Below are 57671 nucleotides of genomic sequence, written 5' to 3'. Positions count from 1 at the left end.
GTCGAGCAGCGATTTCGTATCGCGTGAAATTCAAGGCGATCTTGTCTACGACGACATGGTTCGTCCGGAGAATTTCGACCAGTACCGCGCGTCGCACCTCGTCAAGCCGGTGCGCCGCGGCCTGCCCTTGCGCGCCGCGGATATCGACGCCCTGCGCGGCCGCGACTTTTCCGATGTGCTACCCGCCGGGCAGCGCGCTGTGACCGTGGAGATCGACACCGTCAACTCGACCGCGTTGCTGTTGCGCCCGGGCAATCGGGTCGACGTCTACTGGATCGGCAAGGCCTTCCATCAGGACCACACGTCGGACGACAGAAGAGTCGCGCAATTGATGATGGCGGACGCGCTCGTGCTCGCTACCGGCCAGGACCTGCGCCCGCGCGACGCAGGCGAGGCAGCCGAACACGATCAAGCCAATGCCAACAGTAGCGCAATGAGCCGGCAGGAAGGCATGGGCTACACGACCGTGACGCTGCAGGTTCCGGCAGAAGACGTGGGCCGCATCGCGCTCGCACAGAAGATCGGCGGTCTGCGCCTCATTCTGCGCAATGCTGACGACAAGGCCACTGGCGGTCCCGCGTTGGTCGAGGAAAAAGACGTCTTCATCGATCCGGCGAACGTCAGCGCCTCCGGGGGCAAAAGCCAGACCGCGCCGGTTGTCGAGGTGATTACCGGTGGCGGGGCGGCAAACGCCAACATTGTCCCGAGCACGCAAGCGGATTCCTCGCGTGAAACATCCACGTCTGCCAACGCGCCGCCTGCCGCTGTTCCGTCAGGAGGCGTTTTGCCGCCACGCCAGCCAAGCGTCTACGAGCAGGCCAACGCCATCGCCCAACAACTGCAGAAGGCCGTTGCACCCAGCGCGTCGCAGCAGAACTAAAGCACCGAGCACAGGTTTCATCGCAAATGAAAATTAAAAACAATGTGGCGCGCTTGCGCCGCCGGGTATTGCCGTCGGTTCTGATCGGCGTGTTGTTGTGCGAAGCCGCGCCGCTCGCGTTCGCCCAAAGCGCCTCCGCGTCGGCAGCGGACGACGCGTCGGCGACCACGCACGTGCTGGAAATGTTCCGCGGCGAAGTGCGCATTCTGCGCTTGCCCGGCACCATCAAACGCATCGCAATTGGGAACGGCAAACTGATTACCGCGAACGTCGTCGACGGCAACCTGATGCTGCTCGGCGAGCAGGACGGCATGACGTCGCTCGTGGTGTGGAACGAGAAAGGCATCGCGTTGCAAACCACCGTGCGCATCGCGAAGGCCGAAGTGAACGCGTCATTGCAGCAATTGCGCGCAGTGCTCAAGTCGGTATCCGGACTTCAGATCGACGCCATCGGCTCGAACATCGTGCTGTCGGGCGTCGTCCACCGCGACATGGTCGCGGTCATCAAATCGGCGACGCAGGACATGAAGAACGTGATCGACACCACCACCGTCGACGAAGGCGAGGCCCTCCGCAAAACCGTGCACTTCAAGGTGCAGATCATGGAAGTGACGCGCAATACGCAGAGAAAGCTCGGCATTGCCTGGGACAGCGCTTTCCGCGGCCCACAGATAGGCGGCGCAGCAAGCGTTGCGAGCGGCGCGGCGAAAGCAGTCACTGCAGGTACGAGCTACTTCCTTGCCGGCATTGCGTCGAACATCAGCTCGCAAATCAATTTTGCGGTGAATAACGGCGACGCGTTCATTCTTGCCGCGCCCGAGCTGAATACCAAGAGCGGCGGCACGGCCAGCTTCCTGGCCGGCGGACAAGTGCCGATTCCACAATCGGGCGCGCTCGGCACGACCAACGTCATGTACAAGGACTACGGCGTCAAACTGAGCATCAATCCGGTTGTCGACGCGAACGGCATCATCTCGGCGCATCTGACCACCGAGATCAGCCAGATCGATCCTACCGTGAGCTACGGCGGTCTGCCCGGCTTCCTCACGCGAAGCACGAGCTCGGATATTTCCATGCGCACCGGCGAAACGCTCGCTATTTCGGGCTTGATCAGTGCGGACTCCGTCAACGACAGCGACGGCATGCCGTTCCTCGGCCAGATTCCCGTCATTGGCCAGCTATTCCGCTCGGACAGTTTCCGCGCAAAGAAAAGCGACCTCGTCATTTTCGTGACACCGCTCATTTCCGATCCGGAGCTCGCGCCAAACGCGGACCTTCTGACACGCGCCAACGGCATCGACCGTGCCTATGTGAAGCAGTACGGCAACCCCGAGCCACTTATCGCCGACGAAGAAAAAGCGGCGCGCACGAGTGCGGCCCGTCAGCCAATTCAGCCCACGCCCGCCCTGCAGCCTGCGGCGATCCGCAGCACCTCGCCGATTGCGCCTGCGGATAGAGCTGCGCAATCACCCAATGGCGGTGACGTTCGCGCAGACGGTGCGGCACAAGCAGCGCAGTTGCCTTCGCCTGCCGTTGTTGTTGAGTCCCAAGCGGCACCGGCTGCGCCGGCACTGCGGACATCGCAATCTCAGCGACAACCTCAAGCGCAGTCTCGACCGCAGCCGCAGCCGCAACTGCAACCCCAGCCGGCAAGCACGCCGCCCGAAGGCGTCGCCGAAGCGCTGCGGATGTTAAACGCCGCCGAGGAGCCGCCGACCGCGCCGAGCGCTCCACGCGATGCATCGCCGTCCGCGGCAAACGGCAAAGTGCCGCCGCAACAAGTCGGCGTCCTTGGCAGCGCGCCCAACTAAGCGCGCTCGCGGAGAACTACCATGCTCAATCTTCAGATACATACCCGCAATGCGCCCGTGCGGGCGCTGCAAGTCCAACACGGATGCACGATCGGCAAGGACGCGAGTTGCGACATCTGCGTCAAAGGGCTTCTCATCGGGAAGCTGCAGGCGCGCATTGTTCGCGAGCACAACGCGTATTACATCGAGGACCAAGGCGGTATTGCGGCAACGCTCGTCAACGGCACGCCGATCACGCGCTACGGCCCGCTGACCGAAGCGGACCAGATCGAAATCGGTATGACGACGATGCGAATTGCTCGCGCCACCGCCAGCGCGCAACCGGCGGCGTCGCCGCTCTCCGCTGCGCAGGCACCGTCGACGCACACGGGGGCCTCCGCGCAATTCGCCGAGCCCGCGCCTGTCGCGTCGCCGTCAATTGCGCGCGACGCCGAACCCCAATGGCGGACCGACACGCCGCATCCTTCTGGAAGCAACGCGCACGCGCCTGCACGACATCCGCAGCCGCTTTCTCACGCCGCGCACGCCTCGCTCCCGCTGGCTGAACAGGAAGCCGCGGCGCGCAATCCGCAAGCCGTCGCGGCTGCATCGAGCATCCACGCCGCTTCCTTGTCGGCCGGCAAAACGGCGGCCGAACCTTCGGCGATTGCGCCGATCAACACGCCGCTCGGCATCGAATTGCGCAAGCAGGCCCACATGAAAGTGATTGCGGCGCTCGACTTGCGGCGCCTGAACGTCGCGCGCATGGAGGACGACGAGTTGCGCAAGACGGTCGGCGCCGCGCTCGACGACATCCTCAATCACGATCCCATGTTCCGCACGCCCGACATCCCGCTCGACGTGCTGAAAAAGAGCGTGTTCGACGAAATCATCGGGCTGGGACCGCTCGAGGAACTGATTGCGGATCCGAGCGTGTCGGAAATCATGGTCAACTGCCACAACGAAATTTTCGTCGAACAAGACGGGCAGTTGACGCGCTCGCCGGTCATCTTCACAGACGACCGTGCGGTGCTGGGCGCCATCGAACGAATCGTCGCGCCAATCGGCCGCCGCATCGACGAAAGCTCGCCCATGGTCGACGCCCGTCTCGCCGACGGCTCGCGTGTGAACGCGGTGATCCCGCCGCTTGCGCTGAAGGGGCCGAGCATTACGATCCGGAAGTTCTCGCGGCGCAAACTCGTCGGCGAAGATCTGATCAGGTACGGCACGCTCTCGCCGCACATGCTCGAGTTCCTGCACACCGCCGTGAAGCAGGGTGCCAACATCATCATTTCCGGCGGCACGGGCTCGGGCAAGACCACGCTGCTGAACGTGCTGTCGAGCTACATTCCCGACGACGAGCGCATCGTCACCGTGGAAGATGCTGCCGAGTTGCAACTCTCGCAGCCCAACCTGGTCTCGCTCGAAGCGCGCCCGGCCAATATGGAAGGCAAGGGCGCGGTCAATATCCGCGACCTCGTCAAAAACTGCCTGCGGATGCGCCCGGACCGCATTGTGATCGGCGAATGCCGCGGCGGGGAAGCGCTGGACATGCTGCAGGCCATGAACACCGGTCACGACGGCTCGCTCACCACCGCTCACGCGAACACGCCGCGCGACTGCATCGCGCGTCTCGAAGTGATGACCTTGATGGCCGGCCTGGACCTGCCCGTGCACGCCATTCGCGAACAAATCTGCTCGGCGGTCGACATCATCGTGCAGCAATCGCGCTTCTCATGCGGCTCGCGCCGCGTCACGCATATCACCGAAGTGAGCGGCATGGAGTCGGGCGTGATTACGCTGCAGGACGTGTTCGTCTTCAAGGAAGAAGGTTTCAGCGAACAGGGCAAGATTCAGGGCAAGTTTGTGCCCACTGCGTATGTTCCGGATTTCTATCAGGAACTGATTCGCCGGCGCATTCCCGTGAACACCGACATTTTCACCCGGCCGGAATAAGAGGTCGACCATGAGCCTTTCCATCATTCTCGCGTTGGCATTCGCCGGCAGCCTCTTTCTGATCTTCCTCGTCTCGCGCATGGGCACGTCCACGTTGCGCGCGAGTTCCCGGCAGATGGCCGGCGAGATCGAATCGTCGCTCGCCGACGCCTTCGTGTTCGTGAACCGGCAGAAGGCTGCAGCGTGGAGCATGCTGGTCATTGTCGGACTGCCGGTTGTCGTCCTCCTGCTGAGCGGCAGCCTTCTCATTGCGGCGGCTTCCATTCCGATCGCAATGATGTTGCCGCGCAAATACTTCAAGCGCATGCACAAGAAACGCGTTGAAGCCATCGAGAAGCAACTGCCCGACGCGCTCCTGATGATGTCCGGCGCATTGCGCGCGGGCGCGAGTTTCCCGACCGCGCTGGAAGCCGTGGTGCACGAAACGCCGCCGCCCATCTCGCAGGAATTCGATCTGTTGATGCGGGAAATCCGCCTCGGTATCGACCTCGACATTGCCATGCGCAACGTCGAGAAGCGCATTCCTATTCCCGACTTTCTGATGATGACCGCAGCGGTGACCATCGCGCGCGAGGTGGGCGGCAATCTCGCGGAAGCACTCGAATCGGTCGCCCGCACGTTGCGCGAAAAGTTGACGATGGAAGGCAAGATCAAAGCGCTGACATCGCAGGGACGCATGCAGGGAATTGTGATGACCTGTCTGCCGCTCTTTCTGATGCTGGTGTTGCGCTTCATGGAGCCGAAGGCCATGGCGCCGCTGTTCACGAAGCCAGTTGGTTGGGCCACGCTAGCAGTGATCGGCGTGATGGAGCTGCTCGGCTATTTCTCGATCTCGAAGATCACCCATATCGACGTCTGACCATGTTGCTAATCATCGCTCTCGCCGTCAGTATCGGGCTTATCGTGATTGCCGGCATCGGCTATATGTCGATCCGCGGTCTCGCGGGCGCCGTGCCGCCGGAAGACCGGACCTTTCTCGATCCTCTGCCGAAGTCGCTGCGTCCCTTATGGCCGCTCGTCAATTTCGTGGCTCACCATTTCGGCCCGCGCTTCAGCAAGAAGCTGGTCGCGAAAACCGAACTGCAATTGCGCCTGACGTCGTTGACGTTTTTGATGAACGCCCATCAGTTCATCGCGCTATCGATTATCGGGGCGGCCCTCGCTTCCCTGCTCGCGCTGCTGGCCATGCTGGCGCTCGGCGTCTTCTCAGTGCTGGTGCTGATCGGCGCCGCGCTGCTGGGCTACTTCTATCCGCGCATCTGGACGCGTGACGTCCGCCGCCGCCGCGTCGCGCAGATCCTCAAGCATCTGTCGATCTACCTGGACTTCCTGACGCTTGCAGTCGAAGCCGGCCTCAACATCAACGGTGCCATTCAGAAGGCGGTGGAAAAAGGGCCGGCCGGCCCGTTCCGGTGGGAACTGGAACATGTGCTGCGCGACCTGAAATCCGGTCTGAACCGCACCGAGGCGCTTCGCCGTCTGGACGACCGGCTGCGCATCAAGGAAGTGACGAACTTTGTCGGCGCCGTTGTGCAAGCCGAGCGGATGGGCGCCGGGCTCGCGAAGTCGCTGCGCTTTCAGTCCGAGCAGCGCCGTTCCGAGCGATTCCAGCGCGCGGAAAAGCAGGCCATGGAAGCGCCGGTGAAACTGGTGTTTCCTCTGCTCGTGTTCATTTTTCCGATCACCTTCATCGTGCTGGGATTCCCGATCGCCATGAAGTTCGTGCAAGAGGGTTTTCTATGAGATTCGCCTGCCTGAAGGTCGACGGGCGCGACGCGGGCATCAGCGTGTCGATCACGCAAACCGTGCGGGAGCGCATGCGGGGCCTGCTTGGCCGCGACTCGCTGCCGGCCGGCGAGGCGCTCCTGCTTGAACGCTGCGGCTCGGTGCACACGTTCGGCATGCGCTTTGAGATCGACGTGCTGTTTCTGGACCGGCGCGAACGCGTCGTCGCAATTCATCATGACGTGCGCAAGCACCGTGTGCTGTTCGATCTGCGCGCGGTCCACACGCTCGAAATGCCTGCCGGCGCAGCTCGCGCGCGTGGGCTTGCGGTTGGCGATTGTCTGGTGTTCGAGGCGGCGTCGTGAAATTTCCGTTATTCCGGCTACACAAATCGCCGTCGCGCTGCGCGGGCAAACACAAAGAGTCGGGGCAGTCGATGGTGGAATTCATCATCATCGCGCCGTTATTGCTGTTCGTCTGTTTCGGCACGCTGCAGTTGGTGCTGCTCTATCAGGCGAAGTCGACACTGGACGTGGCCGTGCTCGAAGCCGCGCGCGAAGGCGCGGTCAACCATGGCTCCATGCACGCGATGCGCTCCGGCCTCGCCCGCGGGCTGGCGCCCATTTATGCGCGGCAGGCGAGCGCCGAGGGTGCCGCCGCGGCACTCGCGAACGCCCAGGCCGACGCAAGCAATTTCAGCGTCATCACCGTTCTCAACCCTACGCCAGCTGCGATCAACGACTACGCGCAGCCGCGCTATTACCCCGACGAGGCGGCAACCTACACCGAGATTCCGAACGATTCGCTGATGTATCGCGATGCGTCGGTCCCGTCCACGGCGTCGTCGGGAATGAACATTCAGGACGCGAACATTCTGAAAATTCATGTGCATTACTGCTACAACATGTACGTGCCGCTCGTGAACAAGGTGATCTATTACGCGGCCAACGTCATCGGTCCTATCGGCACGGGCGGTATTCTGACGCACGAACCGGCGAGGCCCGACATCGACCCCTACGGTTTTCCCAAGAACGGCGACGCGCTCTGCAAGGTCAAGCTCGCGGACGGCATCAAGACGGGGCGCTGGCCGATCTCGCTGGATTCCGAAGCGGTCGTGCGCATGCAGTCGCCGGTGAGAGCATCGGCGCTCAACGACTCGCCGAATCCGACGGGCGATTGATGCGCCGTCTGCTACTGCTGGCCGCTGTGGCCGCGTCCAGCGCATGTCTGCCGCTGCGCGCCTGTGCGGCCGACGCCATCGGCGGCGTCGCGACACACGCACGCCCGCCGCGAGGCGTGGTGATGATGATCGGAGGAATGGCGAGCGCAGCAGAGCCGCGCGCACTGCCGGTTCGCGCGGCACAATACACCGCGGCCTCCGTATCGGACGACATGGACGGCCGACAGTCCGTCGTCATCCAGCCCGGCAGTGGATCATTGAGCGACGCGGCACGGCAATCGTCCGCGTCGGTCGCCACGCGCGTGATGGCGCTGTGGCCGACCATTAACGAAGCGGCGCACGTGGCCGATATAGACAGCGCGCTTTTAATGGCTGTGATCGACGTCGAGTCGGGCGGCAATCCGCAGGCGGTATCGCCCAAAGGCGCAACCGGCCTCATGCAGTTGATGCCCGGCACGGGCGCAAAGCACGGTGCGTCCGATCTCTTCGACGCGCATCAGAATGTGGCCGCGGGGGCGCGCTATCTGAAAGAACTGCTGCGCCAGTTCGGCGACCTGCCGCTCGCGCTGGCCGCCTATAACGCCGGCGAGGGCGCCGTCCAAAAATATGGCGGGCAGATTCCGCCGTATGCTGAAACCATGAGCTACGTGCCGAAGGTCATGGCCCGCTACAGGTGGTACCGCGATGCTGTGTCTTCTACGACGACGGCAACGGCTACGGCATCCGGGTCAGTATCCGTGCTGGAAGCAGAAACATCTGACGGCGCCAATGGACGCATCATCTCGGTCGGTTCGCGGGTCGGGAACTGAGAACGCTAGCCAGCAACCGCCGTCATTGCCCGGCGCCAGTGCTGTCCTTCAACGCTTCTTCTATCGATTTGCCGAGACAGGCAAGCGCCTCGGCAATCAGCGGCATGTGCGCCGTTGCACGCTCACGGTCCTGCGTGCGCGCTGCCGCTTCCAGGTCGGACAACACCGCAATCAACTCATCGTGGCCAAGCATGCGGGCCGAGCCTGCCATTCGATGTGCGGCGCTTGCCAGTTCGCCCCAGCGTCCCGCCTCGAAACTTTGGTGCAACGACACGAGCGTGCTGCGATTCGTTTCGGCGATCAGTTCGAGCAGGCGTCTGACGGCGCGCTCGTCGTCGCCGACAAGGTCCCGCGCCCGGGCGTTGACAAAGTATGAATCGGGACAGAACGTCGCTGCTTTCATGCCGTGCACCCCGCCGCCCGTCACGCCGACGCAATCCGGCAACGGCGCGCCAGATCGATCAATTCGACCAGTGATTTCACGCCCAGCTTGTGCATGATGCGCGTTTTATGGCTGCTGACCGTTTTGTTGCTGATGAATAGCGCGTCGCCGATCGCCTTGTTCGACATGCCCTTCGAAAGCATCTGCAAAATGACGAGTTCCTTGTCGGAGAGCAGCATGATGCGGCCTTCATCGCCGTTGGGCGTGACGCCCGGCGCGATGCTTGCACCGTTGGGTGCAACGGGAAACACCGTGTAGCCCGCGAGCACCGCCTCGACGCCGCGCATGATTTCCTTCATTTCCTGCGATTTGCCGACGAAACCGTGCACGCCGGAACGCATGGCGCGCGGCGCGAACGTAGCCGGGTCGTGCCCCGACAGCACCATCACGCGAATCGGCGGATGCACGAGCTTCAGACGCGGAATGACATCGAGCCCGCTAATCCGCGGAATGTCGAGGTCGAGTATCGCAAGGTCGGGCTTGTACTGGCGAGCCATCTCCACTGCGGTCTGGCCGTTGCCCGCCTCGACCACTTCTTCGACGCTAAGCAATTGCATCAGCTGCAATCTGACAATCATCCGGAACGCTGGGTGGTCGTCGATAATCAGAATGGTTGACATGTGTTGCATTTCTCCTGGAAAAACTTCCATTTCCGGTTGAGACCGTGGGTGCGCTTCTCGCGGCTGGCTGGCGACATGCGGGTAGCGAGACGCGCCCGCGCTTGCAGGGTCGGCGGGTTCTCTTGGGCGCTGCAACAGCGCGTCAGGAGGCGGCGACCACAAGCTCGATCTCCACGCGGCGATTGGGCGCGAGGCATTGCACCAGTTCATCGCGTCGGCTTTGCCGGCACTCCGCAACGGGGTTGGCACTGGCGAGCCCGCGAACGGCAATGGGCGATGTGACGCCGCGAGCGCGCAGATAGCGCGCCACTGTTTGCGCGCGTTGGAGCGACAGGCTCTGGTTATGGGCGTTCTCGCCAAGACGGTCGGTGTAGCCGGTGATTCTGATTTCGCGCAGCGCGGTGACCGTGGTCAGGCGCCGCGCCACTGCATCCAGCGCGCGTCTGCCGGCGGGCAGCATGGCTGCGTCGTTGCCGCCGTCGAAACGGAATAACGAGTCGGCGCGCAAGGTGACGGCGTGCGGCGTGGTCGACTGTGGCGCGGCGGCCGCCGGTTTGCATTGCAACGCGCTTTCAGCCGACTTACGCAAGTTGTCCTGAATGTCTGACAGCCGCTTTTCGGCATGGGCGAAGCTGCGCAGCCACGCATCGTGGCCGGCCTGCATGAGCTGGACTTCGGCACACGCGAGCGGCAGTTGCGCCTCGCGACAGGACGTGATGGCCGGGTCCAACTTGATGGTATTGACGATCTTCCACAGATCGGGGCGCACCACGGAAACCGTGCGCAGAGCGGGGTTGGCAGCGGAAAGCGACGCGCCGCTTTCGAGGCCGGTTGCAATCACGGCCGCCTGCCCGATTGCCTCCTCGACGAAACCCCAGTGATCGCCGGCCTGCCGTGCGTCTTTCGCGGCGTCGACCCAGCATTGCGCCTTTGCACGGAAGTAGCCGTTCTGTTCTGCGGGCAAGCGATCCAGCCGCGCCTGCAACGACGCGAGCGCCGCGCCGCTGTTGGCCACGGGCGCGTAGGCGTTGATCCATTGAGGATTGACGGCGCCGGCCGCCTCGTCTTGCGAGGCGCCCATGCCGGATCTGAGCAGCGTCGAGTCTTCAATACCGAGCCGTGCGCGCGCGGCGTGGTCCGCGCAGGCCGTCAGTGTCAGCGCGCACACAAGCACGGTGAGCGGGGTTTTCATGAGATGTCTGCGTCTCGCGCATCTTTTTATCGAGGGATAAAAGTATGACGAGGCACAGAAGCCCGCGGAATGGGATGAATCTTAGAACGATGTCACGAGCTGTCGATTATCACGCTGTGTCAATGAAGTTCGTGATATTGCGCGTGTCGACGCATGCTTAAGCCCTGACGGCCCGCGCCGCATTGCGGCCACGAAGCCATTCCAGCGCCAGTAGCAGACATGTCGAGAAAACAATCAGGATCGTCGCCAGCGCCGCAATGGTCGGGCTGATGTTTTCGCGAATGCCGGTGAACATCTGGCGCGGCAGCGTGGTCTGGTCGGCGCCCGCCAGGAAAAGCGTCACGACGACTTCATCGAACGAGGTCGCAAAGGCGAACAGCGCGCCCGAGATCACCCCCGGCGCGATAACCGGCAGCGTGATGCGGAAGAACGTCGTCACCGGATTCGCGCCCAGCGACAAACTGGCGCGCACGAGGTTGTAGTTGAAACCCTGCAAGGTCGCGGCCACGGTCGTCACGACAAACGGCACGCCCAGCGACGCATGCGCGAGAATCAGCCCGATATACGTATTGGCTAGTCCGAGCGGCGCGAAGAACAGATACATGCCGACGCCGACCACGACAACGGGCACGATCATCGGCGAAATGAGGATTGCCATGAGCAAACCCTTACCGCGGAAGTTGGCCTTGGTGAGGCCGATCGCGGCCAGCGTGCCCAACACGGTGGCGACCACCGTCGCGGACGGCGCGACGATGAAGCTATTCTTAGCCGCCATCCGCCACTCATCAGACGCAATCAGATTCTGATACCAGCGCAAAGACCAGCCAGGAATCGGATACACGAGAAAAGTGCTCGACGAGAACGACAGCGGCACGATCGCCAGCACGGGCAGGATCAGATACAGCAGCGTGAGCACGGCGAGCGCGCGCAGCGCGAAGTACCACACGCGCTCCACGAGAGACGTGTGCGGCGCAAAGAGGGGCTTGGCAAGTTTCATGTCGGCAGACTCCGTTCAGCCGAGGCTCAGCGACGAACGCGTGAAGCGTCCGTAAATCACATACAGCACGAGCGTGGCGGCCAGCAGCAGGGCGCCGAGCGCGCAAGCCATGCCCCAGTTGATTGTCACGTTGGTGAAGTACGCGACGTAGTAGCTGACCATCTGGTCGTTCGGGCCGCCGAGCAACGCGGGCGTGATGTAGTAGCCGATCGCCAGAATGAACACCAGCAACGCGCCCGCGCCGATGCCCGGATAGGTCTGCGGCACGTACACGCGCCAGAACGCGGCGAATGGATGGCTGCCGAGCGAAACCGCTGCGCGCTGATAGGTGGGCGGAATCGACTTCATCACGCTGTACAGCGGCAGAATCATGAAGGGCAGCAGGATGTGCGTCATCGAAATGTAGACGCCGGTGCGGTTAAAGAGCAGCGCGAGCGGATCGTGCAGCAGGCCGCTGCCGATCAGCGCCTTGTTCACGAGGCCTTCGCTTTGCAAGATCACGATCCATGCGGCGACGCGCACGAGGATCGACGTCCAGAACGGAATCAGCACGAGAATCATCACCAGATTCGCGCGACGTTCGGACAACGTAGAAATCCAGTAAGCAAGCGGGTAGCCGAGCAGCAGCGCGAACAACGTGACGGCCGCGCCGATCACGAAGGTGCGGCTGAACACGGCGAGATAGATCTGCTGGTCGGGATCGGTCGGAATGATGTGGCCGAACGCGTCCTGCTTGTGATCGAGCGAAGCGAGCAGATAGAACGGCGAATAGGGGCTGCCGTTTTTGGCGATGGCTTGCCAGTACGCAATGTCATTCCAGCGTTCGTCGAGTTCGGCGAATTTCGCGTGGATCTGCGCGGGCGTCAGTTGCAGCGGCTTGCTGTTGTCGTCGACGAAAGGCATGGCGCGCGCCGACTTGGCGACGAGCGAACGATAACCGGGAATTTCCACATTGAGACGGCGCGCGAGCGCGCCCATGCCGTCGCTGTCGGCGATGGCGGTCAGGTCGGTGGCCAACGCGGCGTAGGCGGCATCGGGCGGCGGCGACTTGCGGTCCCACGCGCTCAAAGCGCTCAAGGTATGCGGCAGTGCGTTCACCACCTCGGGGTTCTGCGCCGCGCGCGTGAGCAACGCGCCGATCGGCACGACGAAGATGAGCAGCAGAAAAATCGCCAGCGGCGCGATCAGCAGGAGCGCCATGGCGCGCTTTCTGGCTTCCGCGGCCTTCAGTTCGCGCTTGAGCCGGCCGGATGATTCCGGCGTGGAATCGGCGGCGATCGTCATCGTAGTCACACCCGTTCTCCTTGTCGACCAGAGTTAGCGCTTTAGCTGTCGATCCGGAGTTCGCGCTTCAGCGCGTTACTCCGGTCCCATGCAAAGCTCTTACTCCGGTCCCATGCAAAGCTGTCGATGGGAGTCAGCGCTCTGGCGCATCACTCCCATCCCAACCCAAACCCCTACTTCGAAGCCCACGACGAAAACCGCTGTTCCAGCTCATCGCCATGGTCGGTCCAGAACGACAGGTTCTGCAGCACCGCATTCTTGCCGTTGGCCGGCGAGTTCGGCAGATTCGCCAGCGTCTTCGCGTCGAGCGCCTTGATGGCCGCCACATTCACCGGGCCATATGCAATGTGATGCGCATAATCCTGCTGCGGCTTCGACGAAAGCGTATAAGCGATGTACTTCTCGGCCAGCGCCTTGTTCGGCGAGCCCTTCGGAATCGCCCAATAATCGAGGTCGTAAATGCTGCCGTTCCATACGACCTTCAGGTTCTTGCCTTCCTTTTGCGCGGCGTCGATGCGGCCGTTATAAGCCGTCGACATCACCACGTCGCCCGCCACGAGGAACTGCGGCGGCTGCGCGCCCGCTTCCCACCACTGGATGTTCGGCTTCAGCTCGTCGAGCTTCTTGAACGCGCGGTCCTGGCCTTCCTTCGTCGCCAGCACCTTGTAGACGTCCTTCGGCGCGACGCCGTCGGCCATCAGCGCGAACTCGAGGTTGTAGCGCGCGCCCTTGCGCATCGCACGCTTGCCCGGAATCTTCTTGACGTCCCAGAAATCGGCCCAGCCGGACGGCGCGGTTTTCAGCTTGTCGGCGTTATACGCAAGCGCCGTCGACCACACGAAAAAGCCCACGCCGCAAGTTTGCGGTGCCTCGGGAATCAGGTCCGACTTCTTGGCGATCTTCGACCAGTCGAGCTTTTCATACAGCCCTTCGTCGCAGCCACGGCCAATATCGCCCGACTCCACTTCCACCACGTCCCAGTTCACATGCTTGGCCTCGACCATCGCCTTGACCTTGGCCTGCTCGCCGTTGTACTCGACCGCCGTCACCTTGTTGCCGGTTTGCTGCTCGAACGGCTGGTTGAAGGCTGCCTTTTGCGCGTCCCCGTTGGCGCCGCCGAAGTTGACGACCGTCAGTTCGGCTGCATTGACCTGCGCCGCGCCCAGCGCGAGCGCCACAGCACCGACAGCGATGGCGCAGCGCGATTTCCCGATCTTGCTCATGGTGTGTTGCTCTCCTTGGTGGTGGTTTCAAGCATCCGTCATGCGAGTTGTTATGTGCTGCTTACTGCTCCGGCCCCTGCAATCATGCGCGCGTTTTGCGCCTTTACGCCCCCGCGAATACCCGCAGATGCTCGGGCGCGAACTCGAGCGCCACCGGCGCGCCAGGCGTGAAGGATTCGAGCGCGTCGGTGCCGAGCGGCACCTTGACGAAGCACTCGTCCTGCTGCGGCAAACCGCAGCGCATGCGCACGTGATCGCCGAAATAGATAAGCCCGCGCGCCTCGCCGGCCAGTGCATTGGCGCCCGGCCGTGCCGCGCCGTTGCCGTTGACGCCCGCCGCGAGCTTCATGCGTTCCGGCCGGATGCAGGCAATGGCCGGCGTTCCCGCCCGCGCGCCGCCGATGTTGCGGCCGGTCAGCCGCGTGCCGTCGGCCAGATGAAACTCGCAATACTCGCCGTTCACGTTCGCTATCGTGCCGCGCAGCTTGTTGCTGTCGCCAATGAAGTTCGCCACGAACTCGTTGCAAGGCGATTCGTACAGACTGTCCACGGTATCGAGCTGCTGCACGATGCCCTTGTCGAATACGGCAACGCGGTCCGACATGGTCAGCGCCTCGCCCTGATCGTGCGTGACGTAGACAAAGGTCACGCCGAGCTTCTCGTGCAGCGACTTCAGTTCGTACTGCATGTGTTCGCGCAACTGCTTGTCGAGCGCGCCGAGTGGCTCGTCCATCAACACGAGCTTCGGCTCGAACACGAGCGCCCGTGCAAGCGCAATGCGCTGCTGCTGGCCGCCCGACAGCTGCGCCGGATAACGCTTCGCGAAGCTCTCCATGCGCACCATCTTCAATGCGTTGTGGGTGCGGTGCGCGCGCTCTTCGGCGGAGACCTTGCGCACGGTCAGCGGATAGGCGACGTTCTGCTCGACCGTGAGATGCGGAAACAGCGCGTAGTTCTGAAACACCATGCCGATGTTGCGCTTATGCGGCGGCACGGTATTGAGCAGCGTGCCGTCGAGCCAGATCTCGCCGCCGGTGGGAAATTCGAAGCCGGCCAGCATCATCAGGCAGGTGGTCTTGCCGGAACCCGACGGCCCGAGCAGCGTCAGGAATTCACCCTGATAGATGTCCAGATCCAGTTGCTTGACGACCAGCGTTTCGCCGTCGTACGTCTTGCGCACGCCTCGAAAGCTGACGATCACTTCATCGGTTTTCATCGCCGTAGTCTCCTCTGCGGTCGGGCCGGCTGCTGCTGCGTCACAGCGGGCTTGCATCAATTGCGTGGCCCACTATAGACCGTTACGGTTCTACAATATGGAACCATTTCATTATTCCGGATAGAACCACTTGGACACGATCATCTTGTCGGATTGGCTGGCCGCCAGACTCGATCGCGCGGCCGCGGAGCCGATCTACCGGCAGACTTTGCGGCTGATGCAGCAGGCCATTCTGGCCGGCCAGCTGCCGCCCGGCACGAAGCTGCCCAGCTCGCGCACGCTGGCCGAAGACCTGGGCATCGCGCGCAATACGGTTCTACATGTATACGACCAGTTGACGGCGGAAGGCTATGTGCTCTCGACCACGGGCAGCGGCACGTATGTCGCCGATACCCAGCCGGACACCGCCGCCGTCAACGCGCGCAGAAAGCCGGCTGTCGCGGTGGCCGGCGCGCAAGGCAAGGCAACGCGGCGCGATCTGAACGACCTGTCCAACCGCGGGCGGCGCCTGATCGGCCAGGCCGGCGTCTCCGCGAAACAGTGGGGCGCGTTCATGCCGGGCGTGCCCGACGTCGCCGAATTTCCGGCCCGCACCTGGAGCCGTCTGCAAGCGCGTTTGTGGAAGGAAGCGAATCCGGATCTGCTGACCTATGCGCCCGGCGGCGGCTACCGGCCGCTGCGCCGCGCGTTGTCGGACTATCTGCGCGTGGCGCGTTCGGTGAACTGCACGCCGGATCAGATCATCATCACTACGGGTATTCACCAATCCATCGACCTGGCGGTGCGCCTCCTGACCGACGTCGGCGACCGCGCATGGGTGGAGGAGCCGTGCTATTGGGGCGCGCGCAGCGTGCTGCAATCCTCGGGCATCACGCTGGTGCCCGTACCCGTCGACGACGAAGGCCTCAATCCGCGCGAGGAGGATTTGCAAAAGCCGCCGCGTCTCGCGCTTGTCACGCCGTCGCATCAATATCCGCTCGGCATGGTGATGAGTCTCGCGCGCCGCCGCACGCTGCTCGAATACGCGCGCCAGCACAACGTGTGGATCATCGAGGACGACTACGACAGCGAATTCCGCTACGGCAGCCGGCCGCTCGCGTCGCTGCAAGGTCTGGACGACGCCGGCCAGGTGATTTACGTGGGCAGTCTCGGCAAGATGCTTTTTCCGGGCTTGCGCATGGGCTACATGATCGCGCCCGAGCACCTCGTCGACACGTTTCGCACGGGCGTCGCCGAGCTGTACCGCGAAGGTCAGTTGATGCAGCAGGCGGTCATGACCGACTTCATCATGGACGGCCACCTTACGTCGCATGTGCGGCGCATGCGCGCGTTGTACGGCGAGCGCAGGCAGATTCTGATCGACGCGATCACCGCGCGTTTCGGCAACGAACTGCCGGTGATGGGCGACGAAGCGGGCTTGCATCTGGTGCTCGGTCTGCCGGACCACGCGGACGACCGCGCAGTGACGGCGGCCGCCTTCGAAGCCGGCGTGATCGTGCGGCCGCTCGCGAGCTATTACAGCAACGATCCGCCCGCGCGGCGCGGCCTGCTGCTCGGCTATGCGTGCGTGCCGAACGACAGGATCGGACCGGCGTTCGACACGCTCGCCCGCGTCATCGAGCAGACCGCGCTCAGGACGCCGACGCGCGCCGCCTGAAGCGCGGCCCTGGCGCGTGCGCCAAGGCCTTGGCGCACGGCTGCGGCCAGCAACCGCCGCGCCGTGACATGGCTCACTTCAGCCCGAAATCGACGCGAGTGGTCGCGCCTTTATCCTTGATGCCGTCCGCGTCGAGCTTCGGCGCGACGATAAACACGCGGCTGCTGTCGATCTTGCCTTCCAGGTATTGCTGCACGCTCTGCGCCCGCTGCTGGGCAAGTTGCCGCAAGCTGGCTTCGTCGATAGGCGCGTTCGCGGCGAGCGCGCTCTTCATTTCGTCGTCGGGCAAGCTTTTGGTCAGGCCGACAAAATTGCGCGGCTTCTTGAAGTCGGCGGCCTTGTAGGCCTTCGTCAGATACTTGTCGTATTCCTTCGGGTCCACGGTGATGTTCGAGAGATCCACGCTCTGGCCGTTGCCCACTACGTCCCTGATCTTCTGCTGCTTGACGAGGCGGTCCACGTAAAGCGCGCGCAGCGCGGGCTCGTCGAGCTTCGGATCGACGCGGCCGATCAGATCCATTCTGATGGACGGCTTCGCGCTCAGCGCCTTCACGATGGTGTCGAGCTTGTTGCTGTCGGCGTCCGTCAGTTGCGCCGAACCCGGTTCGAATTCGACGTAACCCAACTCCTCGCCGCTGCCGCCGAACGCGTTGGCGATCAGCGAGAACGGCGCGGTCACCGCTTTTTGCAGCAAATTGAGCACTGCGTGCCAGATGAGGCCGCCAATGCTGAACTCCGGATTCGACAGCGAGCCGGACACCGGCAGATTGACGTCGATTTCGCCGCGCGAATTTTTCAGGAGCGAAATGGCGAGCCACACAGGCAGCTTGGTCGCCGTGTCGTTTTCGACGCGATCGCCGAACGTCAGTTGATCGATGAACAAATGGTTATCCGCATTCAGCTGATCGTTTTCGAGCTTGTAGTGAAGATCGACGTTCAGCTTGCCCTTGGTGATCGGATAGCCTGCATATTTCGCGGAATACGGCGTGAGGTTCGTCAGTTCGATGTCATGCGCGCTCGCGGTCAGATCGAGCGCCGGCTTCGCGATCAGCGGATTGACGGTGCCGCGAATCGACAACGGCCCATTGGCCGCCAGCTTCGCCGCAATGTCGACGGGCGCGGACGTGGTGGACTGCGTGCCGAACGCCCCCACGGTGCCCTGAATGCCGACCAGGTTCGCGGTGAAGTTCGGCTTGATGAAGTTGTCGGTGTAAGTCACGCGGCCTTGCTGCAGCACCAGCTGGCCGAAATGCAGCTTGACTGGGCTTTGCGGCGGCGTGGCCGCAGTCACGGTGGCCGGCGCGGCAGTGGCGGTGGCCGCAGCGGCCGACGCGGGCGCCGGCGCGGACGCCGAGGCCACCACAGGTGCCGAGCCCGCAACGACGGTCGAGGCCGTGGACGGCGTCAGCGGCACGGGCTCCGCGCCCCCTTTGGCGTTCTTGTCGCGCGTCAGCGACTGCGCCGCCCCGCTTTCATGGGCGACCACGTCATTCAGATTGAGCTTGCCTTGCGCATTCAGCAGCACGCGTCCATAGAACTTCGTGAAGGTGACGCGCTCGGCGTCCACGGCGGTGCCGCGCTCGTCGTAATCCGCTTTGAGTCCGGACAGCGCGAGCGAGCGCCACCCGGCGAACGGGTCGGAGGTGGCCTTGTCGAGCATGCGCACGTCCACCAGCGCAACGTCGCCGCGATAGCTCGCCTTCAGCGACTTCGCCTCACTCACTGCAAGGTCGCCGCTGCCGTTCAGCAGTGCGCTCGCGATCGTCGCATTCAGCTTGCTGCCGAAGTACGGTTCGAACGCGGCCGCGTCGAGCCGGTTCGCGTTCACCTTGACGGCCACCTTGAGTGGCGTGGCCGTGACGTCGCCCTTCAGATCAAGGGTGCCCTTCCTGTTCAGTGTGGCTTGCAGTTCGACGGGCAGCGGGCGGCTCAGGTCGTCGCTGATCTGCCGCACTTTCAGTTGCAGCGGTGCAATGCCGAGCTTGACCGGCTGCGCCGTCGTGTTGTCCGTGAAATTGGCCGTGCCGTCCTTGACGTTCAACTCGCCGATCTTGTAGTGCCATGCCGGGCCTTCGGCTTGCGCCTTCTTCGCGGCATGCATCGCGGTGCGCTGCGGCTCGGCCTCGTGCGGACCGGCAAGCGAGGTCAGATTGATGCTCCCGTCTTTGAGCCGCTCCACGTCGACGGCGAGGCCTGCCGTGTCGACGCTCGCCACATCGGCGGTACGCGCGTTCAAGTCGACCTGCTTGACCTTCACGCTGCCTTGCGCGAGCGAGATGACCGGCTGGTTTGCGCCGCGCGGCGCCAGCTTCAGCGAGTGCAGATCGAGCTGCGAATCCGCGATCATCACCGCGGCCGGCGACTTCGACCAGTTCGCGCCGATATTCGCCGTCGCGGAAAGCGCGCCGTCGGTGATTTGCGCGGCGGTGGCGGCGTCCAGATACGGCTGCAGCAGCGGCAGATTGAGCGACTTGAGGTCGAGCTTCGCACTTGCGGTTTTCGCGGCGAGGCTCAGCGCACCCGCGGCGCCGAGCGAGCCGCCGTTGTGCTTGAAGTCCGTCCTGAGCGTGTAATGCGCGGGAGCCGTGGCAAGCGTCGAAAAATCAGTGAGCGTGACGGCGAGCTTTTCCATGCCGGCGTCGACGGGACGCGACGCTGCTTCGTCGCGCACATTCACGGTGCCGTCGTTGAGCACGAAGCGCTTGATCGACAGGTCGAGCGGCGGTGCGGATTGTTGTGCGCTTTCATGCGCAGCCTGCGAACCCGATGCCGCAGACGCGGCAGCAGGGGCCGAAGCAGACGCAGACGAGCTTGCCGCATTCGCCACTGCCGGCTTGCCGGCAGCCGGCGCTGGCGCGAACATCCGCTCGACGCTCAGCACGCCGTTTCTGTCGCGCGCGAGGTTCGCACTGGGCGCGTCGATACGAATGTCGTCGAAATGGTAGAGACTCTTCAGCGGCTCGAGCGTGTGCGCCGCGACGTGCACCGCGCGCGCCGCGAAAAACGGCGCCCTCTTGTCGTCCTGCACATCCACGTCGTTCAGATCCACCGTGCCCGCAACGCGCAGCGTGGGCGCGTCATTCGACATCACAAAGTTGAGCTTCAGATCCGTGGAGAGCTTGCCCGCCTGCACGATCACGGGCAGCCGGGTCGGCACGTATGAGATGAGACGCGGCACGTCGAGCCCTTCAAAGCGCAACGACACTTCCGACTCCCGCGAAGCGGCAAACGGCTTGGTCTTGCCGTCGATGGCGAGCGGACTGCCGTCGATCCGCGCACGCAGCAACGGCTCCACGAAAATATCGGTTTTCGACGGCAAGGTCGCGATAAACGGAATGCCGAGCTTCCATTGATCGATCACATGGCTCGCACCGAGCAGCTTGTCGTCGAAAGTAATCTGGCCGTTTTCCAGACGAATGTTCGACACCGAAAAAAGCGTCGGCTTGCTGTCCGGCGTGCTGGGTTGCTTCGAAAACTTCTCGATCAGGTCGGTGAAATTAAAGCGCTGCGCGTCGTAGCGAACAATATGAAAGCGCGGTGAATCAAGCTGGATTTCGTCGATAATCGGCGCCGCGCGAAACAGCGAACTCCACGACGGCTGCACGATGAGCCGTTCAATATCCACGAAACTGCCCGCACCGCCGCGCTCGCCGATATGCACCCGATCCGCTTCGAGTTTCAGCGTGTAGGGATTAAGCGCGATGCGCGCAATGGTGGCGGGCCGATCGAGTTGTTGGCTGAGCTGTTGTTCGGCAATGTGTCGAATCAACGGCGGCGCCGCAAAAAAGCCCAGCAGACCGAACAATACGATGAAGATCAGCAGACCCGTGACAACGCGACGTGTGCGGCGCGACTGCGCGACGTGGCGCATGGTCTGCATGGAAGACGCGAGTGATGCTTTATTGATGCTTGCCATGCTCGGTGTTGGGTAATGCGGCGGCAAGCCCGCCGCGACACGAAAATCCCGCAAGCGGCAGTATAAGTCGTGAATCTTTCGTGGGATACAAATGTAAGCCGTGCTTACACAATCGCCCGCGCTGTCGAGACACGCGTCCGTCGCTTACTGCAACGTCGTGACGGACGCGTGATGTGGGCGTCGAATCGTGCGGAGTGTTCCGAGGCCATCACAATCCGCGCGGACGACTCGCGCAGCGCCAGCGTTTACTGACGCAGGACGGCCGGCGGTTGCCAGCTGCCGTCGGTGGCTTGCGGCTTCGGCGCATACAAACGCAGCACCAGTTGCAGGTCGGCGCGCGGCGCCGGCAACCAGTTGCCGCTTCGGCTGCGCGTCGACGACACGGTGACATCGAGGGATCCGTCGCGATTACGGCGCGCGCCGTTACGATCGCCCACCGCAATGCGCGCCGGCGCGCTTTCACCGAGCGCGCCGTCTTTCGTGTAAGCGGTGATCGACCAGAAGCCGCGCACCGGCGGCAACTGATTCGGCGCGAAGTGAATCACGTACCGGTTCGCGCCGTTGAGCGCGTGGCCGTCGCTGTCCTGAGTGACGACCGCGCGAACCTCGTCGTCTTTTGTGCCGATGCCCGGTTGCGCATACGCGGCGTAAGCGCGCAGCGCGTAGTCGGGACCGTAGTTGCCGACGCCGTCGCCGAACCAGCTCCAGCCATTGCCGGTCAGCAGATTCGACGGCGGCGTGACGACGCGCTCGTGACCATCGGCGAGACCCGCCGCGATGGCGTCCGATGCACTCGGCAGCTTCACCGGTTCGCCGGGCGTCACGCCGAGGTCCGACAGGATCTTCAGCGCGTGAGGATCGGCGGGTTCCGGCGGATTGTCGGTCAGCGCCTGCGCGAGCCGATTGAAGAAACCGTTCGCGTCGAGCGCGACGACCTGCGCGGCAGGCGTGCCCGAGGCGCCAACCGCGCCGCCCGCCAGATCAGCACTACTGCGCGGCGGCACAACCGACGCCGAGCGCGTGTCGCCGGTATAGACGGAAAGCGGTGCGACGCGAATCGCGCGCTGCAACTTGCGAACCGCCGTGAGATCGCGCGTGCCGTTTGACTGGATGCGCACGCTCACCCATGCGTTGCGGGTCGGCACGTCGACGCGCTTGACGTTCTTCGGCAGGTTGCCCTGCCAGCCCGGTCCGACGAACGCGATAGCCTGCGCCTTGATGCCGTTGGCGCGCGTCGCGAACTGGTCCGCCGTCGACCAGACCACGTTGGTCCACATATCGAGCACGCGGGCGTCGACATAGCGGCCGCGCGAGTCGGGCAACGCGACGATCACCGGTTCGCTGCCGACGTCGAGCCAGCCAGTGGAGTCCAGCGTGTCGAGGCTCGGCTGCATCGGATTGGACGCGCCGATGGGCGGCAGCGCCTGCGCATGGCGCAGCGTGTTGAGCGGCGCCTGGCCGGGCTCGGTGCCGACCGCCGCGTCGCGCGCGACGCCCATCAGCACGAGCGGATAGCCGAAAACATAGGAATCGGCGACTTCGTCCTTGATCCAGCCGGTGGATTTTTGCGAGGTGGACGGCGTCGACGCGCAACCGGCCAACAATGCGAGGCCTGCGAGCGATGCGCAGGTCCAGTAATTCGTAAACGTTGCTCGACGATTTTTTATCATTCGTTCAGGGGGCGGAACGTGCGGTCCAAAGAAAGGCGCCGGCGAGAGCGCACCAGTGCTCGCGCGGTCTCCCAAACCCTGCGCAGCCAGTCCGCGTCGCTTCGGCGACAACATCGCGTTGTATCGTATCCGCGCCCGCCAGGCAAGCGCAAAGGCGCGAATAGCGTGTTGCTGCAAAGCCCGGCGCGTCGCGAGCAGGTTCTTGACCTTCCCATCATGGGAAGGTCGATACTGGGCTTCATCACGCGGCCCTATGCCGCCACGAGCCTCGAAGATCATGACTGAACTTACCACTGCTCCTGCCGCGCGGTCCGACGGCGGCCCTCCGAGCCACACCACCGAGCTTGAAATCGGCGGAATGACCTGCGCCTCGTGCGCAATGCGCGTCGAAAAGGCGCTGGCGAAGGTGCCGGGCGTGTCGGCGGCGTCCGTCAATCTCGCGACGGAAACCGCGAGCGTCAATCTGACCGACGCGGCAACCAGCGTCGACGCGCTGATCGCCGCCGTCAAGAAAGCCGGCTACGAAGCCGCGCCCGTCGCGCCGCCTGACGCCGCGCCGGAACTGAGCGATGCCGGCGCGCCCTCGGCGGCCGCTCCCACCGCCGCCGATCGCAAGCGCACCGAAACCCGCCGCGACTTCGCGGCCGTGCTGGTCTGCGCGCTGCTGACGCTGCCGCTCATCGTGCCAATGGCGGCCGAATGGTTCGGCGTGCACGCGATGCTGCCGGCGTGGCTGCAATTCGCGCTCGCCTCCGTCGTGCAGTTCGTGTTCGGCGCGCGCTTCTATCGGGCGGCTTATCGCGCCGTGCGGGCCGGCGCGGGCAACATGGACCTGCTGGTCGCGCTCGGCACCTCGGCGGCCTATGGCATCAGCGTCTACCAACTGGGGAGCCATCCGGACGACGCGATGCATCTGTACTTCGAAGCGTCGGCGGTCGTCATCACGCTCGTGCGCTTCGGCAAATGGCTCGAGGCGCGCGCGAAGCGTCAAACGACCGACGCGATCCGCGCCCTCCAGGCGCTGCGCCCCGACCGCGCGCGCATCCGCGTGGGTGCGGGCGAGCGGGAAGTGCCCCTCGCCGAAGTCAAGGTCGGCACGGTCGTGATCGTGCGGCCCGGCGAACGCGTTCCCGTGGACGGCGCGGTGCTGGAAGGCCGCAGTCACATCGACGAATCGCTGATTACCGGCGAAAGCCTGCCCGTGGCGAGGCAGACGGGCGACGCCGTGACCGCCGGCTCCATCAACGGCGAGGGCGCGATTGCCGTGACCACCACCGCCATTGGCGCGGAAACGACGCTTGCGCGGATCATTCGCCTCGTGGAAAGCGCGCAGGCCGAGAAAGCGCCGATCCAGCGGCTCGTGGACCGCGTCAGTGAGATTTTCGTGCCGGCCATTCTGGCGATTGCCGCGCTCACGCTGATCGGCTGGCTGCTGGCGGGCGCCGGCGGCGAAACCGCGATCCTCAACGCGGTCGCCGTGCTGGTGATTGCCTGCCCGTGCGCGCTCGGTCTGGCGACGCCGGCGGCGATCATGGCCGGGACCGGCGTGGCGGCGCGGCACGGCGTGCTGATCAAGGACGCCGAGGCGCTCGAAACCGCGCATAGCGTGAATACGGTGGCGTTCGACAAAACCGGCACGCTGACAATCGGTCAGCCTTCCGTGACGGCGTTCGAGCCGGTCGGCGAAATGGGCCGCGACGAAGCGCTCGCGCTCGCGGCCGCCGTGCAGCGGCAGAGCGACCATCCGCTCGCGCGGGCTGTCGTGAAGGCGTATGAAGCGGGCGCAGCCGCGGGTGCAACCGCTGTGCACGGCTCGACCGCGCCCCAGGCTCTGACGGCGAGCGCCGCGCGTGCCGTGGCCGGCCGCGGCGTCGAAGCGGAGGTCGGCGGGCGCACGCTGGCGCTCGGCAGCACACGCTGGCTGGAGGAACTCGGCATCGACCTGTCGCCGGACATCGCGGCGCGCGCGCGTGAACTCGAGGCGGCCGGCAACACTGTGTCCTGGCTCATGCAACGCGATTCCACGACCCCCGTCGCTCTGGCGCTGATGGCGTTCGGCGACACGGTCAAACCGACCGCGCGCGCGGCGGTCGCGCGCCTTGCGGCGATGGGCGTGACAAGCGTGCTCGTCACCGGCGACAACCGGGGCAGCGCGGCGAGCGTCGCGCGCGCGCTCGGCATCGACGAATTTCATGCGCAGGTGCTGCCGGACGACAAGGCTCGCGTGATCCGCGATCTGAAAATCCGCAGCGCAGGCATTGTCGCGATGGCCGGCGACGGCATCAACGACGCGCCCGCGCTCGCCGCCGCCGACATCGGCATTGCCATGGCGACCGGCACCGACGTCGCGATGCACGCAGCCGGCATCACGCTGATGCGCGGCGATCCGGCGCTCGTGGCCGACGCCATCGACATTTCGCGCAGGACCTGGCGCAAGATCCAGCAGAACCTGTTCTGGGCTTTCGTCTACAACCTGATCGGCATTCCGCTTGCCGCCTTCGGCCTGCTCAATCCGATGCTGGCCGGCGCCGCCATGGCGTTCTCCAGCGTCAGCGTGGTCACCAACGCGCTGTTGCTGCGCACCTGGAAGGCGAAGCCGTAAGCGCCGGGCGCACTGTGCAGGTGCAAAGACGCGCTCCGCGGATGCGCCATGATTACGAAATGCTTCCAATTTTCTAAAGGAAGCGTGGCTGCGGCCGTAAACAAGACACGATGCCGGAGGGTGCCTGTGCGCCCGTCCGGCATCGCTCGTCCCTCTTACTCCGCACACGCCCATGGAATTTCTCTCTTTGCGCCGTGCCAGCGTCGGCGCGCGGCTCGCCGTACTTTCATGCGTGCTGGTGGCGTTGATTTTCGCCTCCTTCACGTGGGCGCTGACACGCAGCGCCGGCAAGCAGGTCAGCGACCAGGTATTCGAGTGCATCGCCGAAAAAGACCGCTCCATCGCTGCCATGATCACGTTGTTCGACAAGGCACTGTCCGCCGAAGTTGACCGCTCGACGTCGCTGTTCGCGAGCTTTCTGCCGACCACCTACACGCTCGACGAAACGCAGAAAATCGACGTGAACGGGGTGGCCACGCCCGTGTTCAAAGCCGGCGACAAAGTACTGAACATGGATTTCAGTATTCCCGACCAGTTTCTCGAACGCAGCGGCGCCGTGGCGACGATTTTCGCGCGCACCGGCGACGACTTCGTGCGCGTCACGACTTCGCTCAAAAAACAGGACGGCTCGCGCGCAATCGGCACGCTGCTCGACCGCAACGGGCCGGCCTATGCGCTCCTCATCGCCAACAAGACTTACACGGGACTGGCGGCGCTTTTCGGCAAACGCTGGATCACGCAATACCGTCCGGTGACGGATGCGAGCGGCCGGGTGATCGGCGCGCTCTTCGTGGGCGTGAACGTCGACCCGGAAATCCAGCAAGTCGAAGACGGCATCCGTAAGCTGAAGATCGGCGAGAGCGGCTATTACTTTGTGATGAACGCGTCGAAAGGCGCAGATCGCGGCAAGCTGATCGTGCATCCGGCCGCCGCCGGCCAGGCCGCGGACAACGCGAACGCGCCGTATCAGCGCATGCTCGACATGAAGGAAGGCCGGCTCGAGTACCGTTCCGCCGACGCCACGCTCGGCGAACAAGGCGCGCGCGACAAGTTCGTGTCGTTTATCACGGTGCCGGAATGGCAATGGCTCGTGGCAGGCGTCGCGCCGCGCGACGAAGTGATGGCCCAGGTCAACGCGACCCGCAATCACTTCCTGATCGCAGGCTTCGTGCTGGTCGGCGTGTTCGCGGCCGTGTTCCTGTTTGCGGTGCGGCGCCTCGTCAGCCAGCCGCTCGACGAGGCGGTCAAGGCCTCCGAGCGCTTCGCCTCGGGCGACCTCAGCGTGCGCGTCGCCCAAAGCGCGAGCCGGCGCGACGACGAGATCGGCCGCCTGATGCGCTCGATCGACGGCATCGGCGAAGGTCTGGCGCGCATTGTGTCGCAGGTGCGCAGCGCGTCGACGGATATGTCGGAGGGCACGGAAAAGATCGCGACCGGCAGCGGTAACATCGCCTCGCGCATTGCGACGCAGGCAAGCAGCCTGGAAGAAACCGCGGCGAGCATGGAGCAGATCACGTCGACGGTGCAGCAGAATGCCGATCACGCGTCGCAGGCAAACACGCTCGTCACGCGCGCGGCCGACGCGGCGCTCGAAGGCGGCCGCGCCGTGGAACGCGTGGTGTCGACGATGGGCGACATCAGCCGCTCGTCGCAGAAGATCGCGGAGATCACGGGCGTGATCGAGGGCATTGCGTTCCAGACCAACATTCTTGCGCTCAACGCGGCGGTCGAGGCGGCCCGCGCAGGCGAGCACGGCAAGGGCTTCGCGGTGGTCGCCTCGGAAGTGCGCGCGCTCGCGCAGCGCAGCGCCGCTTCCGTCAAGGAGATCGAAGGGCTCATCGCCGAATCGACGGCGACGGTGCAAAGCGGCTTCCAGATCGCCGAGCAGGCCAGCACGACCATGCAGGGCATCGTTCAGCAGGTCGGCCAGGTGCGCGCGATCATGGGCGAGATCAGCGTCGCGTCGCGCGAGCAGTCGGGCGGCATCGAGCAGGTCAATCTTGCCGTCACGCAAATCGGCGAAGCGACGCAGCAAAACGCGACGATCGTCGGCGAAGCGGAAGAGGCGGCCGCCGAACTGCGCGACCACGCCGCGCGTCTTGCGCAAGTGGTCAGCGTGTTCAAGCTGGAAAGCGCGCGGGGTTAAGGGGCGCGCTGGTCGTGCCGCGGTTCTGCTGTGGCTCTGCCGTGCGCTTTCGCGGGCGCGACCGGCGCATGATTTAGCCGCCTCGCCGCGTCCTGTCTCTGCAGCGGCGCCGGCCCTAGGCTGTCGGGCGGAACATCTGGAACATATCGCCGATTTCCGCGTAATCCGCGCGATAACCGGCGCGCATGATCGGCTGCGCGGCGTGAGTGTCGAACAGGCCGTCTTTCAGGTAAGCCTCGTTGATATGCACGCCGACGACCTGTCCGAGCGACAGATAGTTGTCCATCGGCTTGCCGTTCAGATCATGCAGCCGCACCACCTGCAGCAGCTTGCATTCGAGCGCGGCCGGCGCTTCGGCGACGTGCGGCACCTGCACGTTGCGCCCCGGCGCCGGGGTGAGCCCCGCGAGCGCGAATTCGTCGACATGCGGCGCAACCGGCGCTGACGAGCGGTTCATCTGCTCGGCAAGCGGCTTCGTCGCCAGATTCCAGACGAACTCGCCGGTGGCTTCGATGTTGGAGACGCTGTCTTTGCGCCCCTCGCTGCAAAAGCCGATGATGGGCGGAAAGCTCGCGAACGCGCCGAAGAAGCTGTAAGGCGCGAGGTTCAATGTGCCTTCCGTATCGCGCGAGGAGATCCAACCGATCAGACGCGGAGCGACGATCGCTTTAAACGGATCGTGCGGCAGGCCGTGGCCCGCAAGCGGGTCGTAGAAGTAATGGGGCATTGCGATGAGGCATGGAGTGGATGACGGGTAGTTATACCGCAGAGTCTTGCGGGGCGTTGGGGGCTATCTCCGCGCAATCACCCGCTTGCGCCCCTCCCTCACTTGCGCGAGATGCGCCTCGTCCCACTCATAGAATCCCGCGCCGCTGCGCAGACCGACACGCCCCGCGTCGACCTGCTCGCGCAGCAGATCGAGCACGTCTTCGTCTTTTGCGAGCTCCGGCATGAGGTGCGTCGAAATATCGAGGAAGGTGTCGAGGCCGCCCATGTCCGCCGCTTCGAGCGGACCGACGATTCCCCAGCGGCGCCCGAGCGACGCCTTCATGACTCGGTCGACCACATCCGGCGTCGCCGCGCCGGAGCGCACGATGTTCAACGCCTCGCGCAATACCGCAAATTGCAGACGGTTGCCGACAAATCCGGGAATCGCCTTCGCCAGAACCACCGGCTCCATGCCGATCGCGCTCATCAAATCCGCGGTCTTTGCGGTGACGTCGGGCGCGGTCGCGCTGCCCGGCACCACTTCCACAAGCGGAATCATGTGAGGCGGATTCCAGAAATGCGCGATGACGAAGCGCTCCTTCGCACGCAGCGGCGCCACCAGCTGATCCGGCGGAAAGCCGCTCGTATTGCTGGCGAGAATGGCGTGGTCCGCGAGCAGCGCCGTCAGCTTTTCGTACAGGCGATGTTTCAGCTCCAGCACCTCGGGAATCGCTTCGATGACGAAATCCGCCGAGCGCATCACGTCCAGTTCAGTGTGCGTCTCGATGCGCGCGAGCGCTGCCTGCTTCGCCTCGGGGTGGATCCGGCCGGCGTCGATCAATTCGTCCAGCACCGCTTCCGCTTTCGGCGCGACGCTCGCGAGGCGCGCCGGGTCGACGTCATGGACTACCGTCCGGTATCCATGCAGCGCGCTTTGCGTCGCAATGCCGACGCCCATCAGCCCGGTGCCCACCACGCCTATCACTGCCTTCGCTGCCTTGCTCACGCCGTTTCCCTCGCTGACATCATGAAAGCGTCAAAGCATAGCGCAGCACGCGCAAGCGCTATGCCGAACGCAACAAAGCCGGCCTTCCTGGCGGAAAAGCCGGCTCTGCTGGATTCGCACCGCGTAAAGCGGCGCGGGGGTCAAGGTGCCGATCAGTAACGCGGCGGCGGACGATGCTCGTCGCGGCCATGGTGACGCGGGTCGTAGTCATGCGGATGATGGCGCATCCATTCGTCATGATCCCAGTAGCGGTGGCCGTCGTAATAACGATCGCCATGCCAGCCGATGTTGATCGACACCCCCACCGGCACCCTATGCGGCTCGCCGTACACCACCGGCCCCGGGCCGTGGTCGACGACGATGCGCTCCTGTGCGGACGCGCCGCCCGCCGCCAGCATGGTGCCGCCGGCCAGCACGGCCGCAATGATAGTTCGCGAGGTCTTGTTGAACGTTTTCATGGTGCTCTCCCGTCAATGTTCGAATCGAGCCGGCGCCGCGTTGCTGAGCCGAAACCGTCAGCTCGCGCACGGCGCCGTGCGCTTGAAACCCACTTTAGCGACGCAGGCAGCATGAAGACGTGAGCACTTGTAAGCGCAGATTTCACTCAAAGGGACAGATGAGGCGGCCGCCTCGGCGCGTGAAACGCCCGTGCGTCAAGGGTTGCGGGGTGAAATGCGGATGTGGCGCGATGAGACGATGTCAGCCGCCGTTACATCCATTTCGGCGGCGAAATATTGCCGACAGGCAGCTGGCCCGAGATCGACGCAAGCGCCAGACGAACAAAAGCCACTGCGCGCTTTGACGTGCAGTGGCTCGAATGACACGCGCGCACCGGCGCGCGCGCCCGCCTCGATGGTCGCGAGCGGGCAGAACGGCGTGTTATTAGTCCGTCAGCTTGATGCCGAAAAGCGTAGCTTGCGCCTTGCGCTGACGCTCGGCTTCGCGCGCACGCGCCGCGTACGAATAGTCTGTGTCCAGCGGCAAGTGGGGCGACGCAAAGAGGTCGCTGACCTTTTGGAACAATGCAAAGATGAAGCTCATGGCGACTCCCGGTTGGTTGCTGCAATTGCTAGGGTTTTCCCTTAAGAAACATTATAGGGTTTTCCCTAGGCAAATGCCAGTGCAATGCAACATTAACTGCGTGACGCCTCGTTGCACAGCCATGAGCGGCGATATTGCGTTGCAACATGACAACGTCCCTTTTTTTGGCACCGCCAGACTTGGGCGATCACCTAGGCTGATTGGAGCGTCGTCGACGGGGATTTGCGGCCGGAGCCGCGCCGCTGTGGCGGCGGCGCCTTGCGCCGAAGGGTCCGTGGCCGCCAGCGGCGCGCTGATGACCGACACGATCAGGCCGGCGGAGAGTGGCGCCCGCGTCGCGCCGGCGCGAGCAGGTTTTAGCGACGCGTTTTTGCCAACGGATTATTGGCGCGCGTTGGCCGTCTTCGGCTTATGACTGTGCTGCGCCCGGACGGCGCGCTTGCCGTTCGCAGATGCCGGCGCCGCAGCCGCTTGCTGCGGGTTGGTTGGGGCCGGAGCGCTCTCCGGCGCGGCGGCCCTGGCCGCGGCGGCATTGGCCACCGCCATTTGGGTGTCGAGCAGACTGGCCATCGCGGCCTGCTGGTTTTGCATCATGTCTTGCATACGATGCTGCTGCGCTGTGGTCTCACGCGTGAGGCGCATGAGCAGCAGCGTTTGCGTGATGCCGATGGCGACCGTCATCAGCAGTGCGCCGACCACGATCGACAGCATCCATTTCATGCGGCGCGAATGGTCGCTGGCGGCGCGACGCTGGTCGGCGATGACGCCGTACAACGCGTCGACGGTGTCCGCGAAGGCCGTCGCACGCGCGCGGTCGAGTTCCGGCGCTGTGGGCGCCGTGGTGGACGACAACGTCTCGGCCGCCGCGGCACTCGCGGACGGCTTCACAACTTGTCCTGCTGGGCCCGCCGTCGCGGATGGCGACGTTTGGCCGGCTGAGGCGCTCGCGGATAGCCGTGCCGGCGGCACTGCCGCGTCAGCCGTCAAGGCCGGGATTTCGCCCGCCGATGCACTCACCGCTCGCCCCGCCGCGTCCACCGTCTCAGACGTCGGCATCTGCGCCGCCGCTTCGCCCGTGGACGGTCGCGCGACTTCTCCCGATCCGCGCAGGTTTGCCGGTGCCCCCTTCCGGCCAGCGCGTGCATCCGCCGCTGCGGAGGAAGCCGCCCCGCCCGGCAACGTGGGCTCAGCGCCGGGCGCGGCCAATGCGCTGCGCGCGTCCCTCGCCGATGCCTCCGGCGCATCCACGCGGCTCGCCGTCGCCGATTCTTCTGCCTCGCTCGAAGCCAACGCTTGCGACCGCTTGCCGTCGGCGCCCGACACACCAGTTGCCGCCGAATCCGCACTCGCGGTGCTCCGCTCCGCCGCCTGACGCAGTGCGGTCACGCTGCGCGCCACCGTCGCGGCCGCCATGGCAGGCGTGAGCGGCGAACCCGGTGCTTTGTCGTCGGCAGCTGAATCGGCAATCAGCGACGCCTGTGACGCATCCGCTCCGGCGGCCGCCGGCGGCCCCGTCTCCAACAATCCGCCCAGTTGCGCGGGCGTCGCGCCGGGCTCCTCGGCCGTGGCGGCGCGCGGCGCGCGGCGCGCCGCTCTCGCGTCCGGGGATGCGCCTTCCGCGCTCGCATCCAGCGCGCCCACGGCCGCGAGCACGACATCGGGCAATTCGAAACCGCGCAGCGTGCCTTGGCGGATGTCGATATTCATCGCTTCCAGCGTGGCGCGGGTGGGATCGTCAGGGAACAGGTCGAGTGTGCTGTCGTCGCGTGAGACGTCGCTCAGTTGCGCGAGACGTTGTGCCGAGCGCGCCGCGCGCGCCAGCTTTTTTTCGGTTTCGGTAGAGACGGTGGCCTCGCGACGCTTTTTCGAAGCGGCGCGCCCAGGCCGGGACTGCTTGGATACTGCGGAATCTGCCATAGAGAAGAAAGCGGTGGTCGCCGGGAGCGGGCGCCGGCACCGCTCGTCAAATGCCATTGGAATTTTTCGAGACCGCATTGTCGCATGGCGCCCCCCGCCGCCGAAGCCATTCGGGCGCGATTTTCGGTTTTAGCCGGACGCGTGGTCTGTTGAAATTATTTGAAGCGTTTTCCCCGCCGCTTTTGAGCGCCGGCCGGCATTCGTTTGCTTTATGCTAGGCCGCGTGCTGCTGGCACTCAGGCCGATTCCGCGTGGGATACGATGCCGAGCCGCACTGCCGCCAGAACCCGGCCCGCCTGCTTTCACGGGCACTTTGAATCACCACGTTTGAAATCTGACTATGCCCAGCACCCACTCTGACGCCGCAGCAACGGTCGCGCTCGCCGCTGCGCTGCGCCATCACTTCAACGGCGTCGTCCTGCCCATGTGGCGCGGGCCGGGTTTCAACGCCGCGCTCAGCTTGCCCTATGAGGCGCTCGGCGCGGAAGACCATCGCCCGGCGCCCGTCGAGCGCTACCGGGCCATGGCGTGCGCGCGTCAACTATTCGTGTTCTCGCAAGCCGGCGATGCAGCCCACGCGCAGACGCTGTTTCATTCGCTCACGCACATTTTTCAGGACACGGAGCACGGCGGCTGGTTCTACAGCGTGGACCCGCACGGCGCTCCGCTCGACACGACGAAAGACCTGTACACGCACGCGTTCGTCGTCTTCGCGTGTGCGGAATACGGGCGGCGCACCGGTAATCGCGACGCGCTCGACATCGTGCATCGCACGTCGGCCCTGATCCAGTCGCGCTTTGCCGCCACCGACGATCTCTTTAACGCCGCGCTCAGCGCCGACTTCGCGACGGTGACTGCCGCGCCCATCCAGAACCCGTTGATGCATCTGACGGAAGCGTGGCTCGCCGCCCGCGAAGCCACGCGCGACAACGCATTCGAGGCCGCGCTGCGGCGTCTCGCCGGCGCGGTCGCGCGTCACTTCGTGCATGCGCCGTCGGGTTGTATCGCCGAATTGCCGGTCGGCACGCCCGACAATCGCTTCGAGCCCGGCCATCAATTCGAATGGTTCTGGCTGGCGAAGCAGGCGGGCGGGCTGTTCGAAGGCTCGAAGCTGGCGGAAAACCTCTCGCGCGCGTTCGACTTTGCCCAACGCCACGGCGTGGATCCGCACACGGGCGGCGTTTGCGCGTCGCTCGACGAAGCGGGACACATCAAGGACCCGGTTCAGCGCATCTGGGCGCAAACAGAATATCTGCGCGCGCTCGCAAGTCACGACGAATCCGCCGTGCGCGCGGTTTTGCCGCGGCAGATCGAACTGTTCCAGCAGCGCTTTCTGAGGCCGCAAGGCTGGTTCGAATGCAAGACTGCAAGCGGCGACGTGGCGCGCGCCGACATGCCGTCCACCACGCCTTACCACCTCGCCACCGCCTTCGACGCCTTGCCGGCCTGACGCCTCAGCACGCCTGCGCTGAAGCCAGACGAAAAATGCTGCGCCATGGTAAACCCTGGTCTCCGTTTGTCTTTTTTGGATGCTCGCGGGGCTGAAAAAGACCAAAGCCGGGGAATACCCGAATACAGGTTGATTGGCGTCTGTCATAAAGACGTGATACAACTCGTACTTCGCGCTCGATCTCGCGTTGAGAAATAGCGGTCGCGAATGCAATACACAACATATTTACTGGATCAAAAATGGCAACAGGTACTGTGAAGTGGTTTAACGATGCAAAGGGCTTTGGCTTCATCACGCCGGACGACGGCGGCGAAGACCTGTTCGCGCACTTTTCGGAAGTTCAAGGCAGCGGCTTCAAGTCCCTGCAGGAAAACCAGAAGGTGTCGTTCGAAGTGAAGCAAGGCCCGAAGGGCAAGCAAGCTGCGAACATCACGCCGGCCTAAGTACCCACGGTACGCTCAGGTAGGCTGACGCGCGCTTAAGCGCTCGCGTCGAATACAAAAATGGCCCGCTTTTGCGGGCCATTTTCTTTTTTCGACTGCCTGATTTTTAAGCTCAGACCATTTAAATTGCGCGCATCCGCGACAACGCAAATTGCGCCGATTTAGGCAGAGTTTCGCCCATCTGTTGTGTGCGCAACACAGATTCCGAAATTTCGAAGACGGACACCGCCTCCTTCAACTGCTGCGTCTGTTGATGCAGAGAAGCCGCCGCTGCTGCCGCTTCTTCGACGAGTGCCGCGTTCTGCTGCGTCATCCCGTCCATCTGAACCACGGCCTGGTTGACCTGCTCGATGCCCGTGCTCTGCTCGAGCGACGACGCGCTGATCTCCGCCATCATCTGCGTGACGCGCGAAATCGAGGCGGACACGTTGCTCATCGCCTCCCCGGCGTGCTCGACGAGCGCGGAACCGCCCTGAATCTCGGCCACCGACTCGCTGATCAGCGTCTTGATTTCCTTCGCCGATTGCGCGCTGCGCTGCGCGAGACCGCGCACCTCGCCGGCCACGACCGCGAAACCGCGGCCCTGCTCGCCGGCGCGCGCCGCCTCGACCGCCGCATTCAGCGCGAGGATGTTGGTCTGAAACGCGATGCCGTCGATCACCGAAATGATTTCGGCGATCTTGTCGGAGCTTTGCGCGATGCCGCGCATCTTGTCGACGACCTTGTCCACGACTTCGCTGCCGCGGGCCGTCGCTTCCAGCGCAGTCTCCGCGAGCGCATTCGCCTCACGCGCATGGTCGGCATTCTGACGCACCGTGGCGGTGAGTTCCTCCATGCTCGACGCCGTTTCTTCGAGCGATGCCGCCTGATTCTCAGTACGTGCGGACAAATCGGCGTTGCCGGTCGCGATTTCATTGGCGCCAAGGTGAATCGAGTCAGCGGATTCGCGCACCGTCTGCACCGTGCGCGCGACGCTGGCCTGCATTCTGGCCAAGCCCGAGAACAGCCTGCCGATTTCGTTGGTACCGCGCGCGGCGATCGGCTGATCCAGGCGCCCCTGCGCGATGCGTTCGAAGTGGCGGCCGGCCTCTTCCAGCGGCGCGACCACGCCGCGGCGCAGCGCAAGATGAACGGCAAACGTGCCGCCAACCAGCGCCAGCAGAATCACAATGCTGACGACGCGGAAAGCCGCCATCCGTGTGTCGATCGAATCCAGCGACGCCCGGCTCGCCGCGTTGCCGAACTGCGTGAAGTTGTGCAGCTCGGTCAGATAGGCGTCCTGGAACGACTGGGTCGGCTGATCGAGAAAGGCCTGGATATTGTTCCCGTCGAGAAACTGCGCGAGCTCGGTGAGCGCGCCGTGCAGCTTCTTGTAGCGCTCGGCCAGCGCTGCCGCGCGGGCGCTGTTTTCGTCGCTCGTCTTGGGCGCGCTCGCGAAGGCGTTGAACGACTGCTCTGCCGCCGAAAGCTGCTCGCGGGCGTGCTGGACGATGTCCGTCGGCTCGGCGCCGCCGCGCACCATCCGCGTACCGGCGCGCGACAGGTTGATGCGCGCGTCCATCAAATGCTGCGTTGTCTCATTGACGGCGTTCACTTGCCTGAGCGCGATATTCGACAGGTCGCCGACGTCGTCGTGGGTGCGCGTCAATGACCAGAAACCCAAACCAACCGTGACAAGCTGGAAAACGCAGAACGCGGCCAGGACACACAATAGGCCGGACGCGACCTTGATCTTGCTGAACATCGTGAACACCTGAAGGCAAAGAATAACGGGAACTACGTCAGGGTTTACGGCAGCATGCGGGCTTGCTGAAGGTCAAATCCGTCAAGGATCGTCCTACGCCGCGCTTACCTCGCATTTGCGTCGCATTGACGTGGGTCAGCGCCCGAATTGTCGCTATTCCGCGCAACAATGCCGTGCAGATATTTCCGATTCACCTTGACGGCGTGCGTCGGCGCTTCCTAGAGTGGGTAGGGACCGACGAGCGCACCCTCGTGCGCGATGCCACCGCGGGCCTTCCTCGAAGGAATCACAATGACTGACCTACTCGACCGGGCGCGCGGCGCATTGCATGCCCAGCCGTTCAGCATGCTGCTAGGCGCCGAGCTGATGTACACCGGCACGGGCGAAATCGCACTCAGCCTGCCGATTCGCGACGAGCTGCGGCAGCAGCATGGCTTCGTGCATGGCGGCGTGATCAGCTATCTCGCCGACAACGCGCTGACCTTTGCCGGTGCGCTCTCGCTCGGGCCGAAGGTCGTAACGGGGGAATACAAGATCAACTATCTGCGGCCGGCCGTGAACGGCACGCTGATCGCGCGGGCGGAAGTGGTGTATGCAGGCCGCCATCAGGCGACCTGCCAATGCAACATTTTCGTGATGGACGGCAACCGCGAGAAACTCGTCGCGGTCGCGCAAGGCACGGTCAACCGGATCGGCGAGAACGGCGACCACGAACCGGCGAGCTGAACGCCAGGAACCGCGGCTCCAACTGCAGACGCCGCTCCGGGACGGCTTATTCCGCCGCGTAGGTCTTCTGCGTTTGCTCGCCGAGACCTTCGATGCCGAGACGGATGGTCTGGCCCGGCTTCAGATAAACCGGATCCGGCTTCACGCCCATGCCGACGCCCGGCGGCGTGCCGGTGGAAATGACGTCGCCCGGTTGCAGGCTCATGCACTGCGACACATACGAAACCAGCTTGGCGACGCCGAACACCATCGTCTTCGTGTTGCCGTTCTGATAGCGGTGACCGTCCACTTCGAGCCACAGGCTGAGGTTCTGCGGATCGGCGACTTCGTCGCGCGTAACCATCCACGGGCCGATCGGGCCGAAGGTGTCGAAGCCCTTGCCCTTGTCCCACTGGCCGCCGCGCTCGATCTGCCATTCGCGTTCCGACACGTCGTTGATCACGCAATAGCCGGCGACATAGTCAAGCGCATTCGCCTCGTCGATGTACTTGGCCGGCTTGCCGATCACCACGCCGAGTTCGACTTCCCAATCGGTCTTCTTCGAGCCGCGCGGAATTTCCACGTCGTCGTTCGGACCGGAAATCGCGCTCGTCCACTTGTTAAAGATCACCGGTTCGGCGGGCACGGGCAGATTCGATTCTGCCGCGTGATCCGCGTAATTCAAGCCGATGCAGATGAACTTGCCGATCTTGCCGACGCACGGACCGATGCGCGGGTTGCCTTCCACGACCGGCAGGCTCGCCGGGTCGAGCGCGCGCAGTTTCGCGAGCGCCGCGTCGCTCAGCGCCGCGCCGTCGATGTCGGCGACCACGCCGGACAGATCGCGAATCTTGCCTTGCGCGTCGAGCAAGCCCGGCTTTTCCTGGCCTTTCGGCCCGTAACGAAGCAGTTTCATCGTTGCACTTTCCTCTGGTTTCAGTGGTGTTCGGTGGGTTCGTCAAGCGGCGCCGGCTCATGCGGGCGCGTTCTCAGTGCATGCTCAGTTCGACCAGCCGCCGTCGATCACATGCGCGTGCCCCGTTGTGAACGACGACTCGTCCGACGCGAGATACAGCGCGAGCGCGGCAATCTCCTCCGGCTTGCCGATACGGCCCATCGGCTGGCGCGCGACAAATGCGGCCTGCACGGCTTCGAGCGTCGCGCCTTGCGCCGCGGCCTGCGCGGCGATCCGCTGTTCGAGCGACGGCGACGACACCGTGCCGGGGCAGATTGCATTACAACGTATACCACGCGTGATGAAGTCCGCGGCGACCGACTTGGTCAGCCCGATCACCGCCGCCTTCGACGCGCTGTAGGCAAAGCGGTTCGGCACGCCCTTCACGCTCGACGCCGCCGACGACATATTGATGATCGACCCGCCGCCGCGCTCCAGCATGCCGGGCAGGAACGCGCGGATCATCCGGTACATCGCCTTCGCGTTGAGGTCGAACGCAAAATCCCAATCCTCTTCGCTGCATTCGAGGATCGAGCCCGCATGCACGAAGCCCGCGCAGTTGAACAGCACGTCGATGGGGCCGAGTTCGGCGGCCAGCGCCTTGATCGCATCGCCGTCCAGTACATCCAGCTTGCGCGCCTCGACCGGCTTGCCGGCGAGCCCGTCGATGCGAATGTCGGTGGCGATCACGCGCGCGCCCTCGCGTGCGAATGCTTCGGCGGTCGCGAGGCCGATGCCTTGCCCCGCCGCGGTAATCAATGCTGTCTTCCCGGCCAGTCTTTGCGTCATCTACGGCTCCAGTTGAATGGGCTTAACCTGTCCTGGTTGTGTTTGTCTTCGTTACGTCACAGTCGATAAAACGCGGCGGCGTTGCCGCCAAAAACCGCTTCGCGCTCGCTTTCGGAAAGCGAAGCAAGCAGCGTGTTCGCCACCGAGTGCCACAGCAGATAATCGCCATTGAGTTCGAGCACGGGCCAGTCGCTGCCCCACATGAGGCGCGCCGGACCGAACGTGGCGAGCAGATGCTCGACGTAGGGCCGCAGCGTGTCCTCGGTCCAGCCCGGCGAGGCTTCCGTCGCAAGGCCGGAGAGCTTGCATTGCAGGTTGGGCAGCGCCGCAAGCCGGGCGATTGCATCGGCCCAGGTTTGCCAGCCGGCCTGACCGTAGCGGATGGGCGGCTTCGCGCCGTGATCGACCACGATGCGCAGCGCCGGAAAGCGCCGCGCGAACGTTTCCACATGGTCGACGTGCCGCGCGTAGATCAGCGCGTCGAAAGCGAGGTCGTGCGCGACGAGCGCCTCGACGGCCGGCGCGAGATCGGGATTGGCGATCCAGGTATCGTCGGGCAGGTCTTGCAGCATGGGCCGCACTCCCTTGAACTTCGGCTCCTCGGCGAGCGCGCCGATCAATGCGGGCGCGGTGGGCAGCAGGAGCGGTACCCAGCCGACCACCCCCGCAATGGACCGCTCATCGCGCGCAATGTCCAGCAGATAGCGCGTTTCGTCGATGGTCGGCGCCGCCTGCACGACCACCGTCTTGCCGATGCCCGCTCTTTCCCGCAACGGCGTGAGATCCGCCGGGCCGAACGGCCGATACAGAATCTTGAGTTCCGGCGTGAGCCACTCGTAATCGCCGCGGGCGGGGTCCCAGTAGTGCTGGTGGGCATCGATATGCATCGTCAGATCAGTCCTCTGGCGCGGGCGCGCGGGCGTCGAGCAGGCCCTCCTCGCGCAGCGCGGACCACAAGGCCGCGGGGATGGGCAACTCGAACGACGCCGCGTTCTCGCGCAATTCGTCGGCACTGCGCGCGCCGGTCAGCACGGTGGCGACCGCCGGATGCGCATACGGAAACTGCAAGGCCGCGGCGGCGAGCGGCACGCCGTGGTCGCGACACACCGCTTCCAGCCGCGCAACGCGCTCGATCACTTCGCGCGGCGCCTCGCCGTAGTTGAATTTCAGATCGCCCCCGACGCCGCGCGCCAGAATGCCCGAGTTGAACGCGCCGCCCAACAGAATGCTGACGCCGCGCTGTTCGCATGCCGGCAAGAGGTCGTCGAGGGTCGTCTGTTCGAGGAGCGTATAACGGCCCGCGAGCAACGCGCAATCGATATCGAACTCGGCCATCGCGTCCAATATCACGGCGCCTTCATTGACGCCCAGTCCGACCGCCTTCACCGCGCCGGCCGAGCGCAGTTCGTCGAGCGCGCGGAAACCGCCGCCTTCAGTCAGTTGCCGCCAGTAGTGAGGGTTGTCCTCGCCGTGCGTGACGCGGCCAATGTCGTGCACCAGCAGAATGTCGATGTCGATAATGCCGAGCCGCTGCTGGCTGTCTTCGAACGAACGGAGAATGCCGTCGTGCGTGTAGTCGTAAATCGCTTCGAAGGGCAGCGGATTCTGCCAGCCTTCCTTGCCCTCGTAAGGCGTGGTGCGCGGCACGAAGCGGCGGCCCACTTTGGTCGACAGCACATATTCGCCGCGCGGATAGTGGCGCAACGCGTTGCCGAGCCGATGCTCCGCCTTCGTGTTGCCGTAATGCGGCGCGGTGTCGAAGTAGCGCACGCCGGCGTCCCACGCGGCGGCGACGGTCGCATTCGCCTCTTCGTCCGACAGATCGCGATAGAGGCCGCCCAGCGGCGCGGTGCCGAGGCTTAACCCTGTCACGTTCAATGCGCCGCGGCCTACACGGCGCCGCTGCCGGACTTTCGAACCGTTCGTTGCGGTCATTTGCCACGTCTCCAATTAGAAGGTCCTTTTTATCACAGTGTGCGCCCACGCTCAGTGCTGCTCGAGCGGCACCACGCGCGGACGCACGGCCGCGCTCGAGGGCAGGCACGCGGGCCCGACCGGCTCGAACGTCTTGTACGTGAGAATGAACTCCTGATGCCCGAGCATTTCCGATTTCGACGCCGCGCCTCGCGACACGGCCACCGTCTGCTCGAACACCTCGCGGCCCACTTCGTCGAGCGTGCCGCGTCCTTCCAGAATGCGGCCGGCGTCGACATCCATGTCGCCCGACAGATTGCGATACGTAGCGGGGTTCGCGCACACCTTGATGACAGGCGAGATCGCCGAACCGACCACCGAACCGCGCCCCGTCGTGAACAGAATCACATGCGCGCCGCAAGCAATCAACTCGCCGATTTCCGCATTGTCGCTAATGTTGGGAAAGCCGAAACGCGGCTCGCCGTCGGGCACGACGTCGAGCAGATACAGACCGCCGGTCGGCGGAATATCGCCGGGTTTGACGATGCCCGCAATCGGCGACGCGCCGCTTTTTGCATACGCGCCGAGCGATTTTTCTTCCTGCGTGGTGAGGCCGCCGTCCGCGTTGCCGACCGCGAAGCTGCCGTGGCCGAGAATCGAGTAATAGCGCGCCGCCTTTGCGACGCACTCGACGATCGCGTCGCCGAGCTCCGGCCGTGCCGCGCGCGTCTTCATATGGAACTCGCAGCCCACCAGCTCGCCCGTTTCTTCGAAGAGGCAGGTCGCGCCCGCGTCGATCAGCTGATCGAACGCGCGGCCCACGGCAGGATTCGCGGTAATGCCGCTCGTGCCGTCGGAGCCGCCGCAAATGGTGCCGACCACCAGTTCGCTCAACGCCATTGGCACCTTCTTTTGCGCGGCGAGTTGCTCGCGCGCGCCGCGCACCCAGTCGACGCCGTACTGAATCGTGCTGCGCGTGCCGCCCTTTTCCTGGATGGTCAGCAGCTCGACGGGGCGGCCGCTCGCGCGCACCACATCCACGAGATAGTGCTTGTTCATGCTCTCGCATCCGAGCGAAACGAACAGCACCGCGCCAACGTTCGGATGCGTGGTGAGCCGCTCGAGCATTTTCTCCGCGTATCCGTTCGGATAGCAGCCCGGAAAGCCGATCAGATGGACGGGCGGCTCATGCGCCGCGATGGCGTCCTCGAACGCGTCGGGCGGCGCGCGAAACTGCGTAACAATTTCGCGCGCCACGTGATGCGCGCACTCGACGAGATACGCCACCGCGACGACATTGCGGATGCCCTTGCGGCCGTCGCTGCGAAGGTAGCCTTGCAGCATCGGCGGTTGCGTCAGGGCGCTTACTACGGTTATGTCGGTCATGATCGTTCCCGCGCGACGCGAGGCCGCGTCGTTATGCGCGAATCAGTGATGTACGAATTGATGACCCGCGTCGTGCGTGTAAGTCGGCAGGTAATCGCTTTCGAGGTTGTGCGTATGCAGATGTTCGCCGCGCTGCACGGCCTCGGTCACGTGACCGATCACGGCGCCGTAGCGCAGCACCTTGTCGTCTTTTGCGAGGCCGCGGCGCGCCACCTTGTGCCCGAGGTCGATGGTTCGCGCGAGCGTGACGCGCTCGCCTTCGATCATGAGTTGCGTGCCGGCGTCGAGCCGCGCCGCCGCGATCAGGCAGTTGTCATCCGGGCTGAGCAGAATCAGTCGCGGATCGGTTTCCGTTGGACGGCTCGTCAAATCAGTTCTCCGTCAGGCCGTTGACTAACGGCCGGGGCGCGCGCTTATTCATCAATGAACGTATTATTCATATGCGGATTTTTTGAAGTCAAGGAATGTGCACTGCACCAAGCGTCCGTGTTTTCCCTGGACGCCTCGGGGTGCACGGAAACACGCGCCGCACTTACACTCAAGCCCCAGCTACCGAGAACAGCCCACGGAATCCGCCCACGATGGACGCAGAAGACAAAGACGATGCCGACCGTTATCGCGCGCCTGCGCTGGACAAAGGCCTCGACATCCTCGAGCTGCTGGCGGAGCAGAAAGAAGGGCTGACGCGCGCCGAGATCACCAAGCTGCTCGGGCGCAACGCCAGCGAGATGTACCGGATGCTCGAGCGTCTGGTCGCGCGGCAGTACGTGGTGCGCTCGAAGGGCGGCGACCGCTATTCGCTGAGCCTGAAGCTGTATGCGCTGGCGCATCGCCATCCGCCGATGAACCGGCTCATTTCCGAAGCTTTGCCGCTGATGCAACGTTTCGCCGATGCCGCCGAACAGTCGTGTCACCTGGCCGTCTACGATCGCGGCAATCTGCTCGTCATCGCGCAAGTGGACGGCCCCGGCACCTGGGGCATGTCGGTGCGGCTCGGCTCGCGGGTCGGTCTGATCGACACGGGCTCGGGCCGCGTGATGCTCGCGTTCCAGACCGTCGAACAACGCGCGCAAATGCTCGCCGAGCACACCAAGGTCAAGGGCGAGGTCACGATAGACCGCGATGCGCTGGAGGCCGTATGCGAGCGGATTCGCGCGGCGGGTTATTCGCAGAAGGACAGTCAGCAGACGTTCGGCGTGACGGACGTCACTTTCCCGATTCTCGGACCGTCCGGCCAGGCAATCGCGGCGCTCACGTGCCCGTATCTCAAGCGTATTGACGAATATGTCGCGCCTACGCTCGCCGCCGCCACCACGCTGCTGCGCGAGACGGTCCAGGCATTGTCGATGTTTCGCGAGCAGGCGGTGTAAGTCAGATCTGAAGCGAGCCGTAGATGGTTTAGAATGGCGGCCCTCTCAAAAACGACGCCGCGTGAAGTCATTCGTGCGCGCTCCTCGATAAGCCATGGCGAAACTTCTGACCGACTCCGAATTCCAGCGTTTTTCCGAACTTCAGCAGAAGCAGTCGAGCTTCACGATCACACCCGAAGAAGCCGACGAACTGCGCGACATCGTCGCTCATGCGCAGAAGCGCCGCGACGATCGCGCGGCCGCGATGCAGACCATCGAGTCTTTCATCCAGCAATTCGACATCAGCCCGGACGAGCTGTTTTCGCCTGAGCAGATCGGCGAAGCGGCCCGCACTTATGGGCTGATTCCTGCGGCCAAGAAGGAACGTGTGCTGCCGCCGTCGTTCACTTTCAACGGCAAGCCGTATCAATGGACCGCGCGCCCGCTGCCGGACGACATTCGCGTGCCGCTGTTCGATGCGTTCAAGGCGGGGCAGTCGGTGAAGTCGTTTATCGCGACGCCGAAGGACGCGAATCGTTGTGCGGCGACAATCGCGCGGCTGGAGCGCGAAACGGGCGCCGTGTATGCGGATGCGTGGCTCGACGAGCTGGCGGTGACGCGTGCGCAAGTGGATGAGGCGGCGGGAAAGTTGGCGGCCTAGGTCTTCGGCGTCGGTCAGGACCCCTTCCGCTGCGAGACCTTGAAGAAACGTCCGAACATTTGGCGGTTTTGTCAGCGCGCGGCTGTCTGTCCGACACTGAAGCGGTAAGTCAAGAATCCCTCCGTCGTCAGGCGCGCTCACACGCCTTCATCCAAAGCCATCCGGAATCCCACCACGCCCGGGTCTTCCGTCGGCGTCATCGTGAAACCGCTCGCTCGGGCGAGCGCGATCATCGCGGTGTTCTCACGCAGCGCCTCGCCGACAAGCCAGTGCGTGCCGCGCGCCCGCGCATAGCGGATGATGCGGTCCGTCAGCAGGCGCCCGAGCCGCCGGCCTTTCTGGTCCGAACGGACGGCCACCGCAAATTCCGCCGTCTCGTTATCGGGGTCGGCGACGGCGCGCACCACACCGAGCGTGCGCGACACGCCCTCGTCCGTCTGCACGGTCGCGATCAGCGCCATTTCGCGGTCATAGTCAATCTGCGTCATGCGCGCGAGCTGTGAGTGATCGAAGGTGCCCACGGCTCCAAAAAACCTCAGCCGCAAATCTTCGGGCGTCATCGCTTCGACGAAATCGTGGTGCGCCGCCTCGTCTTCCGGGCGGATCGGCCGCACCGTCACCCGCAGACCTTGCCAGTCGAGCGTCTCCTCGAAGCAGCGCGGATACGGCACGATCGCAAGACGGCTGCGCGTTGGCGCGATAGCGAGCGTGGGATCGACTATCGTCACGTGATCGCGGTACACGCGCAGCGTGAGCAGCAGGCCGACAATCTCGCCCACGTCGCAGACGGCTTGCGAGAGCGCCGTCAACGCCGCCAGCGCCGGCTCCGGCGCGACGAGCCGCGCATACGGCGAACGCGTGACGATGTCGCGCGCGAGCGTCGGATTGAGCGGCGGCAAACCGTAGATGCGCAGCGGCTCGGAAACGCCGTCAGCGGAAGGCGCCGTGAAGCGGAATACCGGGCCGAAGTTGTCGTCGTCATGAAGCTCGACGGCAATGTCCACCACGGGCTTGCGCAGCGACTCCGCATTGCTGTCGGCGCAATCGCTGGCTTCTCGCTGAGACTCCTTAGCCTCCGAATCCGTATCGGCACGCGCCGCTTCGATTTCAAGGCCGAAGCGCTCAAGCAGGCGCGCTGCGGCTTCTCCGGTTAGTTGGCGCTCACCTGCCGCCAGCGCCGCGCGCGCCTGCGCCTGTGCGGCGTCGATTGCGTCGGGCACGTCAGCCGGTAAGCCTTCCGGCGTTTGCATCAGCAATTCGCGCCCCATCCGGTAATCGACGAGACGCGCAAACGCGCGGGCGAGCCGCTGCGGCGTAGTGTGAACCGGAATGCCTTGCGCATGCAGTGCGTCGCGTGTCGCAGCATCCACGCCGCCGAAGAAACACGCGAGCAGACCGCGATACGCGAACCGCTGATTCTCGATCAGCGCCTGCGCGACCTCGCCGACCGGCGCGCCGTGTGTCGACGCATGCACGACGAAAGCCGTGCCGGTGCCGCGATGCTCGGCGAGCAGTTTCAGCGCCGTGCCGAAATGCTCGGGACGTGCGTCGTCGCCGAGTCGCAGCGGATTGCCGCCCACCGCGTGCGGCAGAGCTTGCCGCAACGCCTCGGATGCCTCGTCCGGCCACGGCGCGAGCGTTCCGCCGGCGGCCGCGAAGGCGTCGCACGCGAGCGTCGCGAGGCCACGGTCGCTCGTAATCAGCGTCGCCGTCGCACCCGCCGCGACGCGGCCCACGCCGAGCGTCTCGATTTCGTCGAGCAGGTCGTCGAGCGCATCCACGCGCACCATGCCGGCGCGACGAAATGCGGCGGTGTAGAGCGCGTCCGCGGGATCGGCGCGGCCCGAGCGCAGCGCGAGCACCGGCTTGTTGCGCGCCGCCGCGCGAGCCGCCGACATGAACTTGCGCGCCGCCCGCACGCTGTCGAGTTCGAGCAGAATCGCCCGCGTGCCGGGGTCGCTCGCCAGATAGTCGAGCACGTCGCCCGCGTCGACGTCGGCCTCGTCGCCCAATGCGACCGCGTGCGAGAAGCCCAGGCCGCGCGCATGCGCCCAGCCGAGCACCGCATTCGTCAACGCGTTCGACTGCGACACCCACGCGACGCCGCCGGCCTTCACCGTGCACGACGGCGCGCCGAGATGCGCGCGCAGCGTCGGCGACACCACGCCCAGACTACCCGGCCCGACGATCCGCAACAGGTTCGGCCGCGCCGCCGAAAGCGCATGCCGCAAGGCGAGCCGGTCGTCATCCGAGCGCACCTCGCCGACGATGATCGCCGCGCGCGTGCCCAATCCGCCCAGCTTGCGAATGATCGACGGCCAACTCGCGGGCGGCGTGCAGATCAGCGCGACCGTGGGCGCTTGCGGCAAGTCGCCGGCATCATGGATCACCGCGTGGCCGCCCAGCGTGTCGTATTTCGGGTTCACAGGCCACAGCGGCCCGTCGAAGCCGCCTTCCAGCACGCGCGCCCACACCATCGCGCCGGTGCTGCCAGGCCGCTCGGAAGCGCCGATCACGGCGACGGACTTCGGTCGGAACAACGCGTCGAGATTGCGAACGGTCACAGGCACTCCGCAGTGAAAGGGCGCAGCGCTCGGGCGTGAGCGCGCGTCTTCGTCAGGATAGGCGAACTGACGGGATCGCGCGGCGCTTCCAGAACGCGCTGATGGCGCCGATCAACCGGCGGTGGATTCGCGCGACCGTGCATCGGGATTTTTTTAGCGCGCGCAGGCAAAATAGCGCGCTTCAGTGCGACAATTGCAGGCGCTCCGCGCGCCGACACCGGCCGCACCGTTGCGGAGGATCAAGAGACAGAAGGTGAGGTATGCGACGCTTGCCATCGCTCATCGCGTTGCGTTTTTTCGAGGAAACTGCGCGCCACATGAGCTTCAACCGCGCGGCGAGCGCGCTGTGCGTGACGCAAGGCGCCGTCAGCCGGCAGATCAAGCTGCTCGAGGAATCGCTCGGCGCGAAGCTTTTCGAGCGCGATCACAAAGGCATTCGCCTGACGCCGGCAGGCCTCCAGTTGCTGCCTTGTCTGTCCGACGCGTTCGATACCATCGAGCGCGGCTTCCGTCAGATCACCGCCGCCAAAGGCCGGCGGCGTCTGGTGGTCGCCGTGCCACCCACCTTCGCAACGCAGTGGTTCTCGCCGCGGCTCGGTTCGCTGGCCAACGAAATGCCGGACGTCGAATTGTCGATCCGCACCGAGCCGACCGCGGACTGCCATTGCGATATCCGCTTTGGCCGTCACGCGCTGCCCGACGCGCATTCCGAATTGCTGATGACCGAGCGCCACGTGTTGGTCGGCGCGCCCATGTTGCTCGGCGAGCCGCTCGACAGGCTGCTCGAACACATGCCGGCGCTGCACGTGCTGCACAACGACGCGAGGCTCGACCTGTGGCCCAACTGGCTCGCCACGGCGCGTTTGCCCGCGCGCTACGCGGAAAACGGCATCGAATTTTCGACGCTCGAACAGGCGATCCGCGCGGCGCGCAAGGGCGCAGGCCTCGCTATCGTCGATAGGAACATGATCGTCGAGGAACTGGCGGACGGCAGTCTCGCGCAGTTCTCGGAGGTGGAAGTGGCCGGCCCGTTCGGCTACTGGCTCGACGTCGCGTCGCAGCACGCCGGGCTCGAATATGTGCAGGCGTTCGCCGGCTGGCTACGCGAAGCGGTCATGAAGATGGGCTGACGTCGCGCCGCCCGTCATGCGCTCGCCGTATGCCGCCGGATCAACCCGCAATAAAAAAACCGCGTGCTGCATGACTGCAGCACGCGGCTTTGCCTTGTCGGACATGCCGCTCCGCGCGCATAAGAGCGCCTGTGGACTCCGGCCTTGCGCCGCTTACATCGCCTTCTTGAACGGCGCGCCCGAATGCTCGCGCAGCTCGTTGAACACGATTTTCGGCCACGCCTTTTGCGCGACCTCGATCTCCGACACATGCGAGGCGAGGTAGGTCGGCGCGTCCGATGCGTCGAGCGCGATGCGCGCGGCGTATGAATCGGTGAAGCGGCGCAGTTCGGCCGGATCGTCGCACGTGACCCAGCGGGACATGCGGTAGCGCGCGGGCGCCATGCGCACGTCGACCTTGTATTCCGTCGACAACCGGTGCGACACCACTTCGAACTGCAGTTGGCCGACGGCGCCGAGAATCATCAACCCGCCCACTTCGGGACGGAACACCTGAATCGCGCCTTCTTCGCCGAGTTGCTTCAGCGCCTCGCCGAGTTGCTTCGCGCGCATCGGATCGACCACTTCGACCGTCTGGAAAATTTCCGGCGCAAAGAACGGCAGCCCGACGAACTGAAGCGCTTCGCCTTCCGTCAACGTATCGCCGAGACTCAGCGTGCCGTGATTCGGAATACCGATGATGTCGCCGGGATACGCCTCGCTCACCGTCTCGCGCCGCTGCGACAGGAACGTCACCACGTTGTTTGCGCGGAACGTCTTGTTCGAGCGCGTCACCTTGACGGCCATGCCGCGCTCGAAACGCCCCGAGCAGACCCGAATGAACGCGACGCGGTCGCGGTGGGCCAGATCCATGTTCGCCTGGACCTTGAACACGACGCCGGTGAACTTGGGCTCGTCCGGCATCACCGGACGCTGCACCGTCATGCGCATGGACGGCGGCGGCGCCAGGTCGACCAGCGCGTCGAGAATTTCCTTCACGCCGAAATTGTTGATCGCCGAACCGAACAGCACCGGCGACTGCTGGCCGGCAAGAAACTGCTCGCGGTCGAAGTCCGGCGTAGCACCCGTAATCAGGTCGATTTCCTCCTTCGCGCGAACCCAGCTATGGCCGAAGCGGCGCTCGCCTTCCTCATCGCTCAAGGCCTGCAGCGTTTCTACCGCGCCGCCCGCCGTGTCCTGGCCGGCGCGGAAGACGCGAACCTGGTCGCGCTGGATGTCGTAGACGCCCTGGAATTCCTTGCCCATGCCGATCGGCCACGTGAACGGCACGGCCGCGACGCCGAGGTGCTGCTCGATCTCGTCGAGCAGTTCGAGCGGTTCGCGCACTTCCCGGTCGAGCTTGTTGATGAACGTGACGATGGGCGTCTTGCGGCTGCGGCACACTTCGAGCAGCTTGAGCGTTTGCGCTTCGACACCGTTCGCACCGTCGATCACCATCACGGCGGCGTCGACCGCGGTCAACACACGGTACGTGTCTTCGGAGAAGTCTTCGTGACCCGGCGTGTCGAGCAGATTGATGACCGCGTCGCCGTACTCGAACTGCATCACCGAACTCGCCACCGAAATGCCGCGCTGCTTCTCGATTTCCATCCAGTCGGACGTCGCGTAGCGATTGCTCTTGCGGCCCTTCACGGTGCCGGCGATCTGAATCGCGCCCGAAAACAGCAGCAGCTTTTCGGTCAGCGTGGTCTTACCCGCGTCCGGGTGGGAAATGACCGCGAAAGTGCGGCGGCGTTTGAGTTCGGAGACTGACATCGGGTCGGGCGGTCACAGATAGGGGTTCGGCGGTCTCCGGAAGCGGATGGCCTCCGGGCTGCCGCGCGTGGCGCGGCGGCGTCGAGCTGCGCGAGTCGGGTCGGGAACCCGCATCACTATGGCAACGGGGCCGCGTCGGAAAACAGGTCGGGAACGAACGTTCGACAATACGGATAATCGCCAGCGCAGAACAGCGCAGGGAACGAATGATACACGCGCCACGGCGGACGTGGGAAAGCCGCCCGCGACGGGGCGGGCGGCTGGGGGCGGACAAGGCGCCCGCGAAGCGCGATTCACGCGGCGCGCACGGCTTCGGGCCCCGTCGGCGCGGGCAAGCGTCAGCCCGCGCCGCCGGACCTCTCAGCCGCCGCTCGCCTCATTGAGCGTCAAATGTTTGGTTTCGGGCGCCCAGGCAATCGAAACAATCATGCCCACCAGCAGCACGGCAGCCAGCACGATCATCGTGACGTGAAATCCGAAGCCGGCAATGCCGAGCGGCAGCAGGAATGTGCCCACCGCCGAGCCGAGGCGGCTGCACGCAATGGCGAGACCGACGCCACACGCGCGGACTTCGGTGGGAAAGCATTCGGGCGGGAACACGCCGACCAGGTTCGAGAATGCCGACATGGTCAGCGTGAAAACGCCGAACGCGACGATCATGGCGAGCGTGGCCGACTCGGGCAGCGCGCTCAATGCAATCAGCGACACGCAGGTCACGGCAAACGAGCCGATCAGAAAGGCGCGCCGCGACAGCTTGATGGTGAGCCAGATGCCGATCAGCGCGCCCAGCACCAGAAAACCGTTCAGCAGCAGATCCGCGCCGGAGTCGTTGTTCAGATGAATCGCTTTCAGGATGGTCGGCAGGAACGTGTAAATCGCGAAATACGGAATGACGAGGCACACGAAGAACGCGCAGTTGAAGATCGTCCGGCGAATCAGGTCTTTTTCGAAGAGACGCATGAACCCGCTCGCTGTCTGCGCGTGTTCGTCATGGCCGTCGTCAAGCGTGACGTTTTCGCCGAAGTGCCTGAGGACGACCGACTTCGCCTCGGCGATCCGCCCCTTGCCGAGCAGCCAGCGCGGCGACTCCGGCGTGCCCACGCGCGCGACCAGCACGATCACAGCCGGAATGCCCGCCGAGGCGAGCAGCCAGCGCCATGCATCCGGCGAAGCATCGGCGTAATGCATGCCGAGCACATTCGCGACCACGTAGCCGATCGTCCAGATGACGCTGAACGAGCCGAGCAATGTGCCGCGATGCTTGCGCGGCGAAAATTCCGCGAGAATCGCGTGGCCCACCGCAAAGTCGCCGCCCATGCCGAAGCCGATCAACACGCGCAGCAGACACAGCTCGACAGGCGAACGCACATAGAACTGCGCAAAGGCAGCCACGGTGATGATGAGAAAGCTCATCAGAAAAATCTTCTGCCGGCCGAGCCGGTCCGACAGCCAGCCGAACACGAGGCTGCCGACGAAAATGCCCATCAGCGCGGAACTGCCGATCATGCCCATCCAGAACGCGTCGAGCGGCATCTGCCGGTTCATCGCCGCGAGCGCATAGCCGATGGTGCCGAGCGCGAAGCCTTCGGTGAAATGGGCGCCGAACGTGAGGCCCGCAATCTTGACGTGGAATGCATTCAGCGGCACGTCGTCGATGGAAACGGGCTGCTTTGCGGGCGACACCGCCGCCGGGAAGGCGGGCGCGAGTCCGAGATGCGTTGCCTGGATATCCTGATTATTCATGGTGTCTCCTGTGTTTGTCTTGTTCGGGGGGACGGCGCCGCGGCAGCGCGGCAGCTTCATTGCCGCCACTGCCTGACGCTCAACGCCCCAAACCGCCCATCAGCATGTACTTCAGTTCGGTGTACTCATCGAGTCCATACTTCGAGCCTTCGCGACCCAAGCCTGATTGCTTGACGCCGCCGAACGGTGCGACTTCCGTGGACAGAATCCCTTCGTTGATGCCCACCATGCCGCTTTCAAGCGCTTCGCCGACGCGCCACGCGCGCGCCAGATCGCGCGTGTAGAAATACGCGGAGAGCCCGAACGGCGTTGCGTTTGCGGCGGCCACGGCCTCCCCTTCGGTGGTAAAGCGAAAGCACGCAGCAACCGGCCCGAACGTTTCCTCCTGGGCGATCAGCATCGAACTCGTTGCATCGACGAGAACCGTCGGTTCATAAAAGGTGCCGCCTAGCGCATGCGGCCTCGCGCCGGTCAACGCCCGGGCGCCCTTCTGCAACGCGTCCGCGACATGCGCTTGCACCTTCGCCAACGCGGCCGGATTGATGAGCGGCCCTTGTTCGACATCGCCCTGCAGCGCGTTGCCCACGCGCATCTTGCGCGCGGCCTGGGCGAGCGCCTGCGTGAACGCGTCGTAAATGCCGTCCTGCACGTAGAAGCGATTCACGCAGACACAGGTTTGCCCGCTGTTGCGAAACTTCGACGCCATTGCGCCTTGCACGGCGGCGTGGAGATCGGCGTCGTCGAAAACGATGAACGGCGCGTTGCCGCCCAACTCGAGCGAGAGCTTTTTCAACGTATCCGCCGACTGTTTCGCAAGCAATTTGCCGACGCGCGTCGAGCCGGTGAACGACAATTTGCGCACCACCTCCGCTTCGGTCAGCGCGCCGCCTATCGCGGCGGCATCGCCGGAAACGATGTTGAACACGCCCGGTGGAATGCCCGCCTTCTCGGCCAGCACGGCGAGCGCGAACGCCGACAACGGCGTCTCTTCCGATGGCTTGAGCACCATCGTGCAGCCGGCCGCGAGCGCGGGGCCGGCCTTGCGCGTAATCATGGCGAGCGGGAAATTCCACGGCGTGATGGCCGCGACCACGCCGACGGGTTCGCGCGTCACGATGATCTTCGCGTTCGGATTCGGGCTTGGAATCACGTCGCCATACGCGCGCTTCGCTTCTTCCGCGAACCATTCGAAGAAGCTCGCTGCGTAGCCGACTTCGCCGCGCGCCTCGGCGAGCGGCTTGCCCTGCTCGCGCGTCAACAGTTCGGCCAGTGCGTCGCGATGCTCGAGCATCAACTCGCCCCAACGCCTGACGCGCGCGCCGCGCTCCTTCGCGGTCAACGAGCGCCAGGCGGGAAAAGCGCGCTCTGCCGCGGCAATGGCTTGCGTCGCCTCGGCCGCGCCGCCTTTTGCGACTAGCGCGATCACTTCGCCTGTCGCCGGATTGAGCACCGGGTACGTGCTCGCGCCGTCGTGCCACTCGCCGCCGATGTAATGTCCGGTCCGCAAGAACGGGTTCATGCGGCTTCCTCCAGTTGGCCGGCGAACGCGCCTTGTGCCGGCCGCGGCTCGCGCGCAATGCGCTTGCCGGCGGTGTAATCGTTGATCAGGTCGCACGGCGTGTAGTTGCGTTCGAGCTCGAACAGTTCGTCGTCGGAAAGCGCGGTGCTAAGCGCGGCCACGGCGCTGTCGAATTGCGCGGGCGTGTCCGCCCCGACCAGCATGCTGGCCACGCCTTTATGTGCGAGCACCCACGCCTGTGCAATCTGCGCGGGCGACACGCCGCGCCGCGCGGCCACGCGCGCCACCGACGCCGCAACCTCGCGCGACACGCCATCGCCATACATTTGCGCGGTGAAGAAGTCGGTCTGATTGCGCGTCGAGTTAGCGTCGCTCGTCAGGAGCCCGCGCGCGAGCGGACTGAACACCGAGACGCCGACGCCCTGATCCTCGCAGTACGGAATCATTTCGCGCTCTTCCTCGCGATAGGCCAGGTTCAACTGCAGCTGCATGTTGATCGGCTTGTGCCAGCCGTTGCGCTCGCAAGCTTGCATGATCTTCGCGAACTGCCACGTGTACATGGTCGAGACGCCGATGTAGCGCGCCTTGCCGGCACGCACAATGTCGTTCAGCGCGGCCATGGTTTCTTCGACCGGCGTGTTCACGTCGAAGAAATGCAGCATATAGATGTCGACGTAATCCATGCCGAGGCGCGTGAGCGACCCGTCGATGCCGTCCATGATGTGCTTGCGCGAATGGCCGCCCGCGTTCTGATAGGCGCCCATGTCGTAGCCGACTTTCGTGGTCACCACGATTTCCTCGCGGCGCGCGAGGCGCTTCAGGATGCGCCCCACCACTTCTTCGCCGACACCCGTCGAATAGAAATCGGCGAGGTCGATGAAATTGACGCCGGCTTCGAGCGCGTGGCGAACAATCGGCTCGCTGCGCGCTTCGTCGAAAATCCAGGGCTTCCATTGCGGCGTGCCCATATTCATGGTGCCGAGGCACAAGCGCGAGACCTTCAGGCCGGATTGGCCGAGGCGAACGTATTCCATGAAACCTGTCTCCTTGCAGATGGATGCGGCTGCGTGCGAGCGGTGCCGCTATCAGCGTTGTTTCGGTGTGTAGAAGGGATTCGAGACGTCGCGCGCGGCCGCGAAGACTTCGTCGCGATGCGGCAGGCCTTTCATCGCCGCGAGAATGGCGTTTTTGCACGCGCGGTAGTTGTTGTCGAAGACGGCGTCGAGGTCATCGGTCGCGGTATTCACCCAGTTCGCCGACACCACCACCCAATCGTTCTCCGCCTCGGGCGGCAACGTGCCGTTCTCCAGCGACTCGGCCACCGCCTTCGCGATGCCGGCTTGCGACGCGCCCCACGTCGCGTTGCCGTGGAACTCGCTGCCGATCTGCGCCTTGTTCACGTAGAGCGTCAGCGGCTTGGTGGGTACGCCGGGGCGCGCGATCACGACGAACGGCGCGTGTCCCGCCGAGGGCGTCGCGAGCGCCGTCGCAAAAGCCTGGCCCGCGGGGCCGTTGCGCGGGCCGACCAGCACGTTGATATGGGCGAGGTTCACGCCCGGGCCTTCGAATCCTTCGCCGATAAAAAGTTGTTTGTCCGCCGATACGCTCATGGTCTTTCCGTTGAGTTAAGTGGATGACCGATTGTGGCGTTCGACGTCCGCGACCATGTATCGATGAGTTTTGATCCGGGGTATGAGGCGAACTCAACTCCGGATTTCCCCGGAGTGGTCGAGTAAGAGGCGCGCTTTGTCGCTGGCCGCGACGCACGCAAAGGTGAGCGTTTTCGGGACTTGCCGCGGCGAGGTGTGCAGGAGAGCGAAAGGTGAGCATCCGCGAGATGCTTGTTGCACCGACGCGCTGCGTCGGTCCGCTGCCGGCTTCGCTCGTGGCGCGATTAATTCAGCGCGGTGGCGCTTCACGCGATGCTTCGCACAGCCTGGGAATGCCCTTCAGCCAAGGCTGGCGCGGGTTGGTGCGGGATGGGTGAGCCGTGAGTCGTGACTGGGGCTCACCGTGCGGCGGGTGCGCGCAGCGACGAAGTCAGGCTCACCGAAATAAAGCGCCGCGTATGCGTTGTCCGTCAGCATCAATCGCCGGCACCGCGAATCGAATCCAAAGGTGAGCGTTTTCGGGACCTGCGCAGCAGTGCAAAAAAACGCGCTGCTGCATCACTTGCGAGATGCACGTCAAAGCGATACGCGCAAAAAGGCGAGCCGCAGCCGCGCATCAGGCATCGATGAGAAAACGTTCGCGGTTCTTGCCGGCGAGCCACGCGGGCGAACGGCCGCGGCCGCTCCACGTTTCGCCGGTTTTCGGGTTGCGATACTTGGCGACCGCCGCGCCTTTGCGCACCGCCGGGCGAGTTTTCGCAAAGCCGAGTTCCTCGGCGGTGAGATCGTATTCGGCAATTTTCTGCCTGATGTCGGCGATCGCTTGTGCGATTTCCTTTTCGCGAGCCGCCGCAACCTCCTTGTGAAGCTTCTCGAGCTGCGCAGTCAACTGCTTGTATGAGGCCATGACGGATGCTCCAGTGATTGTGGCGAACCGAAGTGCGAACGCTACCAGACGAATAAAACGCCGGATAGAGCGCCCGTCACCGCGCGCTGTCTGAAGGGGCGGCGGAACACACGAGGCGCGCGCATTCAATCGTCGATGGCATCGTACACGCGGCGTTCGAAGTCGACTGCCATGGGAAACGGCTCAATGGAACGGCGCTGGATCAGCATGAGTCCGATCAGATCTTCCACCGGGTCGGCGAACCAGCTCGTGCCGAAAGCGCCGGGCCAGCCGAACGAGCCCATCGACCGATAACCCTGCGGCAGTTGCTGCGCCGGATCGTCGACGATAGACAGGCCGAGGCCGAACCCCTGGGCCGCCCACATCACGTGACCCAAAGCCGGCAGGCGGCGCTGGTCGCGCGTCAGGAAGTTCGAGCGCATGAGATCGACGGAACGATGCGAGAGTAAGCGTGTGTCGCCCACGCGCCCGCGCCGCAATAGCAACTGCGCGAACTGCAGATAGTCCTCTGCGGTGGAGACGAGCCCGCCGCCGCCGCTCTGGAAGCGCGCCGGATTCGCCCAACGGCTCGCCGACGCGTGATCCTCGACCACGCGCCGCCGCGTGTCGGCATCGACACCATAAGCGGTGGCGAGCCGCGGCAGCTGCGGCTCCGGCACCCAGAACGCGGTGTCGCGCATGCCGAGCGGCTCGAAAATCCGCGTGCGGAAAAAGTCGCCGAGCGACATGCCGCTCACTCGCGTGATGAGTGCGCCGAGCACGTCGGTTGCGATGCCGTAGTGCCAGCGCGAGCCGGGCTGAAACATCAACGGCAATTCGGCGATGCGCGCGAGCCACGCGTTCACGTCGCCGCGCGCGTCGAAGCCGTTGAACGCGGCCGCGTACGCCTGCGCGAGCGGCCCCATCGCGGTGAAGTGATACGCGAAGCCGGCGCGATGCGTGAGCAGGTCGAGCACGGTCAGCGGCGTGCGCACCGGATCGGTCTCGTCGAGCGGACCGCCCGGATCGCGCAACACGCGCGGCGCGGCCAGCTCCGGCAGCCACTGCGCGATCGGCGTGTCGAGCGCGAGCCGGTCTTCTTCCACGAGCATGAGAATGGCGGCGCTCGTCACCGGTTTTGTCATCGACGCAATGCGAAACAGAGTGTCACGCTCCATCGGCAAGTGCGCGGCTTCGTCGCGCAGGCCGAGCGCCTCGAAGTAGCCGGTTGCGCCGCGCCGCCACGCGAGCGCGACGACGCCCGCCACCTCGCCGCGCTCGACGTAGTCCTGCAAAGTCCGCGTCAAGGCCGCGAGCCGGGCCGCTGAAAATCCTGCTTGCATGTCGATGGTGTGTCCCGGCGTGGTGTAGTCGAGGGAAGACGACGAGGCTAAGCCGCGACCGCGACGGCAGTCAATCTTTTTGCCGCTCTTCCAGCGCCGCGAGCGCGGCATTCAGACGTTTGATGCGATTGACCTGTGTCGGCATGCGGACGGCGTCGGAAACCGAATCGATGCGGTTACGCCAATACGACAGCGGGATTCGGTCTTCAGCGGAAATGTGTGAAATGACGTGTTCGAGATGCTGGATGTCTTTTTCGAGCTGATGGTGATTCATTCTTTTTCCCCGGAATACTCGTTGACTTAATTCGAAACGCAACGGAAAAGCACAATATGTGCCGCTCTCAACGCATCGTTTTTTGTGTCGGCAACTTCTTCCTCGCTTTTGCCGACCGGCCTCGTTATCGGCAAAAGCTGCTGGTCGCATGCGCTAGCGAACCTGTGAAAATAGAATACTGCCGCGGGATTTGACGTTCCGTTACCTGGCGCACCGACTTCACTCCAGTGCGAAAAAATACAGCGACTTTTTATCGATGTCGATCCGTCCGGAATAAAACGCAGTAACTTGAATTTGATATGCGGAGTGCATTACACGCTCCGTGCAAGCAGCCGCATTAGAAGCATCCATTTATGACGCTGGCGCACTTGTCGAAACAGTTTTCCGCGGAATCAGCGAGACGGGGGTGTATATCGGCCGCGCGCGGAAGGCGCGGCGCGTGGAACGCGTTACTTAGCCCGGCAGGCGTAGATCAGGCTGAGGGTGCCGTTGCTCGTGGACCGTCGGACGGTGTCGAACCCGCCGCCGCAGCTCGCGGCGGCCTGCTGCGTGCACGAGTCCGAGCCCGCCGGGCATTCCACCAGCGTGGTCGGACGGCCGTCCGACAGAAAGAGCGGCGCGCTGCTGCTGCAGCCGCCCAATGCCGCGCCCGCGGCAAGTGCCAGCGTCGCGCCGGTACCGCGCGCCAGGAAAGAGAAGCTCCGGTTCATGTGAAACCCCGATCACGTCTTGTTTTTAGATCACGCGATTGTGCCACGCGACTATGACGCTGCGTGATCCGCCGCAAGCGCCGCCGCGACCGCCGCCGCACGAACGCTTGTTTCAAACTTCGATGCCGTGCGCCGCAATTTTCTTGTAGAGCGTCGCGCGGCCCATGCCGATTTGCGCGGCAGTCTCGATCACGCGGCCGCCGTTCGCGCGCAGGGCCTCGCTCAGAAAGCGCTTTTCGAAAGCCGCCATCGCGTCGCTCCATGACGACGGCTGTGCCGCCTGGCCGTTTTCGGCAGCGACCTGCGCGTTGCCGTCCGGCGGCGGCAAGCCGGCGCCCGGCGCGCCGTTCTGCCCCGCACCGATGAACGGCGCGAGCGCCCGCGCGTCGATCCGCTCGCTGTCGGAAAGCATGACGGCGCGCTCCAGCGTATTGCGCAACTCGCGCACATTGCCTGGCCAGCCGTAGGAGCAGAGCAGCCGCAACGCGTCGTCCTGCAATTCGTAGTGGCTGCCGCCGCGCGCCTGGCTCGACAGATCCTCCAGCATGGCGTAGGCGAGCGCCTCGATGTCGGAAGCGCGCTCGCGCAGCGGCGGAGCGTGGATCGTCAGCACGTTCAGGCGATAGAACAGGTCCGCGCGAAAACGTCCAGCCGCGACGAGCGCCGGCAAATCGGCCGAGGTGGCCGCGATGATCCGCACGTCCGCGCGCACGATCCGGTTCGAGCCGAGCGGCTCGAACTCCTTGTCCTGCAACACACGCAGC

General features: G+C 64.5%; 49 protein-coding genes (2 of these 49 only partly in view). 17 read left to right on the top strand and 32 right to left on the bottom strand.

Going from position 1 to position 57671, the window contains the following annotated elements; translation table 11 throughout:
- From cpaB to HV711_RS04525, 8 genes are all read left to right on the top strand, one after another.
- Window positions 1-880 carry the 3' portion of a Flp pilus assembly protein CpaB gene (gene cpaB, locus HV711_RS04560; protein ID WP_028361705.1) on the top strand. Its footprint begins 212 nt before the window's first position, so only the last 880 of its 1092 coding nucleotides appear in the window; its start codon lies off the left edge, out of view; its stop codon occupies window positions 878-880.
- Window positions 881-906: 26 nt separating this feature from the next.
- The gene (locus HV711_RS04555; RefSeq protein ID WP_035484547.1) at window positions 907-2691 is read left to right on the top strand and encodes a type II and III secretion system protein family protein; all 1785 of its coding nucleotides are present in this window, start codon (window positions 907-909) and stop codon (window positions 2689-2691) included.
- A gap of 21 nt (window positions 2692-2712) precedes the next feature.
- A complete protein-coding gene (locus HV711_RS04550) occupies window positions 2713-4626 on the top strand; it encodes a TadA family conjugal transfer-associated ATPase (protein WP_035484548.1) in 1914 nt (637 codons plus the stop codon).
- Between the two features lie 10 nt (window positions 4627-4636).
- Window positions 4637-5485 carry a type II secretion system F family protein gene (locus HV711_RS04545; RefSeq protein ID WP_013591349.1) on the top strand — a complete coding sequence of 283 codons (849 nt, stop codon included), beginning with the start codon at window positions 4637-4639 and terminating at the stop codon, window positions 5483-5485.
- Window positions 5486-5487: 2 nt separating this feature from the next.
- Window positions 5488-6369, top strand: a complete 882-nt coding sequence (locus tag HV711_RS04540; RefSeq protein WP_035484550.1) for a type II secretion system F family protein — start codon at window positions 5488-5490, stop codon at window positions 6367-6369.
- Window positions 6366-6716, top strand: coding sequence for a DUF192 domain-containing protein (locus tag HV711_RS04535; protein WP_028361701.1), 351 nt, complete (start codon window positions 6366-6368; stop codon window positions 6714-6716). Before HV711_RS04540 ends, HV711_RS04535 begins: the two co-directional genes overlap by 4 nt.
- A gap of 71 nt (window positions 6717-6787) precedes the next feature.
- Window positions 6788-7531: a TadE family protein gene (locus HV711_RS04530; RefSeq protein ID WP_425195018.1), complete on the top strand. Its 744-nt coding sequence runs from the start codon at window positions 6788-6790 to the stop codon at window positions 7529-7531.
- A complete protein-coding gene (locus HV711_RS04525; protein WP_035484552.1) occupies window positions 7531-8340 on the top strand; it encodes a lytic transglycosylase domain-containing protein in 810 nt (269 codons plus the stop codon). Before HV711_RS04530 ends, HV711_RS04525 begins: the two co-directional genes overlap by 1 nt.
- A 22-nt stretch (window positions 8341-8362) precedes the next feature.
- Here HV711_RS04525 and HV711_RS04520 read toward each other — a convergent pair whose 3' ends face one another.
- The 7 genes from HV711_RS04520 to HV711_RS04490 all read right to left on the bottom strand — a co-directional run bounded on the left by HV711_RS04520 (window position 8363) and on the right by HV711_RS04490 (window position 15314).
- The gene (locus tag HV711_RS04520; protein WP_244142650.1) at window positions 8363-8743 is read right to left on the bottom strand and encodes an Hpt domain-containing protein; all 381 of its coding nucleotides are present in this window, start codon (window positions 8741-8743) and stop codon (window positions 8363-8365) included.
- Between the two features lie 20 nt (window positions 8744-8763).
- A complete protein-coding gene (locus tag HV711_RS04515; RefSeq protein ID WP_035484657.1) occupies window positions 8764-9402 on the bottom strand; it encodes a response regulator transcription factor in 639 nt (212 codons plus the stop codon).
- Window positions 9403-9544: 142 nt separating this feature from the next.
- Window positions 9545-10594: an OmpA family protein gene (locus tag HV711_RS04510; RefSeq protein ID WP_035484553.1), complete on the bottom strand. Its 1050-nt coding sequence runs from the start codon at window positions 10592-10594 to the stop codon at window positions 9545-9547.
- 157 nt (window positions 10595-10751) lie between these two features.
- Window positions 10752-11591, bottom strand: a complete 840-nt coding sequence (locus HV711_RS04505; RefSeq protein WP_013591341.1) for an ABC transporter permease — start codon at window positions 11589-11591, stop codon at window positions 10752-10754.
- 15 nt (window positions 11592-11606) lie between these two features.
- The gene (locus HV711_RS04500; RefSeq protein ID WP_028361696.1) at window positions 11607-12884 is read right to left on the bottom strand and encodes an ABC transporter permease; all 1278 of its coding nucleotides are present in this window, start codon (window positions 12882-12884) and stop codon (window positions 11607-11609) included.
- 164 nt (window positions 12885-13048) lie between these two features.
- Window positions 13049-14098, bottom strand: coding sequence for an ABC transporter substrate-binding protein (locus HV711_RS04495; protein WP_035484555.1), 1050 nt, complete (start codon window positions 14096-14098; stop codon window positions 13049-13051).
- Between the two features lie 103 nt (window positions 14099-14201).
- Window positions 14202-15314 (bottom strand): ABC transporter ATP-binding protein, encoded by a 1113-nt coding sequence (locus HV711_RS04490; RefSeq protein WP_035484557.1) that lies wholly within the window; start codon window positions 15312-15314, stop codon window positions 14202-14204.
- Window positions 15315-15444: 130 nt separating this feature from the next.
- Between HV711_RS04490 and pdxR the strand changes: the two genes are divergently transcribed.
- Window positions 15445-16971 carry a MocR-like pyridoxine biosynthesis transcription factor PdxR gene (gene pdxR / locus HV711_RS04485; RefSeq protein WP_014972711.1) on the top strand — a complete coding sequence of 509 codons (1527 nt, stop codon included), beginning with the start codon at window positions 15445-15447 and terminating at the stop codon, window positions 16969-16971.
- Between the two features lie 73 nt (window positions 16972-17044).
- Here the strand turns inward: pdxR and HV711_RS04480 are convergent, their stop codons facing one another.
- Window positions 17045-20887, bottom strand: coding sequence for a DUF748 domain-containing protein (locus HV711_RS04480; RefSeq protein ID WP_035484559.1), 3843 nt, complete (start codon window positions 20885-20887; stop codon window positions 17045-17047).
- Between the two features lie 245 nt (window positions 20888-21132).
- The gene (locus tag HV711_RS04475) at window positions 21133-22557 is read right to left on the bottom strand and encodes a DUF1254 domain-containing protein (protein ID WP_035484561.1); all 1425 of its coding nucleotides are present in this window, start codon (window positions 22555-22557) and stop codon (window positions 21133-21135) included.
- A 277-nt stretch (window positions 22558-22834) separates the two neighbouring features.
- Here HV711_RS04475 and HV711_RS04470 point away from each other — a divergent pair, with 277 nt between their 5' ends.
- Both HV711_RS04470 and HV711_RS04465 read left to right on the top strand, forming a co-directional pair.
- Complete coding sequence (locus HV711_RS04470) at window positions 22835-25159, top strand: heavy metal translocating P-type ATPase (protein WP_244142649.1); 2325 nt, start codon at window positions 22835-22837, stop codon at window positions 25157-25159.
- Window positions 25160-25331: 172 nt separating this feature from the next.
- On the top strand, window positions 25332-27305 hold the full coding sequence (locus tag HV711_RS04465; protein ID WP_035484563.1) for a methyl-accepting chemotaxis protein: 1974 nt from the start codon (window positions 25332-25334) through the stop codon (window positions 27303-27305).
- Window positions 27306-27420: 115 nt separating this feature from the next.
- On the opposite strand, the gene HV711_RS04460 is transcribed toward HV711_RS04465, so the two are convergent.
- The 5 genes from HV711_RS04460 to HV711_RS04440 all read right to left on the bottom strand — a co-directional run bounded on the left by HV711_RS04460 (window position 27421) and on the right by HV711_RS04440 (window position 31977).
- The gene (locus tag HV711_RS04460; RefSeq protein WP_035484564.1) at window positions 27421-28032 is read right to left on the bottom strand and encodes a flavin reductase family protein; all 612 of its coding nucleotides are present in this window, start codon (window positions 28030-28032) and stop codon (window positions 27421-27423) included.
- 63 nt (window positions 28033-28095) lie between these two features.
- Entirely contained in the window at window positions 28096-29019 is a 924-nt protein-coding gene (locus HV711_RS04455) for a 3-hydroxyacyl-CoA dehydrogenase family protein (RefSeq protein ID WP_035484565.1), read from the bottom strand.
- Window positions 29020-29171: 152 nt separating this feature from the next.
- Entirely contained in the window at window positions 29172-29477 is a 306-nt protein-coding gene (locus HV711_RS04450) for a hypothetical protein (protein WP_013591331.1), read from the bottom strand.
- 424 nt (window positions 29478-29901) lie between these two features.
- Complete coding sequence (locus tag HV711_RS04445; protein WP_013342108.1) at window positions 29902-30060, bottom strand: hypothetical protein; 159 nt, start codon at window positions 30058-30060, stop codon at window positions 29902-29904.
- Between the two features lie 381 nt (window positions 30061-30441).
- Window positions 30442-31977, bottom strand: a complete 1536-nt coding sequence (locus HV711_RS04440; protein ID WP_035484566.1) for a hypothetical protein — start codon at window positions 31975-31977, stop codon at window positions 30442-30444.
- A gap of 340 nt (window positions 31978-32317) precedes the next feature.
- Between HV711_RS04440 and HV711_RS04435 the strand changes: the two genes are divergently transcribed.
- The gene (locus HV711_RS04435; RefSeq protein ID WP_035484567.1) at window positions 32318-33427 is read left to right on the top strand and encodes an AGE family epimerase/isomerase; all 1110 of its coding nucleotides are present in this window, start codon (window positions 32318-32320) and stop codon (window positions 33425-33427) included.
- A 239-nt stretch (window positions 33428-33666) separates the two neighbouring features.
- The gene (locus tag HV711_RS04430; RefSeq protein ID WP_006047528.1) at window positions 33667-33870 is read left to right on the top strand and encodes a cold-shock protein; all 204 of its coding nucleotides are present in this window, start codon (window positions 33667-33669) and stop codon (window positions 33868-33870) included.
- Between the two features lie 121 nt (window positions 33871-33991).
- On the opposite strand, the gene HV711_RS04425 is transcribed toward HV711_RS04430, so the two are convergent.
- Window positions 33992-35614, bottom strand: a complete 1623-nt coding sequence (locus HV711_RS04425) for a methyl-accepting chemotaxis protein (protein WP_013591328.1) — start codon at window positions 35612-35614, stop codon at window positions 33992-33994.
- Between the two features lie 291 nt (window positions 35615-35905).
- Between HV711_RS04425 and HV711_RS04420 the strand changes: the two genes are divergently transcribed.
- A complete protein-coding gene (locus tag HV711_RS04420) occupies window positions 35906-36340 on the top strand; it encodes a PaaI family thioesterase (protein WP_013591327.1) in 435 nt (144 codons plus the stop codon).
- A 46-nt stretch (window positions 36341-36386) separates the two neighbouring features.
- On the opposite strand, the gene HV711_RS04415 is transcribed toward HV711_RS04420, so the two are convergent.
- The 6 genes from HV711_RS04415 to HV711_RS04390 all read right to left on the bottom strand — a co-directional run bounded on the left by HV711_RS04415 (window position 36387) and on the right by HV711_RS04390 (window position 41732).
- Complete coding sequence (locus HV711_RS04415) at window positions 36387-37235, bottom strand: ureidoglycolate lyase (protein WP_013591326.1); 849 nt, start codon at window positions 37233-37235, stop codon at window positions 36387-36389.
- Window positions 37236-37319: 84 nt separating this feature from the next.
- Window positions 37320-38063 carry an SDR family oxidoreductase gene (locus tag HV711_RS04410; RefSeq protein ID WP_013591325.1) on the bottom strand — a complete coding sequence of 248 codons (744 nt, stop codon included), beginning with the start codon at window positions 38061-38063 and terminating at the stop codon, window positions 37320-37322.
- Window positions 38064-38119: 56 nt separating this feature from the next.
- Window positions 38120-38950, bottom strand: a complete 831-nt coding sequence (locus tag HV711_RS04405) for an amidohydrolase family protein (protein WP_014972699.1) — start codon at window positions 38948-38950, stop codon at window positions 38120-38122.
- Between the two features lie 7 nt (window positions 38951-38957).
- Window positions 38958-39998 (bottom strand): aldo/keto reductase, encoded by a 1041-nt coding sequence (locus HV711_RS04400; RefSeq protein WP_035484568.1) that lies wholly within the window; start codon window positions 39996-39998, stop codon window positions 38958-38960.
- Between the two features lie 51 nt (window positions 39999-40049).
- On the bottom strand, window positions 40050-41363 hold the full coding sequence (locus HV711_RS04395; protein WP_051224706.1) for a UxaA family hydrolase: 1314 nt from the start codon (window positions 41361-41363) through the stop codon (window positions 40050-40052).
- A 42-nt stretch (window positions 41364-41405) separates the two neighbouring features.
- Entirely contained in the window at window positions 41406-41732 is a 327-nt protein-coding gene (locus HV711_RS04390) for a UxaA family hydrolase (protein WP_035484571.1), read from the bottom strand.
- A 212-nt stretch (window positions 41733-41944) separates the two neighbouring features.
- Here HV711_RS04390 and HV711_RS04385 point away from each other — a divergent pair, with 212 nt between their 5' ends.
- Both HV711_RS04385 and HV711_RS04380 read left to right on the top strand, forming a co-directional pair.
- Window positions 41945-42733, top strand: coding sequence for an IclR family transcriptional regulator (locus tag HV711_RS04385; protein ID WP_013591320.1), 789 nt, complete (start codon window positions 41945-41947; stop codon window positions 42731-42733).
- A 94-nt stretch (window positions 42734-42827) separates the two neighbouring features.
- The gene (locus HV711_RS04380) at window positions 42828-43373 is read left to right on the top strand and encodes a hypothetical protein (RefSeq protein ID WP_013591319.1); all 546 of its coding nucleotides are present in this window, start codon (window positions 42828-42830) and stop codon (window positions 43371-43373) included.
- A 137-nt stretch (window positions 43374-43510) separates the two neighbouring features.
- On the opposite strand, the gene HV711_RS04375 is transcribed toward HV711_RS04380, so the two are convergent.
- Window positions 43511-45937, bottom strand: a complete 2427-nt coding sequence (locus HV711_RS04375; RefSeq protein WP_035484573.1) for a bifunctional acetate--CoA ligase family protein/GNAT family N-acetyltransferase — start codon at window positions 45935-45937, stop codon at window positions 43511-43513.
- Between the two features lie 260 nt (window positions 45938-46197).
- Here HV711_RS04375 and HV711_RS04370 point away from each other — a divergent pair, with 260 nt between their 5' ends.
- A complete protein-coding gene (locus HV711_RS04370) occupies window positions 46198-47067 on the top strand; it encodes a LysR family transcriptional regulator (protein ID WP_035484574.1) in 870 nt (289 codons plus the stop codon).
- 153 nt (window positions 47068-47220) lie between these two features.
- Here the strand turns inward: HV711_RS04370 and HV711_RS04365 are convergent, their stop codons facing one another.
- From HV711_RS04365 to HV711_RS04320, 10 genes are all read right to left on the bottom strand, one after another.
- The gene (locus HV711_RS04365) at window positions 47221-48822 is read right to left on the bottom strand and encodes a peptide chain release factor 3 (protein WP_013591316.1); all 1602 of its coding nucleotides are present in this window, start codon (window positions 48820-48822) and stop codon (window positions 47221-47223) included.
- 360 nt (window positions 48823-49182) lie between these two features.
- Window positions 49183-50565, bottom strand: a complete 1383-nt coding sequence (locus tag HV711_RS04360) for an MFS transporter (protein WP_035484576.1) — start codon at window positions 50563-50565, stop codon at window positions 49183-49185.
- A gap of 79 nt (window positions 50566-50644) precedes the next feature.
- Window positions 50645-52084, bottom strand: coding sequence for an NAD-dependent succinate-semialdehyde dehydrogenase (locus HV711_RS04355; protein ID WP_028361677.1), 1440 nt, complete (start codon window positions 52082-52084; stop codon window positions 50645-50647).
- On the bottom strand, window positions 52081-53118 hold the full coding sequence (locus tag HV711_RS04350) for an aldo/keto reductase (RefSeq protein WP_013591313.1): 1038 nt from the start codon (window positions 53116-53118) through the stop codon (window positions 52081-52083). Before HV711_RS04350 ends, HV711_RS04355 begins: the two co-directional genes overlap by 4 nt.
- A gap of 51 nt (window positions 53119-53169) precedes the next feature.
- Entirely contained in the window at window positions 53170-53694 is a 525-nt protein-coding gene (fae, locus tag HV711_RS04345) for a formaldehyde-activating enzyme (RefSeq protein WP_035484577.1), read from the bottom strand.
- Between the two features lie 616 nt (window positions 53695-54310).
- Complete coding sequence (locus tag HV711_RS04340; RefSeq protein ID WP_013591311.1) at window positions 54311-54601, bottom strand: H-NS histone family protein; 291 nt, start codon at window positions 54599-54601, stop codon at window positions 54311-54313.
- Between the two features lie 125 nt (window positions 54602-54726).
- On the bottom strand, window positions 54727-55923 hold the full coding sequence (locus HV711_RS04335; RefSeq protein WP_035484659.1) for a serine hydrolase domain-containing protein: 1197 nt from the start codon (window positions 55921-55923) through the stop codon (window positions 54727-54729).
- 70 nt (window positions 55924-55993) lie between these two features.
- Entirely contained in the window at window positions 55994-56197 is a 204-nt protein-coding gene (locus tag HV711_RS04330; RefSeq protein WP_013591309.1) for a hypothetical protein, read from the bottom strand.
- 449 nt (window positions 56198-56646) lie between these two features.
- Window positions 56647-56907 carry a hypothetical protein gene (locus HV711_RS04325; protein WP_035484579.1) on the bottom strand — a complete coding sequence of 87 codons (261 nt, stop codon included), beginning with the start codon at window positions 56905-56907 and terminating at the stop codon, window positions 56647-56649.
- A 112-nt stretch (window positions 56908-57019) separates the two neighbouring features.
- Window positions 57020-57671 carry the 3' portion of a sigma-54 interaction domain-containing protein gene (locus HV711_RS04320; protein ID WP_028361675.1) on the bottom strand. It continues 821 nt past the right edge of the window, so the window shows 652 of its 1473 coding nt (coding positions 822-1473); its start codon lies off the right edge, out of view — the gene reads right to left on this strand; the stop codon is at window positions 57020-57022.

The organism is Paraburkholderia phenoliruptrix (assembly GCF_902859825.1).
Taxonomy (GTDB): Bacteria; Pseudomonadota; Gammaproteobacteria; order Burkholderiales; family Burkholderiaceae; genus Paraburkholderia; species Paraburkholderia phenoliruptrix.
This window is presented reverse-complemented; position numbering and strand designations above follow the sequence as displayed.

Coding starts and splice junctions, on each gene's coding strand:
- HV711_RS04555 (WP_035484547.1), top strand. CDS start 907: ATGAAAATTAAAAACAATGTGGCGCGCTTGCGCCGCCGGGTATTGCCG.
- HV711_RS04550 (WP_035484548.1), top strand. CDS start 2,713: ATGCTCAATCTTCAGATACATACCCGCAATGCGCCCGTGCGGGCGCTG.
- HV711_RS04545 (WP_013591349.1), top strand. CDS start 4,637: ATGAGCCTTTCCATCATTCTCGCGTTGGCATTCGCCGGCAGCCTCTTT.
- HV711_RS04540 (WP_035484550.1), top strand. CDS start 5,488: ATGTTGCTAATCATCGCTCTCGCCGTCAGTATCGGGCTTATCGTGATT.
- HV711_RS04535 (WP_028361701.1), top strand. CDS start 6,366: ATGAGATTCGCCTGCCTGAAGGTCGACGGGCGCGACGCGGGCATCAGC.
- HV711_RS04530 (WP_425195018.1), top strand. CDS start 6,788: ATGGTGGAATTCATCATCATCGCGCCGTTATTGCTGTTCGTCTGTTTC.
- HV711_RS04525 (WP_035484552.1), top strand. CDS start 7,531: ATGCGCCGTCTGCTACTGCTGGCCGCTGTGGCCGCGTCCAGCGCATGT.
- HV711_RS04520 (WP_244142650.1), bottom strand. CDS start 8,743: ATGAAAGCAGCGACGTTCTGTCCCGATTCATACTTTGTCAACGCCCGG.
- HV711_RS04515 (WP_035484657.1), bottom strand. CDS start 9,402: ATGTCAACCATTCTGATTATCGACGACCACCCAGCGTTCCGGATGATT.
- HV711_RS04510 (WP_035484553.1), bottom strand. CDS start 10,594: ATGAAAACCCCGCTCACCGTGCTTGTGTGCGCGCTGACACTGACGGCC.
- HV711_RS04505 (WP_013591341.1), bottom strand. CDS start 11,591: ATGAAACTTGCCAAGCCCCTCTTTGCGCCGCACACGTCTCTCGTGGAG.
- HV711_RS04495 (WP_035484555.1), bottom strand. CDS start 14,098: ATGAGCAAGATCGGGAAATCGCGCTGCGCCATCGCTGTCGGTGCTGTG.
- HV711_RS04490 (WP_035484557.1), bottom strand. CDS start 15,314: ATGAAAACCGATGAAGTGATCGTCAGCTTTCGAGGCGTGCGCAAGACG.
- HV711_RS04480 (WP_035484559.1), bottom strand. CDS start 20,887: ATGGCAAGCATCAATAAAGCATCACTCGCGTCTTCCATGCAGACCATG.
- HV711_RS04475 (WP_035484561.1), bottom strand. CDS start 22,557: ATGATAAAAAATCGTCGAGCAACGTTTACGAATTACTGGACCTGCGCA.
- HV711_RS04470 (WP_244142649.1), top strand. CDS start 22,835: ATGACTGAACTTACCACTGCTCCTGCCGCGCGGTCCGACGGCGGCCCT.
- HV711_RS04465 (WP_035484563.1), top strand. CDS start 25,332: ATGGAATTTCTCTCTTTGCGCCGTGCCAGCGTCGGCGCGCGGCTCGCC.
- HV711_RS04460 (WP_035484564.1), bottom strand. CDS start 28,032: ATGCCCCATTACTTCTACGACCCGCTTGCGGGCCACGGCCTGCCGCAC.
- HV711_RS04450 (WP_013591331.1), bottom strand. CDS start 29,477: ATGAAAACGTTCAACAAGACCTCGCGAACTATCATTGCGGCCGTGCTG.
- HV711_RS04445 (WP_013342108.1), bottom strand. CDS start 30,060: ATGAGCTTCATCTTTGCATTGTTCCAAAAGGTCAGCGACCTCTTTGCG.
- HV711_RS04440 (WP_035484566.1), bottom strand. CDS start 31,977: ATGGCAGATTCCGCAGTATCCAAGCAGTCCCGGCCTGGGCGCGCCGCT.
- HV711_RS04435 (WP_035484567.1), top strand. CDS start 32,318: ATGCCCAGCACCCACTCTGACGCCGCAGCAACGGTCGCGCTCGCCGCT.
- HV711_RS04430 (WP_006047528.1), top strand. CDS start 33,667: ATGGCAACAGGTACTGTGAAGTGGTTTAACGATGCAAAGGGCTTTGGC.
- HV711_RS04425 (WP_013591328.1), bottom strand. CDS start 35,614: ATGTTCAGCAAGATCAAGGTCGCGTCCGGCCTATTGTGTGTCCTGGCC.
- HV711_RS04420 (WP_013591327.1), top strand. CDS start 35,906: ATGACTGACCTACTCGACCGGGCGCGCGGCGCATTGCATGCCCAGCCG.
- HV711_RS04415 (WP_013591326.1), bottom strand. CDS start 37,235: ATGAAACTGCTTCGTTACGGGCCGAAAGGCCAGGAAAAGCCGGGCTTG.
- HV711_RS04410 (WP_013591325.1), bottom strand. CDS start 38,063: ATGACGCAAAGACTGGCCGGGAAGACAGCATTGATTACCGCGGCGGGG.
- HV711_RS04405 (WP_014972699.1), bottom strand. CDS start 38,950: ATGCATATCGATGCCCACCAGCACTACTGGGACCCCGCCCGCGGCGAT.
- HV711_RS04400 (WP_035484568.1), bottom strand. CDS start 39,998: ATGACCGCAACGAACGGTTCGAAAGTCCGGCAGCGGCGCCGTGTAGGC.
- HV711_RS04395 (WP_051224706.1), bottom strand. CDS start 41,363: ATGACCGACATAACCGTAGTAAGCGCCCTGACGCAACCGCCGATGCTG.
- HV711_RS04385 (WP_013591320.1), top strand. CDS start 41,945: ATGGACGCAGAAGACAAAGACGATGCCGACCGTTATCGCGCGCCTGCG.
- HV711_RS04380 (WP_013591319.1), top strand. CDS start 42,828: ATGGCGAAACTTCTGACCGACTCCGAATTCCAGCGTTTTTCCGAACTT.
- HV711_RS04370 (WP_035484574.1), top strand. CDS start 46,198: ATGCGACGCTTGCCATCGCTCATCGCGTTGCGTTTTTTCGAGGAAACT.
- HV711_RS04365 (WP_013591316.1), bottom strand. CDS start 48,822: ATGTCAGTCTCCGAACTCAAACGCCGCCGCACTTTCGCGGTCATTTCC.
- HV711_RS04360 (WP_035484576.1), bottom strand. CDS start 50,565: ATGAATAATCAGGATATCCAGGCAACGCATCTCGGACTCGCGCCCGCC.
- HV711_RS04355 (WP_028361677.1), bottom strand. CDS start 52,084: ATGAACCCGTTCTTGCGGACCGGACATTACATCGGCGGCGAGTGGCAC.
- HV711_RS04350 (WP_013591313.1), bottom strand. CDS start 53,118: ATGGAATACGTTCGCCTCGGCCAATCCGGCCTGAAGGTCTCGCGCTTG.
- fae (WP_035484577.1), bottom strand. CDS start 53,694: ATGAGCGTATCGGCGGACAAACAACTTTTTATCGGCGAAGGATTCGAA.
- HV711_RS04340 (WP_013591311.1), bottom strand. CDS start 54,601: ATGGCCTCATACAAGCAGTTGACTGCGCAGCTCGAGAAGCTTCACAAG.
- HV711_RS04335 (WP_035484659.1), bottom strand. CDS start 55,923: ATGCAAGCAGGATTTTCAGCGGCCCGGCTCGCGGCCTTGACGCGGACT.
- HV711_RS04330 (WP_013591309.1), bottom strand. CDS start 56,197: ATGAATCACCATCAGCTCGAAAAAGACATCCAGCATCTCGAACACGTC.
- HV711_RS04325 (WP_035484579.1), bottom strand. CDS start 56,907: ATGAACCGGAGCTTCTCTTTCCTGGCGCGCGGTACCGGCGCGACGCTG.